Origin of the sequence: Streptomyces sp. NPDC053431 (assembly GCF_044544925.1) — a bacterium.
Taxonomy (GTDB): domain Bacteria; phylum Actinomycetota; class Actinomycetes; order Streptomycetales; family Streptomycetaceae; genus Streptomyces.
On record NZ_JBITXX010000016.1, the window covers coordinates 56,424 to 112,568 of the forward strand.

Annotated in this window: 51 protein-coding genes (1 of these 51 cut by a window edge); 32 read left to right on the plus strand and 19 right to left on the minus strand. The window is 73.6% G+C overall.

The genetic code is table 11. From position 1 onward, the window contains the following. Positions 1–311, minus strand: the 5' end (the start) of a protein-coding gene (ctaD, locus tag ACIGXE_RS29630) for a cytochrome c oxidase subunit I (protein WP_399751979.1). Its footprint begins 1,402 nt before the window's first position; only the first 311 of its 1,713 coding nucleotides appear in the window; it begins with the start codon at positions 309–311; the stop codon falls past the left edge of the window. 318 nt (positions 312–629) lie between these two features. Here ctaD and ACIGXE_RS29635 point away from each other — a divergent pair, with 318 nt between their 5' ends. Further along, positions 630–821 carry an I78 family peptidase inhibitor gene (locus ACIGXE_RS29635; protein WP_399751981.1) on the plus strand — a complete coding sequence of 64 codons (192 nt, stop codon included), beginning with the start codon at positions 630–632 and terminating at the stop codon, positions 819–821. An 80-nt stretch (positions 822–901) separates the two neighbouring features. Here ACIGXE_RS29635 and ACIGXE_RS29640 read toward each other — a convergent pair whose 3' ends face one another. Beyond that, positions 902–1,915, minus strand: coding sequence for a phosphatase PAP2 family protein (locus ACIGXE_RS29640; protein ID WP_399751983.1), 1,014 nt, complete (start codon positions 1,913–1,915; stop codon positions 902–904). A gap of 403 nt (positions 1,916–2,318) precedes the next feature. Here ACIGXE_RS29640 and ACIGXE_RS29645 point away from each other — a divergent pair, with 403 nt between their 5' ends. Further along, positions 2,319–4,094, plus strand: coding sequence for an MFS transporter (locus ACIGXE_RS29645; RefSeq protein ID WP_399751985.1), 1,776 nt, complete (start codon positions 2,319–2,321; stop codon positions 4,092–4,094). Between the two features lie 63 nt (positions 4,095–4,157). Here the strand turns inward: ACIGXE_RS29645 and ACIGXE_RS29650 are convergent, their stop codons facing one another. After that, positions 4,158–4,595: a cell division protein SepF gene (locus ACIGXE_RS29650; protein ID WP_399751987.1), complete on the minus strand. Its 438-nt coding sequence runs from the start codon at positions 4,593–4,595 to the stop codon at positions 4,158–4,160. 344 nt (positions 4,596–4,939) lie between these two features. On the opposite strand from ACIGXE_RS29650, the gene ACIGXE_RS29655 reads away from it, so the two are divergent. Beyond that, entirely contained in the window at positions 4,940–6,163 is a 1,224-nt protein-coding gene (locus tag ACIGXE_RS29655) for a DUF5685 family protein (protein ID WP_399751990.1), read from the plus strand. A 7-nt stretch (positions 6,164–6,170) separates the two neighbouring features. Here ACIGXE_RS29655 and ACIGXE_RS29660 read toward each other — a convergent pair whose 3' ends face one another. Continuing rightward, positions 6,171–7,160 carry a transporter substrate-binding domain-containing protein gene (locus tag ACIGXE_RS29660; protein ID WP_399751992.1) on the minus strand — a complete coding sequence of 330 codons (990 nt, stop codon included), beginning with the start codon at positions 7,158–7,160 and terminating at the stop codon, positions 6,171–6,173. Beyond that, complete coding sequence (locus ACIGXE_RS29665) at positions 7,157–7,636, minus strand: GNAT family N-acetyltransferase (protein ID WP_399751993.1); 480 nt, start codon at positions 7,634–7,636, stop codon at positions 7,157–7,159. Before ACIGXE_RS29665 ends, ACIGXE_RS29660 begins: the two co-directional genes overlap by 4 nt. A gap of 468 nt (positions 7,637–8,104) precedes the next feature. Between ACIGXE_RS29665 and ACIGXE_RS29670 the strand changes: the two genes are divergently transcribed. From ACIGXE_RS29670 to ACIGXE_RS29705, 8 genes are all read left to right on the plus strand, one after another. Next, positions 8,105–8,956 (plus strand): amino acid ABC transporter permease, encoded by an 852-nt coding sequence (locus tag ACIGXE_RS29670; RefSeq protein ID WP_399751995.1) that lies wholly within the window; start codon positions 8,105–8,107, stop codon positions 8,954–8,956. Next, a complete protein-coding gene (locus ACIGXE_RS29675; protein ID WP_399751997.1) occupies positions 8,953–10,785 on the plus strand; it encodes an FAD/NAD(P)-binding protein in 1,833 nt (610 codons plus the stop codon). Before ACIGXE_RS29670 ends, ACIGXE_RS29675 begins: the two co-directional genes overlap by 4 nt. A gap of 173 nt (positions 10,786–10,958) precedes the next feature. Next, positions 10,959–11,846 (plus strand): amino acid ABC transporter permease, encoded by an 888-nt coding sequence (locus ACIGXE_RS29680; protein WP_399751999.1) that lies wholly within the window; start codon positions 10,959–10,961, stop codon positions 11,844–11,846. A gap of 5 nt (positions 11,847–11,851) precedes the next feature. Then, positions 11,852–12,604, plus strand: coding sequence for an amino acid ABC transporter ATP-binding protein (locus ACIGXE_RS29685; RefSeq protein WP_399752207.1), 753 nt, complete (start codon positions 11,852–11,854; stop codon positions 12,602–12,604). Positions 12,605–12,730: 126 nt separating this feature from the next. Continuing rightward, the gene (locus ACIGXE_RS29690) at positions 12,731–13,714 is read left to right on the plus strand and encodes an ABC transporter substrate-binding protein (protein WP_399752001.1); all 984 of its coding nucleotides are present in this window, start codon (positions 12,731–12,733) and stop codon (positions 13,712–13,714) included. Positions 13,715–13,735: 21 nt separating this feature from the next. Then, entirely contained in the window at positions 13,736–14,551 is an 816-nt protein-coding gene (locus tag ACIGXE_RS29695) for a DUF1684 domain-containing protein (RefSeq protein ID WP_399752003.1), read from the plus strand. 158 nt (positions 14,552–14,709) lie between these two features. Then, a complete protein-coding gene (locus ACIGXE_RS29700; protein ID WP_399752005.1) occupies positions 14,710–15,612 on the plus strand; it encodes a S1 family peptidase in 903 nt (300 codons plus the stop codon). 161 nt (positions 15,613–15,773) lie between these two features. Next, on the plus strand, positions 15,774–16,688 hold the full coding sequence (locus ACIGXE_RS29705; RefSeq protein ID WP_399752007.1) for a S1 family peptidase: 915 nt from the start codon (positions 15,774–15,776) through the stop codon (positions 16,686–16,688). A 182-nt stretch (positions 16,689–16,870) separates the two neighbouring features. Here the strand turns inward: ACIGXE_RS29705 and ACIGXE_RS29710 are convergent, their stop codons facing one another. Next, positions 16,871–17,947, minus strand: a complete 1,077-nt coding sequence (locus ACIGXE_RS29710) for a DUF3533 domain-containing protein (RefSeq protein WP_399752009.1) — start codon at positions 17,945–17,947, stop codon at positions 16,871–16,873. Positions 17,948–18,102: 155 nt separating this feature from the next. On the opposite strand from ACIGXE_RS29710, the gene ACIGXE_RS29715 reads away from it, so the two are divergent. Together ACIGXE_RS29715 and ACIGXE_RS29720 are read left to right on the plus strand one after the other, a co-directional pair. Further along, entirely contained in the window at positions 18,103–21,621 is a 3,519-nt protein-coding gene (locus tag ACIGXE_RS29715; protein ID WP_399752011.1) for a DNA polymerase III subunit alpha, read from the plus strand. After that, on the plus strand, positions 21,618–22,577 hold the full coding sequence (locus ACIGXE_RS29720) for a DNA polymerase thumb domain-containing protein (RefSeq protein ID WP_399752013.1): 960 nt from the start codon (positions 21,618–21,620) through the stop codon (positions 22,575–22,577). Before ACIGXE_RS29715 ends, ACIGXE_RS29720 begins: the two co-directional genes overlap by 4 nt. A 46-nt stretch (positions 22,578–22,623) precedes the next feature. On the opposite strand, the gene ACIGXE_RS29725 is transcribed toward ACIGXE_RS29720, so the two are convergent. After that, positions 22,624–23,271, minus strand: coding sequence for a hypothetical protein (locus ACIGXE_RS29725; RefSeq protein ID WP_399752015.1), 648 nt, complete (start codon positions 23,269–23,271; stop codon positions 22,624–22,626). Positions 23,272–23,511: 240 nt separating this feature from the next. On the opposite strand from ACIGXE_RS29725, the gene ACIGXE_RS29730 reads away from it, so the two are divergent. Beyond that, positions 23,512–24,384 (plus strand): esterase/lipase family protein, encoded by an 873-nt coding sequence (locus tag ACIGXE_RS29730; RefSeq protein ID WP_399752017.1) that lies wholly within the window; start codon positions 23,512–23,514, stop codon positions 24,382–24,384. A gap of 55 nt (positions 24,385–24,439) precedes the next feature. Here ACIGXE_RS29730 and ACIGXE_RS29735 read toward each other — a convergent pair whose 3' ends face one another. Then, on the minus strand, positions 24,440–25,441 hold the full coding sequence (locus tag ACIGXE_RS29735) for a lytic polysaccharide monooxygenase (protein WP_399752019.1): 1,002 nt from the start codon (positions 25,439–25,441) through the stop codon (positions 24,440–24,442). A 180-nt stretch (positions 25,442–25,621) separates the two neighbouring features. Here ACIGXE_RS29735 and ACIGXE_RS29740 point away from each other — a divergent pair, with 180 nt between their 5' ends. Further along, positions 25,622–26,182, plus strand: a complete 561-nt coding sequence (locus ACIGXE_RS29740) for a hypothetical protein (RefSeq protein WP_399752021.1) — start codon at positions 25,622–25,624, stop codon at positions 26,180–26,182. Here ACIGXE_RS29740 and ACIGXE_RS29745 read toward each other — a convergent pair. After that, positions 26,164–26,841 (minus strand): response regulator, encoded by a 678-nt coding sequence (locus ACIGXE_RS29745; protein WP_399752023.1) that lies wholly within the window; start codon positions 26,839–26,841, stop codon positions 26,164–26,166. The genes ACIGXE_RS29740 and ACIGXE_RS29745 overlap by 19 nt on opposite strands. A 131-nt stretch (positions 26,842–26,972) precedes the next feature. Between ACIGXE_RS29745 and ACIGXE_RS29750 the strand changes: the two genes are divergently transcribed. From ACIGXE_RS29750 to ACIGXE_RS29770, 5 genes are all read left to right on the plus strand, one after another. Then, entirely contained in the window at positions 26,973–27,956 is a 984-nt protein-coding gene (locus ACIGXE_RS29750; protein WP_399752026.1) for a Bug family tripartite tricarboxylate transporter substrate binding protein, read from the plus strand. Further along, a complete protein-coding gene (locus ACIGXE_RS29755; RefSeq protein WP_399752028.1) occupies positions 27,953–28,495 on the plus strand; it encodes a tripartite tricarboxylate transporter TctB family protein in 543 nt (180 codons plus the stop codon). The genes ACIGXE_RS29750 and ACIGXE_RS29755 overlap by 4 nt, the downstream gene beginning before the upstream one ends. 3 nt (positions 28,496–28,498) lie before the next feature. Next, on the plus strand, positions 28,499–29,995 hold the full coding sequence (locus tag ACIGXE_RS29760) for a tripartite tricarboxylate transporter permease (RefSeq protein ID WP_399752030.1): 1,497 nt from the start codon (positions 28,499–28,501) through the stop codon (positions 29,993–29,995). Continuing rightward, complete coding sequence (locus ACIGXE_RS29765) at positions 29,992–30,441, plus strand: GNAT family N-acetyltransferase (RefSeq protein ID WP_399752032.1); 450 nt, start codon at positions 29,992–29,994, stop codon at positions 30,439–30,441. The genes ACIGXE_RS29760 and ACIGXE_RS29765 overlap by 4 nt, the downstream gene beginning before the upstream one ends. Positions 30,442–30,567: 126 nt before the next feature. Further along, the gene (locus ACIGXE_RS29770) at positions 30,568–30,987 is read left to right on the plus strand and encodes a DUF6299 family protein (protein WP_399752034.1); all 420 of its coding nucleotides are present in this window, start codon (positions 30,568–30,570) and stop codon (positions 30,985–30,987) included. Here ACIGXE_RS29770 and ACIGXE_RS29775 read toward each other — a convergent pair. Together ACIGXE_RS29775 and ACIGXE_RS29780 are read right to left on the minus strand one after the other, a co-directional pair. Next, positions 30,984–31,490 (minus strand): DUF402 domain-containing protein, encoded by a 507-nt coding sequence (locus tag ACIGXE_RS29775; protein WP_399752036.1) that lies wholly within the window; start codon positions 31,488–31,490, stop codon positions 30,984–30,986. The genes ACIGXE_RS29770 and ACIGXE_RS29775 overlap by 4 nt on opposite strands. Beyond that, a complete protein-coding gene (locus ACIGXE_RS29780) occupies positions 31,462–32,400 on the minus strand; it encodes a GNAT family N-acetyltransferase (protein WP_399752038.1) in 939 nt (312 codons plus the stop codon). The genes ACIGXE_RS29775 and ACIGXE_RS29780 overlap by 29 nt, the downstream gene beginning before the upstream one ends. 74 nt (positions 32,401–32,474) lie before the next feature. Between ACIGXE_RS29780 and ACIGXE_RS29785 the strand changes: the two genes are divergently transcribed. Next, the gene (locus ACIGXE_RS29785; protein ID WP_399752040.1) at positions 32,475–32,849 is read left to right on the plus strand and encodes a GntR family transcriptional regulator; all 375 of its coding nucleotides are present in this window, start codon (positions 32,475–32,477) and stop codon (positions 32,847–32,849) included. A gap of 4 nt (positions 32,850–32,853) precedes the next feature. On the opposite strand, the gene ACIGXE_RS29790 is transcribed toward ACIGXE_RS29785, so the two are convergent. Beyond that, positions 32,854–33,972, minus strand: a complete 1,119-nt coding sequence (locus tag ACIGXE_RS29790) for a DUF5925 domain-containing protein (RefSeq protein WP_399752042.1) — start codon at positions 33,970–33,972, stop codon at positions 32,854–32,856. 189 nt (positions 33,973–34,161) lie between these two features. Between ACIGXE_RS29790 and ACIGXE_RS29795 the strand changes: the two genes are divergently transcribed. Further along, entirely contained in the window at positions 34,162–34,968 is an 807-nt protein-coding gene (locus tag ACIGXE_RS29795; protein ID WP_399752044.1) for an SGNH/GDSL hydrolase family protein, read from the plus strand. Here the strand turns inward: ACIGXE_RS29795 and ACIGXE_RS29800 are convergent. Further along, entirely contained in the window at positions 34,952–36,538 is a 1,587-nt protein-coding gene (locus tag ACIGXE_RS29800; RefSeq protein WP_399752046.1) for a serine/threonine-protein kinase, read from the minus strand. The two genes, ACIGXE_RS29795 and ACIGXE_RS29800, sit on opposite strands and share 17 nt — an antisense overlap. Before the next feature lie 276 nt (positions 36,539–36,814). On the opposite strand from ACIGXE_RS29800, the gene ACIGXE_RS29805 reads away from it, so the two are divergent. Then, complete coding sequence (locus ACIGXE_RS29805) at positions 36,815–37,087, plus strand: hypothetical protein (RefSeq protein WP_399752048.1); 273 nt, start codon at positions 36,815–36,817, stop codon at positions 37,085–37,087. 153 nt (positions 37,088–37,240) lie between these two features. Here ACIGXE_RS29805 and ACIGXE_RS29810 read toward each other — a convergent pair whose 3' ends face one another. Continuing rightward, entirely contained in the window at positions 37,241–38,017 is a 777-nt protein-coding gene (locus ACIGXE_RS29810; protein ID WP_399752050.1) for an ABC transporter permease, read from the minus strand. After that, complete coding sequence (locus tag ACIGXE_RS29815; RefSeq protein ID WP_399752052.1) at positions 38,014–38,970, minus strand: ATP-binding cassette domain-containing protein; 957 nt, start codon at positions 38,968–38,970, stop codon at positions 38,014–38,016. Before ACIGXE_RS29815 ends, ACIGXE_RS29810 begins: the two co-directional genes overlap by 4 nt. Before the next feature lie 87 nt (positions 38,971–39,057). Between ACIGXE_RS29815 and ACIGXE_RS29820 the strand changes: the two genes are divergently transcribed. Next, positions 39,058–39,777 carry a TetR/AcrR family transcriptional regulator gene (locus tag ACIGXE_RS29820; protein ID WP_399752054.1) on the plus strand — a complete coding sequence of 240 codons (720 nt, stop codon included), beginning with the start codon at positions 39,058–39,060 and terminating at the stop codon, positions 39,775–39,777. Positions 39,778–40,105: 328 nt separating this feature from the next. Here the strand turns inward: ACIGXE_RS29820 and ACIGXE_RS29825 are convergent, their stop codons facing one another. The 4 genes from ACIGXE_RS29825 to hmgA all read right to left on the minus strand — a co-directional run bounded on the left by ACIGXE_RS29825 (position 40,106) and on the right by hmgA (position 44,797). After that, entirely contained in the window at positions 40,106–41,326 is a 1,221-nt protein-coding gene (locus tag ACIGXE_RS29825; RefSeq protein WP_399752056.1) for a type ISP restriction/modification enzyme, read from the minus strand. Positions 41,327–41,498: 172 nt separating this feature from the next. Next, positions 41,499–42,518, minus strand: a complete 1,020-nt coding sequence (locus ACIGXE_RS29830; RefSeq protein WP_399752058.1) for a hypothetical protein — start codon at positions 42,516–42,518, stop codon at positions 41,499–41,501. A 153-nt stretch (positions 42,519–42,671) separates the two neighbouring features. After that, positions 42,672–43,421 carry a GntR family transcriptional regulator gene (locus ACIGXE_RS29835; protein WP_399752060.1) on the minus strand — a complete coding sequence of 250 codons (750 nt, stop codon included), beginning with the start codon at positions 43,419–43,421 and terminating at the stop codon, positions 42,672–42,674. Between the two features lie 50 nt (positions 43,422–43,471). Beyond that, entirely contained in the window at positions 43,472–44,797 is a 1,326-nt protein-coding gene (hmgA, locus tag ACIGXE_RS29840) for a homogentisate 1,2-dioxygenase (RefSeq protein ID WP_399752062.1), read from the minus strand. Positions 44,798–45,000: 203 nt separating this feature from the next. On the opposite strand from hmgA, the gene ACIGXE_RS29845 reads away from it, so the two are divergent. From ACIGXE_RS29845 to ACIGXE_RS29880, 8 genes are all read left to right on the plus strand, one after another. Next, positions 45,001–47,142 carry a right-handed parallel beta-helix repeat-containing protein gene (locus ACIGXE_RS29845; protein WP_399752064.1) on the plus strand — a complete coding sequence of 714 codons (2,142 nt, stop codon included), beginning with the start codon at positions 45,001–45,003 and terminating at the stop codon, positions 47,140–47,142. Next, the gene (locus ACIGXE_RS29850) at positions 47,139–48,278 is read left to right on the plus strand and encodes a hypothetical protein (RefSeq protein WP_399752066.1); all 1,140 of its coding nucleotides are present in this window, start codon (positions 47,139–47,141) and stop codon (positions 48,276–48,278) included. The genes ACIGXE_RS29845 and ACIGXE_RS29850 overlap by 4 nt, the downstream gene beginning before the upstream one ends. Further along, positions 48,275–49,555, plus strand: a complete 1,281-nt coding sequence (locus tag ACIGXE_RS29855) for a hypothetical protein (protein WP_399752068.1) — start codon at positions 48,275–48,277, stop codon at positions 49,553–49,555. The genes ACIGXE_RS29850 and ACIGXE_RS29855 overlap by 4 nt, the downstream gene beginning before the upstream one ends. Before the next feature lie 19 nt (positions 49,556–49,574). Continuing rightward, complete coding sequence (locus ACIGXE_RS29860) at positions 49,575–50,249, plus strand: TetR/AcrR family transcriptional regulator (protein ID WP_399752209.1); 675 nt, start codon at positions 49,575–49,577, stop codon at positions 50,247–50,249. Between the two features lie 149 nt (positions 50,250–50,398). Then, positions 50,399–52,783 (plus strand): molybdopterin oxidoreductase family protein, encoded by a 2,385-nt coding sequence (locus ACIGXE_RS29865; RefSeq protein ID WP_399752070.1) that lies wholly within the window; start codon positions 50,399–50,401, stop codon positions 52,781–52,783. A 156-nt stretch (positions 52,784–52,939) separates the two neighbouring features. Next, positions 52,940–54,406 carry a CitMHS family transporter gene (locus ACIGXE_RS29870; protein ID WP_399752071.1) on the plus strand — a complete coding sequence of 489 codons (1,467 nt, stop codon included), beginning with the start codon at positions 52,940–52,942 and terminating at the stop codon, positions 54,404–54,406. 142 nt (positions 54,407–54,548) lie between these two features. Continuing rightward, positions 54,549–55,223, plus strand: a complete 675-nt coding sequence (locus ACIGXE_RS29875; protein WP_399752074.1) for a hypothetical protein — start codon at positions 54,549–54,551, stop codon at positions 55,221–55,223. A 157-nt stretch (positions 55,224–55,380) separates the two neighbouring features. Next, positions 55,381–56,031 carry a class F sortase gene (locus ACIGXE_RS29880; protein WP_399752076.1) on the plus strand — a complete coding sequence of 217 codons (651 nt, stop codon included), beginning with the start codon at positions 55,381–55,383 and terminating at the stop codon, positions 56,029–56,031. Positions 56,032–56,145: the final 114 nt, after the last annotated feature.

A 56,145-nucleotide genomic window follows, 5' to 3' on the forward strand; every position in this document is an offset into this window, starting at 1 on the left:
ATCTGGAGCGGTACGAGCTCGTTGGCGAAGCCCGCGAAGGTCGGGGTCGCGAAGAGCAGCAGCATGATGGTGCCGTGCACGGTGAAGGCCTGGTTGAACTCCAGGTTCGACACCAGCTGGAGCCCCGGCCTGGCGAGCTCGGCCCGCATCACCATGGCGAGCGCCCCGGCGATCAGGAAGAAGACGAACGCGGTCACCAGGTACAGGTGACCGATCTTCTTGTGGTCGGTCGTGGTGATCCAGTCGATCAGGATCCGTCCATGCCGCTGCCGCGGCGATTCGACGGCCGCGGACTCGGTCTCGGTACCCATCCGGTGATGATGGCGCCCGCCCTCCGGGTGACGGGGGAGGCCGCCCCGACAGGTCGTCCGGTCGGCGGACGTCGTGTGCGGGTTGCGGGGAAAACGTGAATGCCGGGCGGTCGGGCCGGGCCGGGAATTTCCGCGTCGAACGCGGGCGAACGGAATTCACCGAGGCCGTGCCCGCGGTGGGGGAACGCCTTGCGAGGATGACCGGGAATTCCCCGGGAAACGGCTGGAAACCGCCACTCCCGGCGACCGGCGGTGCGGCAAACATATGTCGAGAAGCTGTGACACAAGCGTGACCGCCGGGGGACTAACGTGAGCTGTATGACACCCGAACACGCACCCGATACGTATGTGGGACTCGCCGAGGACGAGGCCGAACGGCTCGCCCGGAACCGGGGCTGGCGCGTCGTCCGGTCCCTGCCGCCGGGCTCGATCATCACCATGGAGTACCTGGAGGGGCGCATCAACTTCGAGGTCGAGGAAGGCGTCGTCACCCGCAGCTGGCTCGGCTGAGCGGCGGGCCGCAGGACACGCGGGAGGGCCCCGGCCGGGGGATCCGGCCGGGGCCCTCCCGTACGCCGGGGGAGGCGGCCTCAGCCGCCGGTCGCCGGCCGCGAGTGCGGCGGGCGGCGGCTGCCGGCCGGTCCGACCGGACCGCGCTCCGAACGCACCGTGTGACGGTCGGCGTGGGCCCGGGGAGCGGCCAGCGGCGGCGTCGGCAGACCCGCGCCCCGGCCGGCCGCGGACCGGCCGGAGCCGGCCCCCACGGGCTCCCGGACCGACTCGTCGGCCCCGGCCGGGCGCTGCGGGAACAGCCCCGGCAGCGGACCGCCGGTCGCCACGGGCAGCGACGGCACCAGCCGGCGGCGGGACCGCAGCTGCTCGCGCAGCCGGTCGCGCAGGCTCAGGATCCAGGCCTCCGCCACCGCGATCACCGGCTCGCACCAGGGCAGCGCGAGCAGGATGACCAGGCCGGCGGCCCAGCCGAGCAGCACGTCGCTGAGCCAGTGCGTGCCGAGGTAGACGGTGGTGAGACCGACCCCGAGCGCGACCACGGCCGACAGGGCCGACAGATAGCGGCGGGCCCTCGGCGTGGTCGCCAGATAGGCCAGGATTCCCCAGGTCACGACCGCGTTCGCGGTGTGTCCGGACGGGAATATATCGCCGCCGGCGAAGAGCTCGGCCGAGCCGACCTGCGTCGCGTAGTGGGGGCCGAGGCGGCCGAGTCCGAGCTTGACCGCGCCGACCGTCGCGTTGAGCAGCAGCAGCGCGGCACCGAGGGAGAGCAGCGGGCGCAGGGTGTGCTGGCGCCAGGAGCGCCAGCCCAGCCAGGCCGCCACCATCACGGCCGTGGGGCCGCGCTGGCCGAGGACGACGTAGTAGTCGAGGAAGGCGTGCAGCTCCGGCCACTGCTGATAGGGCCGGAAGAGCATGATCTTCCAGTCGAGGGTCACCAGCCAGGTCGACAGCAGTACGGCGACGACGATGGCCAGATAGAACGCCGACGTCCCGCCGAAGAGGGCGAGACGCGTGCGGGTCATCCGCGGGACCTCTATCTTCGGCGGTTCCGGCTCCCGGTCCAGCCGGGCAAAGATGTCGGTACGCACCCAATCGACGTTACAGGGAGTGAGTAGCGACCTTGGTCGTTCCGGTGCCTTCGTGATGACGATGTGATGTGGAGTTGCTCTCAGCCGGGCGTTTGTTCCCGTCGTCCGTCGGAAAATCCGATGACCTTCCGCCCTATTGCCGGAGGGGCGTTTCCGGAAGTGTGTTTGAGTGTCCGGGGAATTCCGCGAACGGTCCGCCGCGGGGAATTCCAGCGGACGCGCGGCCCGACCCGAGTGGCGTACGCCACACTCCGCGGCCCGCCGGGGTGAGAGCTGCACCACGCGCTCGGGGCTTGAACTCGCGTACGCTGACGGCTCACTCGCCCGTCGATGCCGGGCCGCCCCGGGGGCCGCTCCCGGCCGGTGCCCGCCGAGCGCGAGGGCTTCACTGGGAGGTACGTACATGGCGCGGACGATCACGGCCGGAACGCGGCCGCGGCCCCTCGGCCACGGAACCGACGGCGGCGCCAACCGCTGGGTCGTGCTCGTCGTCCTCTGCGTCAGTCTGCTGCTCGTCGCGCTCGACGCGACCGTGCTGCACGTCGCCGTCCCCTCCCTCACCGAGGACCTGCGCCCGAGCTCGACCGCGCTGCTGTGGATCGTCGACGCCTATCCGCTGATCTGCGCGTCGCTCCTCATCCTCTTCGGCACCCTCGGTGACCGGGTCGGGCGCAGACGGGTGCTGCTGATCGGCTACGGCCTGTTCGGCGTCGCCTCGGCGGTCGCCGCGCTGGCCACCGCCCCCGAGGTCCTGATCGGCGCCCGCGCGCTGCTCGGCGTCGGCGGCGCGATGATCATGCCGGCGACGCTCTCCCTGCTCCGCGCGGTCTTCCCCGACCGGCGCGAGCGGGCCACCGCGATCGGCATCTGGACCGCGACCGCCGCCATCGGCGCGGCGACCGGGCCGGTGCTCGGCGGGTTCCTGGTCGAGAACTACTGGTGGGGCTCGGTCTTCCTGATCAACATCCCGCTGATGGCGCTGATCCTGCCGCTCGGGCGGCTGCTGCTGCCCGAGTCCCGGGGCGGCTCCGACGGCCCCTGGGACGTGTTCGGCGCCCTCATGGCCGCGGCCGGCGTGCTCGGCGTCGTCCTCGGCGTCAAGCGGCTCGGTGCCGGTGACCCGCCCCTCGAACCGGCGACGGCCGGTCCGCTGCTGCTCGGCGTCGCCCTGCTCGTCGTCTTCGTACGGCGGCAGAAGCGGCGGGCGCACCCGCTGATCGACATGCGGCTGTTCGCCCGGGCGGCCTTCACCACCTCGGTCGGCTGTGTCGTGCTCGCCATGCTGGCCCTGGTCGGCCTGCAGCTCATCGCGGTCCAGTACCTCCAGCTGGTGATCGGCCTCAGCCCCCTGGAGACCGGCCTCCGGCTGCTCCCGCTGACCTTCGCCGCCATGGCCGCGGGCGCCACCGGCTCGTACACCCTGCGCCGGCTCGGCCCGCGCCGGATGGTCGGCTGGGGCTTCCTGCTGACCGCCTCGGCGGTGCTGCTGCTCGTCCTCATGGGGCACCACGACCGGCCGCTGCTGCTCACCGTCGGCTTCGTGCTGCTCGGTTTCGGGCTGCAGACCACGCTCTTCTCGGCGTACGAGTCGATGCTGAGCGAGGCGCCGCCGGAGAGCGCGGGCGGCGCGGCGGCCATCGGCGAGACCTCGTACCAGCTCGGCGCGGGCATGGGCACCGCCCTGCTCGGCAGCGTGATGAACGCGGCGTACGCGCCCGCGCTGAGCGGGGTGCCCGGGGTGCCGGACAGCGCCGCCAAGGCAGCCACCAACTCGCTCGGCGAGGCCTACCAGGTCGCCGAGCAGCTCGGCGGCACCGCGGGCGAGGCCCTGCACACGGCCGCCCGGCACGCCTTCGTGCACGGTCTGCACGTGACGCTGTTCGTGAGCGCGGGCCTGCTGCTGATCGGCGCGCTGATGGCGCTCCGGCTGCCGCGCGTCATGGAGTGCGCGGCGATACAGGAACCGGAGACCGGGGAGGACACGGTGCCCGCGCCGGCGTACCCGGCGCCCGGGGACGCGGAGCCGAAGCGGCGGACGGCGCCCGGGGGCGCGCCGCAGCAGCGGACCGGGGGCGGGGACCGGAAGCCGCGGACGGGGGGCGAGACCGCGGATGCCGTACGGGTCCCCGCCTCGCGGGGCAGGGCCGAGCCGGCCGGATCGGGAAGGCCCGGCCACTGACGGGACCACCGGCCGCGCCGGGGGTGTCGGGGCCGACCGGCCTCGCGCCGGGGCCCGCCGTCCTCAGCTCTGGTTGAAGAAGCCGTCCTGCGAGCGTCCGGCGGACTCACCGCTGACGATCTGCGTGTCGGCCGGGGTCAGCAGGAAGACCCGGGTGGCCACCCGCTCGATCGAGCCCCGCAGGCCGAAGGCGAGACCGGCGGCGAAGTCGACCACGCGCTTGGCGTCGTTCGGCTCCATCGCGGTCAGGTTCACGATCACCGGGACGCCGTCCCGGAACAGCTCGCCGATGCCCCGGGCGTCCCGGAACCCGTCGGGTGAGACGGTCGCGATCCGACGGCCCTGCTCGTGCGCCGTGTCGGACGCCACCCGCACGCGCGGGTCCGTCACCCATGCGTCGCCGCCGCTCTCGGCACCGTCGGCGTACTCGTCGTCGTAGTACCGCTCGTCGTTGTCCTCGACGAGTCCCAGCCAGGCACTGGCCTTGCGCACCGATCCCATGGACGCCTCCTTTCAGCGCGGTCACTCGTGGTTCCGCATTCCCTATCGTCGTCCATCATGCGGATCGCGCGCCAAGTGGATAGTCGGCGCGCAGGGGATTCGTGACGGTACTGGTGCAGAACGTAAGGCTCGAAATCTGGCGATTCGTCAGGGTTCGAGCGGTATGCGGGGGCTGACAGAGGGTCGGATCGGGACGCGCAACTTAAAATATGAAAGTCGGTCCGGAAGGGTGACGAGGGGGACGTACGGGTGAACGGATCGCCCTCGTACGCTCCTCGGTACGATGCCCGACGCGGCCGCGCGGACCGACGCGCGGCGAGGGTGCAAGGTACGGGGGAGTCACAGTGTTCGGAATCGTCAGGCCCTGCGCGCATCGCCTCACCGAAGGCCTCAGGACCGACTGGATGGCCCATCTCTGCGGCCTCTGCCTGGCACTTCGCGCCGACCACGGGCAGTTCGCCCGGGTCGTCACCAACTACGACGGCCTGATCGTCTCGGTCCTGACGGAGGCTCAGACCGGCACCACCGAGGCGGGGCGCCGCATAGCGGGGCCCTGTCCGCTGCGCGCCATGCGCACCGCGCCGGTCGCGCGCGGCGAGGGCGCCCGGCTCGCCGCCGCCGTGTCGCTGGTCCTCGCCTCCGCGAAGGTCCGCGACCACGTCGCCGACCGGGACGGCCTGTTGGCCCGGCGTCCGGTCGCCGCCGCGGCCCGCCGGGTCGCCCGCTCCTGGGACCGGGCCGGCGCGCGCACCGGGCGCGACCTCGGCTTCGACACCGCGGTCCTGGTCGACGCGGTCGACCGGCAGACCGGCATCGAGGCCCTCGCCGGACCCGGCACCCCGCTGCTGGTCGTCACCGAGCCGACCGAGACGGCGACCGCGGCCGCCTTCGCGCACACCGCCACGCTCGCCGGCCGCCCCGGCAACGCCGCGCCGCTCGCCGAGGCCGGCCGCCTCTTCGGACGCCTCGCCCATCTCCTGGACGCCGTCGAGGACCAGGCCGCCGACGACGCCGCCGGCGCCTGGAACCCGCTCACCGCGACCGGCACCTCCCGCGAGGAGGCCCGCAGGCTCGCCGACGACGCGCTGCACGGCATCCGCCTCGCCCTGAAGGACGTCGAGTTCGCCGACGCCCGGCTCGCCCATGTGCTCCTCGCCCACGAGCTGCGCGCCTCGGTCGACCGCGCCTTCGGCACGACGTGCGCGCACGGAGCCCCGGGACCCGCCCAGGGCAACCCCTACGGGGGCGGCACCCCGGGGCCGTACGGCTCGTACAACCCGCACGGCGGGGGTAACCCCTACGGAGGGCCGCCCGGGCCCGCGGGCCCGGGCGGCCCCGGCGGCCTGCCGCCGCAGTTCGGCGCCGGTGGACCGCAGCAGCCCAAGAAGCCCCGTGGCTTCCTCGCCGGCTGCGCCATGTTCACCTGGCTGTTCTGCACCTGCCAGATCTGCTGCGCCAAGGAGTACGAGGGCCCCTGGTCGCGCAAGAAGCGGGAGGGCTGCTGCTACGACTGCGACTGCCCGGACTGCTCGGGCTGCGACTGCTGCTGCCCCTGCGACGGCTGCTGACCTCCCGTCACCTCTTCGGCGCCGGCAGCTCCGGCGGCGAGATCCGGGACTCCGGGATCGCCGAGGCCGTCACGCCCCACTTCCGCAGGATGCGGTCGTAGGTGCCGTCCGCCTTCAGGCCGTTCACGGCGGCCTGGAAGGCCGGGGCCAGGGGTGTGCCCTTCTTGAAGGCGAAGCCGACGTCGAGGCGCCGGTACTCGTTCAGGAACTTCACGCCCGGCTGCTGGGTCACCGCGTAGCGGATGCCGTTGATGGTGCTCATCACCACGTCGCTGCGGCCCTGCTGGAGCGACATCCAGACCGCCCCCGGCTCGTTGAAGACGTTCACCTCGTACGGCTTCCTGCCGGCCTCGGCGCACCTGCCCTTGTTCTTCTCCAGGGTGCGCTCGAAGGTCGTGCCCGCGCCGGTGGCCACCTTGAGGCCGCACAGCTGCGTGAGGTCGGTGACGGCCGACAGCGTGCTGTCGGAACGGGCCGCGAAGCCCTGGCCGTCGTTGACGTACGTCACGAAGTCGATGGTCCTGCGCCGCTCCTCCGTCACACCGAAGTTGCCCGTGCCGACGTCGTACTTGCCGCTGCCGAGCGCGGGCAGGATCGCCTCGAAGCCGGCCGGCTCGCGCTTCAGCTCCAGGCCGAGCGCCTTGGCCACGGCGTCGGAGAAGTCGACGTCCAGGCCGACGATCGTCCGGCCGTCGGGGAGGTAGGCCGAGCTCGGCGGGCTGCCGACCGAGGCGGCGAGGGTCAGGGCGCCCCGCTGCCGCACGTCGGCGGGCAGCAGCTTCGCCGCGGCCTCGTTCTTCCGCACGCCCGAGACCACGTCCTCGGTCGGGAGCGCGCCCCGCGCACCCCCCTTGCCCGTCGCGCCGGCCGGCGCCGCCACCGGGTCGCCCGAGCCGCAGGCGGTGAGCAGCAGCGCGGCGGCGGTGATCAGCCCGAAGGCGGCGGCATGACGTCGGGTACGCGGGCTCCTGCCCGGCGTCGTACGCGGGGTGCTCATGGTCTCGGGGTCTCCAGGTGCTTCTCGAACGGCAGCGGTCCGATCGACTCGGGATCCGCGGCGACGTCGAAGAGGGGGCGGTATCCGGTCGCCAGGTAGAGGCCCTTGGCCTCGGGCTGACGCGGACCGGTGGTCAGGTAGACGCGGGTGTAGCCGCGCTCGGCGGCCTCCCGTTCCAGCTCGGTCAGGACCCTTCGGGCGAGCCCGCGCCTGCGGTGCCCGGAGTGGGTCCAGATCCTTTTCAGTTCGGCGGTGTGCTCGTCGTAGCGGCGGTAGGCGCCGCCCGCGACGGGCAACCCCTGCTCAAGGAGCAGCAGGAACGCCCCGCGCGGCGGCGTGAACTCCTCCGCCGGATAGCGGCTCAGGTCCTCCGACGAGCCGTACCGGGTCGTGTACTCGTGCGCCAGCTCGTCGAGGAGCGGGCGGGCCAAGGGGTCGGTGGTCGTGGTCCGGTGCACGGACAACGCGAAGGTCATGACGGTCCTTCAGGACGAAGGAAGGGAAAGGAGAGGAGGGGAGAGGAGGGAGGGCGAAAGGGAGCGAAAGGGGGAGGGAGGCAGAGTGAGGGAACGCTGAACGAGGGGCGTCAGGCTCGGGTGCTCACGAGAGGTGCGCGGGTGAAGGCGCCGCGGAGAACAGCACGCGGGCAGGGAGAAGCAGGGGGTCGGCTCAACAGGAAGAGGACCACACACGACCGAAGTCGATGTGGGAGCGCGTGACCAGCCACTGCTGCGGATGCATGGCCCAAGTGGAACAGGCATCCGTTTCCGCGTCAACCACGATGAGACGTACGGCTCATCATCCGGACGCACTTGACAGGGCGGCGTGCGCTCCGCGTAGCGTGAAGGGGCGGACCCTGCTGAGGGGCTCGGGTCCGCGGCTCACCGCGCGCTGAAGGCGCATCCCGTGTTCGATCCGTCTCTGGAATCCACGGAGCCTTCGCCATGTCCGCGATCCTCACCCAAGCCCCCGCCCCCGCCCCGGCGCCACCGGAACCGGCGCTCCGCATCGTTCAGGCCCGCCGCACCGGCCAGTGGGCCGCCGCCGGCGCCGTCCTCGTCCTCGCCGCCCTCGGGCTGTACTCCGTCGTCACCAACCGGGCCTTCCAATGGGACGTGGTCGGCGCCTACTTCACCTCCACCGCCGTCCTGCGCGGCCTCGGCCTGACGCTGTGGCTGACCGCCGTCGTCATGGTGCTCGGCTTCGCCATCGGCACCCTGCTGGCCGTGCTCCGGCTCTCCGCCAACCCGGTGCTGCGCGCGGTCAGCTGGGGCTACGTGTGGTTCTTCCGGTCCACGCCGATCCTGGTCCAGCTGCTGTTCTGGTTCAACATCGGCGCCCTGTACCCCACGATCCTCGGCATCCACACGGTCAACCTGCTCGGCCCCGTCTCCGTCGCCGTCATCGGCCTCACCCTGCACGAGGGCGCCTACGCCGCCGAGGTCGTGCGCGGCGGCATCCTCTCCGTCGACCGCGGCCAGATCGAGGCCGCCCAGTCCCTCGGCCTCGGCCGCCGGCGCCGGCTCACCCGGATCGTGCTGCCGCAGGCCATGCGCTCCATCGTGCCGCCGGCCGGCAACATGCTCATCGGCACCCTCAAGGGCACCTCGATCGTCTCCGTCATCGCCGTCCAGGACCTGCTCTACTCCGTCCAGCTCGTCTACCACCGCACCTACCAGGTCATCCCGCTGCTCCTGGTCGCCACCGTCTGGTACGTCCTGGTCACCTCGGTCCTCGGCGTGGGACAGCACTACGTCGAGCGGTACTACGCGCGCGGCACGGGCGGCACGCGATGAGCGCCGGACGCCCCTCGGTCGTCGTCGTCGGCGCCGGGCCCCGCGGCACCGGCTTCCTCGAACGGCTCGCCGCCAACCTGCCCGAGCTCTACGGGGACCGGCCCCTCGACGTCCACCTCGTCGACCCGCACCCGGCCGGCCCCGGACGCATCTGGCGCACCGCCCAGTCCCCGCTGCTCTGGATGAACTCCCGGGCCGAGGACGTCACCATGTTCACCGACGAGACCGTGCGCATCGACGGGCCCGTACTCCCGGGTCCCAGCCTCGCCGAATGGGCCGGCATCGACGGCCGCGCCTTCCCGACCCGCCCCCAGCAGGGCGCCTACCTGCGCTGGGTGCACGCCCGGGCCCGGGCCGCCCTGCCGCCCGGCGTCACCGTGCACGAACACCCCACCACCGCGCTGCGGGTCACCGGCCCGCGCGACGGGCGGCAGCGGGTCTGGCTCGACGGGCACGCCGTACCGCTCGCCGCCGACCTCGTCGTCCTCGCCCTCGGCCACCTCGACGCCCGCCCCGACGCCCGGCTGCGCGAGCCGGCCGGGTTCGCCGCCCGGCACGGCCTGGTGCACCTGCCGCCGGAATTCACCGCCGACTCCGACCTGTCCGTCCTGCCGGCCGGCCAGCCCGTCCTGGTCCGCGGCTTCGGCCTCGCCTTCGTCGACCTGATGGTGCTGCTCACCGAAGGGCGGGGCGGGCGGTACGAGAAGCACGCCACGGACCCGGACCGGCTCGTGTACGTGCCGTCCGGCCGGGAGCCGGTGCTGTACGTCGGGTCGCGGCGCGGAGTCCCGTACCACTCGAAGATCGGCTACGAGCTCGCCGGCGAACGCCCGCCGCTGCCGCGCTTCTTCGGACCCGCCGAGGTCGACGCGCTGCTCGCCGCCGGCCGGCCGGTCGACTTCCGGCGCGACCTGTGGCCGCTGGTCGCCAAGGAGCTCGGCTGGGCCCACTACCACCGGCTCTTCACCGCCCACCCGGAGCGCACCGCCGTCGCCCGGGAGGACTTCGAGGAGCGGTACGCGGCCGCCGCGCCCCTCGGTCCGGAGCTGGACGCGCTGGTCGCCCGCGCCGTACCGGACCCGGCCGACCGCTTCGACCCGGCCGCCCTCGACCATCCCCTCGCCGGGGTCCGGTACGCCTCCGCCGACGCCCTCCAGGAGGGACTGCGCCGGTACGTCGCCGATGACCTGACCCGCCGTCACGACCCTGCGAACAGCCCCGACCTGGCCGTCTTCGACGCCCTGCTCTCCGTCTACGGCCAGCTGGCGCGGATCGGCGACATCGGGGACCCGGGCAACTGGTGGCACGGCTTCTTCAGCTACCTCGCCTCCGGCCCGCCCGGCCCCCGGCTGCGGCAGCTGCTCGCCCTCTCCGACGCCGGGATCGTCCGCTTCCTCGGCGCCGGCGTCACGATCGAGACCGACGAGGAACGGGGCGTCTTCCGGGCCTCCTCGACGAGCCTGCCGGGGGAGTGGACCGAGGCCCGCGCCCTCGTCGAGGCCAGGCTTCCCGACCCCACCGTGGCGCACAGTGCCGCCCCGCTGCTCCGTTCCCTCCACCAGGACGGCGCCCGTGCCACCGAGGCGGGGCTGCTCGCGGTCGACCCCGGCGACGGCCGGGTCCTCGGCAGCGACGGACGCCCGCACCCACGGCGCTTCGCACTCGGCCCGCACACCACCTCCCGGGCCGGCGGGGCCTTCACCCGCCCCCGTACCGGCGGCTTCGCCTTCCGCCAGAACGACCGGACCGCGCGGGCCGCGCTCACGCTGCTGCGCGACCTGTCCTGTCCGGCGGAATCCACCCAGGCCTCGGCACCGGTGAGCGCCTGAGCGCCTGAGCGCCTGAGCGCCTGAGCGCTTCCGCCGTCCGTCCGCCGGTCCGTCCGTCCGCCGGTCCGTGGGTCCGTCCGCCGGTCCGTCGGTCCGGCGTCCGTCCCTCCGTCCGTCCGCCCGCCCGTCTCCCCGGACTCTCCCCGTCCTCCCCGCCGACCCGAGGTACCTCCATGTCCCTGACCAGTGATCCGCCCGTCGACCTCGCCCGGGCACAAGCCCCCGCCACCGACCCGCCGGCCCTCAGGATCGTGCCCGTACGGCACCCCTGGCGCTGGGTCGCCGTCGCCGCCACCGCCGTCGTGCTCGCCCAGTTTCTGCACGGTCTGGTCACCAACCCCGGCTGGGAGTGGGACGTCTTCGCCCGCTTCTTCGCCGCCGACGCCATCCTCCAGGCCGTCTGGGTCACCCTCCAGCTGACCTTCTACGGCACCGCCCTCGGCTTCGCCCTCGGCATCGTGCTCGCCTTCATGCGCCTGTCCGCGAACCCCTTCCTCAAGGCGGTCGCCTTCGGCTACATCTGGGCCTTCCGCTCGATCCCGCTCATCGTCCAGCTGCTGTTCTGGTTCAACCTGGCCTACCTGTACAAGGAGCTGAGCCTCGGCATCCCCTTCGGGCCGAGCTTCTGGTCCTTCGACACCATGGGCCTGGTCGGCGCGATGAGCGCGGCCGTCCTCGGTCTCGCCCTCCACCAGGCCGCCTACGCGGCGGAGATCGTCCGCGGCGGCGTCCTGGCCGTGGACGGCGGCCAGCTGGAGGCGGCGGCAGCCCTCGGCATCCCGCGGCTGCGGCAGCTGCGGCGGATCGTGCTTCCGCAGGCCATGCGCTCGATCCTGCCCAACGCCGCCAACGAGATCATCTCGCTCTTCAAGGGCACCTCGATCGTCTCCGTCATGGCGATCGGCGAGCTCTTCTACCAGGTCCAGGTCGTCTACGGCCGCAACGGACGGGTCGTCCCGCTCCTGATGGTCGCCACCGCCTGGTACGTCCTGCTGACCACCGCGCTCTCCGTCGTCCAGCACTACGTCGAACGCCACTACGCGAAGGGGAGCACCCGATGAGCTCCATGGTCGAAGTCCGGTCCGTCCGCAAGAGCTTCGGGGACCTCCAGGTGCTGCGCGGCATCGACCTCGACGTCCGGCCCGGCGAGGTCACCGTCGTCCTCGGCCCCTCCGGCTCCGGCAAGTCCACCCTGCTGCGCACCATCAACCACCTGGAGAAGGTCGACAGCGGTTCCGTCAGCGTCGACGGCACGCTCGTCGGCTACCGCCGCTCCGGGGACAAGCTGTACGAGCTGCGCGAGCGCGAGGTCCTCAAGCAGCGCACCCGGATCGGCTTCGTCTTCCAGAACTTCCACCTCTTCCCGCACCTCACGGTCCTGGAGAACATCGTGGAGGCCCCGGTCTCCGCCCTGAAGCGGCCGCGCAAGGAGGCCGAGGCCACCGCCCTGAAGCTGCTCGACCGGGTCGGCCTCGCCGAGAAGGCGCGGGCCTACCCCAAGCAGCTGTCCGGCGGGCAGCAGCAGCGCGTGGCCATCGCCCGCGCGCTGGCCCTCGAACCGGCCCTGCTGCTCTTCGACGAGCCGACCTCCGCGCTCGACCCGGAGCTGGTCGGCGAGGTGCTCGACGTGATCAAGGACCTGGCCGCCGGCGGCACCACGATGATCGTCGTCACCCATGAGATCGGCTTCGCGCGCGAGGTCGCCGACACCGTCGTCTTCATGGACGAGGGGCAGATCGTCGAGCAGGGCCCGCCCGCGGAGGTCCTGGACAGCCCCCGCCACGAACGCACCCGCGCCTTCCTCTCCAAGGTCCTCTGACCCCGGGTTCCGCTGCCCCCGAGGCTCTCCGACCCGTAGGTCCTCCGACCCGTAGGGCCTCTACCCCTGAGGTCCCCTTCCCCCGAGATCCCCCTGCCCCACCACACCCACCGAAGGAGTTCCGTCATGTCCCTCCGCCACCGCCCGCTCGTCGTCGCGCTCGCCACGCTCTCCGCCCTCGGCCTGCTCACCGCCTGCGGCGCGAGCGACGCCGCCACCGACACCGTCACGCCCAAGGACCGCAAGGGCGCGGGCACCACCATCAACCTCGGCCCTGACCAGCGGCGCGTCCACACCGCCAAGGTCGACGCCCTCGCCGCCAAGCTCCCCGAGGCCGTACGCAAGCGCGGCACGCTCACCCTCGGCGTCTCCACCGGCAGCGCCCCGCCGCTCGCCTTCTACGCGACCGACGACAGAACGCTGATCGGCGTCGAGCTCGACCTCGCCACGCTCGTGGCCGACACCCTCGGCGTGAAGCCCGAGTTCTCGCCGGTCTCCTGGGAGAACCTCTTCGTCGGCCTCGACAGCGGCAAGTTCGACGGCGTCTTCTCCAACGTGACCGTCACGGAGGAGCGCAAGGACAAGTACGACTTCGCCACCTACCGCCTCGACGACCTGGCCTTCGAGGCGAAGAAGGGCGCCGGCTGGAAGGTCGCGGGCCCCGCCGACGTCGCGGGCCGGACCATCGCGGTCAGCTCCGGCACCAACCAGGAGAAGATCCTGGTCGACTGGAGCCGGCAGAACGAGAAGGCGGGCCGCAAGCCCGTCGACATCAAGTACTTCCAGAACCAGACCGACTACTACCTGGCCCTCCAGTCCGGCCGCATCGACGCCTACCTCGGCCCCAACCCGACCTCCGCCTATCACGTCGCCTCGGCCGGCCAGACCGAGATCGTGGGCAAGTTCTCCGGCGCCGGCGCGGGGCTCCAGGGCAAGATCGCCGCCACCACGAAGAAGGACAGCGGCCTCGTCGAGGCCTACGCCGGCGCCCTGAACCACATCATCGAGAACGGCACCTACGCGCAGGTCCTCAAGCGCTGGGGACTGAGCACCGAGGCCGTGCCGCGCTCCGAGATCAACCCGCCCGGCCTGCCCCGCACCGGTAACTGACGTGTGGAAAGGTGACACACCATGAGTACGGATGCAGCACGGGGCGCGCACGGCGACGATCCCCGGCAGGAGTGGCAGCACTGGCACGAGCAGCGGACGGCGGCGGTCGCCTCGTCGTACGGACCGCTCTCGCTGACCGGCACGTACTGGCTGTCGGACTTCCCGGAGGGGCGAATTCCGGCCGTTCCGGGGGAGTGGCGGGCCGAGGGGGACGAGGTCGTCCTGACCGCGGGCGCCGAGGACGCGATCACCGTCGACGGCAAGCCGCTGATCGGCACGGTCCGGCTGACCGCCGACCACGCCCCGATCCACGAGTCCCGGGTCGAGTCGGCGCGCCGCCGGCTCGTCGTCCTGCGCCGCGAGGGGGAGTGGGCGGTGCGGGACTTCGACCCCGAGTCGGAGGCGCGGCGCTCCTTCCGGGGCATCGAGGCCACGCCGTACGACGAGGCGTGGGTGCGGCCGGGAGTGTTCCGCCCGTACGGCGAGGACCGGCACGTGCGGGTGGAGAACGCGGACGGCAAGGAGCGCGGGCTCGGTCTCGCCGGTGAGCTGGTCTTCGACCTGCACGGCGCCGAGCACAGCCTGCAGGTGGCGGTGGAGGACGACGGCACGCTGTGGGCGGTCTTCGCGGACGCCACCAGCGGGCGGGACAGCTATCGCTTCCGGTTCCTGCGGCCCCCCGCCCCCGCGGCGGACGGCTCGGTGACGGTGGATCTCAACCGGGCGCTGCTGCCGCCGTGCGCGTTCGCGGCGCACTTCATCTGCCCCTTCCCGCCGCCGGGGAACACGCTGGACACGGCGGTCGCGGCGGGGGAGCGGCGGGTCGTCGGGGGCTGAAGCCGTCGACCGCGGACGGCGCGGGCCTACGGGGGGCCGCGTCGTCCGCGCGTGTCCCCGCGCGTAGACGGGACGTGTGGGCGGTCTTGTGCGCTCCGCTTCGACGGGCCAGTATCGCTCGCGGTGCATGTCAGGAACACGTCACCTGACGGTGCCTCATGGATCCGTCACCCGCGGGTCCCTCCGCCGTACCCCGAAGGAGAACAGTGAGGACCACGCGCATCCGACTGCTCGCCGTCGCCTCCGCCGTCGCGGCCGCCACCGCCCTCGGCCTCCCCGGCGCCCAGGCAGCCCCCACCCCCGGCCCCGCGAGCGCCGCGGCGCTCGCCCGTGCCGACGCCGCCGTCCTGAAGGCGGACGTCGGCGGCACCGCCTGGTACGTCGACGAGGCCGCCGGCCGGGTCGTCGTCACCGCCGACTCCACCGTGTCCGAGGCCGGCCTCGCGAAGATCAGACGCGCCGCCGGCGCCGACGCCGGAGCGTTGCGCGTCGAGCGCGCGCCCGGGGTCTTCAAGCCCCTGCTCGCCGCGGGCGACGCCATCTACGGCAACGGCTACCGCTGCTCGCTCGGCTTCAACGTGGTCAGCGGCTCGACGTACTACTTCCTCACGGCCGGCCACTGCGGCAACGTCGTGAAGACCTGGTACGCCAACTCGGCCCAGTCCACGCTGATCGGCCCCACCGTCGGGTCCAGCTTCCCGGGCGACGACTTCGCCCTGGTCCGCTACGACAACACCTCGCTCAGCCACTCCGGCGGCTACACCGCGGCCAACGCCTACGTGGGCGAGTCCGTCAAGCGCACCGGCTCCACCACCGGCACGCACGGCGGTACGGTCACCGGCCTCGACGCCACCGTCCACTACTCCGGTGGCGGCACCGTGCGCGGCCTGATCCAGACCAACGTCTGCGCCGAGCCCGGCGACTCCGGCGGTCCGCTCTACGACGGCAGCAAGGCGCTCGGCATCACCTCCGGAGGCAGCGGCGACTGCCGGTCCGGCGGCACCACGTTCTTCCAGCCGGTGCCCGAGGCGCTCGCCAAGTACAAGGTCAGCCTGTACTGAGCCAGGCGAGCAACTCCCGCACACAGCTGGTCAGTTGAAGGCTGTACGGCCGAAAGCCGCCCTTGCGGCCGTCCGCCGTACAGCCCGAGACTCCCCCACAGCGCCGGCCCTGGGCCGCGCCTCACGGGCCCGGCACCCCACTGCGGGCCCCCCATTCCCCCATGGAGGAACGAGAAGTGAGGACCACGCGCACCACCCCCACGAGAAACATCCGGATGCTCGCCGTCGCGACCGGTCTCGTCGCCGCCGCGGCGATCGCCGTCCCCACCGCGAACGCCGACTCCACCGCCTCCCCGGGCACCTTCAGCGCCTCCCAGCTCACCGCCGCCGGTGACGCCGTCCTCGCCGCCGACGTGGCCGGCACGGCCTGGCGGGTCGACCCCGCCACGAAGACGGTGGTCGTCACCGCCGACTCCACCGTCTCGCAGGCCGACCTCGCGAAGATCAAGCGCCAGGCCGGCGCCAACGCCGGCGCCCTGCGCATCGAGCGCACCCCCGGCAAGTTCAACAAGCTGATATCGGGCGGCGACGCCATCTACGCCAGCAGCTGGCGCTGCTCGCTCGGCTTCAACGTCAGGGACGGCGCGGGCAACTACTACTTCCTCACCGCCGGCCACTGCACCGACGGCGCGGGCACCTGGTGGTCCAACTCCTCGCACAGCACGGTGCTCGGGACCACCGCCGGGTCGAGCTTCCCGACCAACGACTACGGCATCGTGCGCTACACCAACAGCTCGGTGACCAAGTCCGGCACGGTCGGCAGCGTCGACATCACCAGCGCCGCGAACGCCACCGTCGGCATGTCCGTGACCCGCCGCGGCTCCACCACCGGCATCCACAGCGGCACGGTCACCGGCCTCAACGCCACGGTGAACTACGGCGGTGGCGACATCGTGTACGGCATGATCCAGACGAACGTCTGCGCCGAGCCCGGCGACTCCGGCGGCCCGCTCTACTCCGGCAGCCGGGCCATCGGCCTCACCTCCGGTGGCAGCGGCAACTGCAGCTCGGGCGGGACGACCTTCTTCCAGCCCGTGACGGAGGCGCTGAGCGCGTACGGGGTCAGCGTCTACTAGCCCGGTCCGAGCCCGCCGGTCCAGCCCCCCGGTCCCGCTCCACGGGCCGGGCGTGGTCCGCCGGGCGGTCCGCCGCCGTGGGTCGCCACGGCGGCGGACATCCGCCGTCGGTGCGCCGGGGCCTCCGCCGGGAGCGCCCCGCACGACGCGAGCACCGGGAAGGCGTTCCCGGGCGCGCGTCCTCAGGCCGTCCGGGCCCCGCCGGCCCCACCGGCCTCGCCGGCCCCGCCCGGGGCGCCGACCTCTCCGGCGATCCGCTCCGTCCCCGGCTTCCGCCTCAGCGAGGACATCACCAGGGTGACGCCCGAGCCGACGACCGCCCAGACCGCCAGGGTCACCATCGAGGCGGTCATGTCGTTGCCCTTGAAGTACGCGATCGAGCGCGCCGCCCAGGTGCCCGCGCCCGGGGGCAGGTACGGGCCGATCGCCCTCCAGAACGGCGGCAGCATCGGCAGCGGGAAGGCGCCGCCCGCGCTGGGGTTGCCCGCGACCACGACGAGCAGGATCGCCAGGCCGATGCCGACGATCCCGAACACCGACTGCAGGGCGAGGGTGGCGGCACCCACCGCGAAGACCACCAGGGTGCCCAGTCCCCACAGGGCGGCGACGCTGCCGGGCAGGGCGCCGAGGATCGGGCCGACGATGATCGCGCCGCCGAGGCCGCCGAGGGCCGAGTAGAGCGCCAGCACCCCGAGCCGGATGATCGCCCGCTCCCGGTTGGCCGGCCGGGAACCGGCGCTGATCGCCAGGATCGCGGCGCAGATGTAGCCGCCGACGCACCAGCCGACGACCAGGTAGAAGGCGGAGAGCCCGTCGAAGTCCTGCGGGGAGGCCGGGGCCACGTCGACGGTCCGCACGGTGCGCTGGTTGGCCGCCTCCAGCCGGGTGAACATCTGCTCCAGCGTCGAGGAGAGCACGGTGCCGCCGCCGGAGGCGACGAGCAGGGTGTCGGTGCGGCCCCGCGGGTCGACGATCAGGGCTCCGTCGATGTCCCGGTTCAGGATCTGGTCCCGCGCCTCGTCGGCGTCCGCGACCACGCGCGGGTCGAGCGGGTCGCCGGGCAGCTTCTCCAGCCGTTCCATGAGGACGGTGGACACCTGCTGCGGCCCGACCACCCCGAAGGGCACGTCCGTCGGTTTCGGATGGTGCAGGGCCCCGACGTACGAGGTGATGAACAGGAGCTGGAGGGCGAAGACGCCGACGACCAGCAGGGCTGCTCGGGGGGTGACGGCGCTCTTCAGTTCGTCGACGAGACTCATGCCCCCACGCTCCGGGGCGGGGGGTGCCTTCGCAGGTGGGGCAGGGCCGAATGGCTGAGCTCGCGCGGTTATCGTACGGGCGTTCGAAAATGGGTTACGCTGGACTCAGGGGGGTGGGAACGTATGTACGAATTCGAACGCGGGAGGTGGGGAACATGCCGGGGTTCACGCATCTGCACACCGCCTCGGGCTTCTCCCTGCGCTACGGCGCCTCCCACCCCGCCCGGCTGGCCGAGCGCGCCGCCGAGCGCGGCATGGACGCCCTCGCCCTGACCGACCGGGACACCGTCGCGGGCGTGGTCCGCTTCGCCAAGGCCTGCGAGAAGGAGGGGGTCCGCCCGCTCTTCGGCGTGGACCTCGGGTACGAGCCGTTCCTCGCCCCCGTGCCGCTCGCCCCCGTCCCGCCCGGCGCCGGACCGGTCGGGCGCCCGGCGCCCGGCCGCGGCGGGCAGACCTCCGCGCGCCGGATGCCCGTACGCGGCGGGGCCTTCGTGGACGAGTCCGCGCCCCGGGCCGTCTTCCTCGCCCGCTCCCGGGCCGGCTGGGCCGCCCTCTGCGCGCTCGTCACCGCCGCCCACGCCCACGCGGGGGAGGGGCGGCCCGTCCTGCCCTGGACCGCCCACCAGGGCGACGGGCTCTTCGTGCTGCTCGGCTCCGACTCCGACGTCGGCCGCGCCCTGGCCGCCGGCCGGCCCGACCGGGCCGCGCGGCTGCTCGTGCCCTGGCGCGAGCGGTACGGCGACGCCCTGTGCCTGGAGGTCGTGCACCACGGACGCTCCGGCACCGGCCCCGGCTCGCTGCGGCTCGCCGCCCGTACCGTCGGCTTCGCCGCCGAGCAGGGCGTCCGGCCCGTGCTCGGCAACGAGGTCCGCTACGCCGACCCCGGCCAGGGACCGGTCGCCGACGTGCTCGACTCCGCCCGCCGGCTCGTCCCGGTCGACCCGCGCGCCGGGCTCGACAGCGGCGAGGCCTGGCTCAAGGGCGCCGACGCCATGCTGGCCGGCGCCGAGCGGATCGTCGAGGCCGCGGGCTTCCGCCGGGACGCCGCGCACCGGCTCCTGGAGCGGACCGAGGCCGTCGCCGCCGCCTGTCTGGTCGACCCCGAGGACGACCTCGGCATGGGCTCCGCCCACTTCCCCGAGCCGTACCTCGTCGGCGCCGCCCACCGCACCGCCCAGCGCGTGCTCGCCTCCCGGGCCGCCGCCGGCATGGTCCTCAAGGGCTACGACCGCCGCCCCGACCGGCGCGCCTACTGGGACCGGATGCACCACGAGCTCGACATCATCGCCCACCACGGCTTCGCCAGCTACTTCCTGACGGTCGCCCAGGTCGTCGACGACGTACGGCAGATGGGCATCCGGGTGGCCGCCCGCGGCTCCGGCGCCGGCTCCCTCGTCAACCACCTCCTCGGCATCGCCCACGCCGACCCGGTCGAGCACGGCCTGCTGATGGAACGCTTCCTGTCCAAGCGCCGCACCGCCCTGCCCGACATCGACATCGACGTGGAGTCCGCCCGCCGCATCGAGGTCTACCGGGCGATCCTCGGCCGCTTCGGCGCCGAGCGGGTCGTCACCGTCGCCATGCCCGAGACCTACCGGGTCCGCCACGCGGTACGGGACGTCGGCGCCGCCCTGTCCATGGACCCGGCCGAGACCGACCGGATCGCCAAGGCCTTCCCGCACATCCGCGCCCGGGACGCCCGCGCCGCCCTCGACGAGCTGCCCGAACTGCGCGGCCTCAAGGCCGAACGGGCGGGCGACACCCGCTTCTGGGAGCTGGTCGAGGCCCTCGACGCGCTGCCCCGCGGCATCGCCATGCACCCCTGCGGCGTCCTCCTCTCGGACGCCTCGCTGCTCGCCCGTACCCCCGTCGTGCCCACCAGCGGCGAGGGGCTGCCCATGTCGCAGTTCGACAAGGACGACGTGGAGGACCTCGGCCTGCTCAAGCTCGACGTCCTCGGGGTGCGGATGCAGTCCGCGATGGCGCACGCCGTCGCCGAGGTCGAGCGGGCCACCGGCACCCGCCCGGACGTCGACGCGGTCCCGCCCGGAGACCCCGACACGTACCGGCTGATCCGCTCCACCGAGACCCTGGGCTGCTTCCAGATCGAGTCGCCCGGCCAGCGCGACCTGGTGGGCCGGCTCCAGCCCGAGAACTTCCACGACCTCGTCGTCGACATCTCCCTCTTCCGGCCCGGCCCGGTCGCCGCCGACATGGTCCGCCCGTTCATCGAGGCCCGGCACGGCCGCGCCCCCGTCCGCTACCCGCACCCCGACCTGGAGGAAGCCCTGAAGGAGACGTACGGCGTCGTCGTCTTCCACGAGCAGCTCATCAAGATCGTGAGCGTCATGACCGGCTGCGGCCGCGACGAGGCCGACCAGGTCCGCCGCGGGCTCTCGCACCCCGAGTCGCAGGGCCGGATCAGGACCTGGTTCACCGAGCGGGCCCGGCTCAAGGGGTACGCGGACGAGGTCGTCGCCCGCACCTGGGAGATCGTCGAGGCCTTCGGCTCGTACGGCTTCTGCAAGGCGCACGCCGTCGCCTTCGCCGTGCCGACCTACCAGTCGGCCTGGCTCAAGGCGCACCACCCGGCCGCCTTCTACGCGGGGCTGCTCACCCACGACCCCGGCATGTACCCGAAGCGGCTGCTGCTCGCGGACGCCCGGCGGCGCGGGGTGCCCGTACTGCCGCTCGACGTGAACCGGTCGGGGGTCGCCCACCGTGTCGAGCGGGTGGCCGAGGGCGGCACGGAGACCTGGGGCCTGCGGCTCGGCCTCACCGACGTCCACGGCATCAGCGAGGCCGAGGGCGCCCGCATCGAGGCCGGACAGCCCTACGCCTCCCTGCTCGACTTCTGGGAGCGGGCCCGCCCGCGCAAACCCGTCGCCGAACGCCTCGCCCAGGTGGGTGCGCTGGACGCCTTCGGCGCCAACCGCCGCGACCTGCTCCTGCACCTGACCGAGCTCCACCGCGTTCAGCGCGGCACCGCCTCCTACGGCGGACAGCTCCCGCTCGCCCAGGGCCGCAAGACCGCCCCCGTCGGCCTGCCCGACCTCGACGAGACCGAACGGCTCAGCGCCGAACTCGGCATCCTCGGCATGGACGCCTCCCGCCACCTCATGGGCGACCACCAGGCCTTCCTGCGCGAGCTCGGCGTGGTCTCCGCCCAGCGGCTGCGCTCGGCCCGGCACGGCCAGACCGTCCTGGTCGCCGGCGCCAAGGCGGCGACCCAGACCCCGCCGATCCGCTCCGGCAAGCGGGTCGTCTTCACCACCCTCGACGACGGCACCGGCCTGGTCGACCTGGCCTTCTTCGACGACTCCCACGAGCGCTGCGCCCACACCGTCTTCCACTCCTGGCTGCTGCTCGTCCGGGGCGTGGTGCAGCGGCGCGGCCCGCGCAGCCTCAGCGTGGTCGGCGCCGCCGCCTGGAACCTCGCCGAGCTGGCCGAACTGCGGGCCACCGGCGGCCTGCAGGCGGTGGGGGAGCGGCTCTCCGAGAGCCCGCCGGAGCCCGCCCCCGCCGAGTCCTCCACCGAGGGCGACACCGGCCGCCGGATCACGATGTCCACCGGCTACACGATGAACCCCTGGGCCGACCTCCAGCCGGCCGGGGAAGGCGCCGCCACACCGGCGCGGAAACTCTGGCACAGCAGCCCCGGGAGCGCGGGATGATCCTTTGCGTACGGTTCGGACTGGAGCCCGCGGGAGAGGTGATGCTCCCCCGGTTGCTCGACCTCCTGGGCGAGTTCACCCCCGTCGTCGAGGCGGTCCCGCCCGGCGAGGCGTTCGCCGACGTGCGCGGCGCGCTGCGCTACTTCGGCTGGAGCCCGGCCGAACTGGCCTCGGTGATCCGGGTCAGGGCGCTCGCCCTGTACGGGGTGGACTGCGTGACAGGCGTCGGACCCAACCCCATGCTGGCCCGGATGGCGGCCCGTGAGGCCCGGCCCGGCGCCACCCTGGTCGTCGAGGACCCGGCGGCCTTCCTGCGGGACCGGCCGGTCGTCGCCCTCGACGGGGTCGGCCGCGCCACCGCCCGTACCCTCTGCGGCTACGGGCTCGACTCCGTCGGCCGGGTCGCCGACGCGCCGCTCGCCGTCCTCCAGCGGCTCGTCGGCGCCAAGGCCGGCCGCGAGCTGTGGGAACGGGCCCAGGGCATCGACCGCACGCCCGTCGTCCCCGGCGAGCTCTCCCGCTCCCTGGCGGCCGAACGCTCCTTCCCGCACGACGAGCTGAACCCCGGCGAACACCGCAGGGCCCTGCTCTCGCTCACCGGGGAGCTGGGCGTCCGGATGCGGACCGAGGACCAGGTCTGCCGCTCCCTGACGGTCACCGTGCGCTACGCGGACCGCAGCACGTCGAGCCGCACCCGCACCCTGCGTGAACCCACCGCCCACTCGACCGACCTCACCACCCTCGCGTACGCGATCCTCGCCTCGTTCGGTCTCCAGCGCGCCCGTGTCCGGGGCATCGCCCTGCGCGCCGAGGGCCTGGCCCCCGCCGAGGGCGCCGCCCACCAGCTGACCTTCGACCCGGCGGACGACAAGGCCCGCCGCATCGAGGCGGTGGCGGACCGCGCCCGCGCGAAGTACGGCCCGCGGGCGGTGCTGCCGGGGTCGCTGGCGGCCTGAACCGGGTCGAAGGGGCGGGCCGAACCGGGTCGAAGGAGGCGTCCCGTCAGGTGAGCGGCTTCTCCGGGGACAGGGCGAAGGCCTTCAGCGTGGTGCCGCCGGGGCCCGTGCTCCCCTTGAGGCACAGCAGTCCGCCCATGGAGCGCAGGTCCAGCCGGAAGGTCGTCGTGGTGCCCGTGCGCCGGAGCCCGTGGATGCGTCCGTCGATGTAACCGAGCCCGTTCAGGGCGGCCCTGACGCGCGGGGGAGCAGCGTCGCCGAGCCTGTCGAGCTCCTTGGTGACGCGCGCGGTGTGCAGCCGGCCCGCGCACTGCTCCAAGGAGTTCAGCTCCCCTTCCCAGGACGGGTCGGCGGGCTTGGCCGGGCCCGGCGGGGAGGAGTCCACCGGCAGTGGCCCGGCCGGCTGCCGGGGCGGCTTCCGCCCCGGCGCCCCGTCCACCGGCGGGGGAGTCATCGGCTCGGCGGGGAGGTCGGGACCGCACGGTCGCGCCACGTCGAGCAGCATGCCCATGAACGCCAACTCGGGTTCCGGGGCGGGTGCGGAGGGAGCGGGGGAGGCCGAGCGGGACGGGGACGCGGTGCCAGGTGCGGCGGGCGCACCGGAGGCGTCCGCCCCTTCCGTACCGCAGGCGGTGAGCGCCAGGGCGGACAGGGCGGCGAGTGCGGTCAGGGGCACCGTGCGACGCGTCTTCATGCGTCCGAGTGTCCGGGGGCGCCCCCGCTGCCCGCATGAGTAGCCGCACTCAGAACAACGCGGTTCGTACACAAGGTAGTTGGCGGACCTGGGGGCGACACGCCACTTTTTACCGACGCGTAACTTCCCCCCTGAACCTACTCATGCGTAGCTTGGCGGGAAGCGCATCCCCACTTGTGGTCCGGACCGCAGGGCGTAGAGCACTCCCTCATTCCCCTTGAGCCGCAAGGAGATCGCCCGATGCTGCCCTGGAAGCACGCCGTCAGAGCGCTGTCCGTCCTGCTGCTGACCGCCGCCGCAGGCCTCGCCCCCACCACCGCCCAGGCCGACACCACGCAGGCCGAGTCCGCCCCGAGTCGGGGCTGGAACGACTTCTCCTGCAAGCCGTCCGCCCAGCACCCCCGCCCGGTCGTCCTCGTCCACGGCACCCTCGGCAACTCCGTCGACAACTGGCTGGGACTCGCGCCGTACCTCGTCAACCGCGGCTACTGCGTCTTCTCCCTCGACTACGGCCAGCTGCCGAACGTGCCGTTCTTCCACGGTCTCGGCCCGATCGACAAGTCCGCCGAACAGCTCGACGCCTACGTCGACCGGGTCCTCGCCGCCACCGGCGCCCCCGAGGCGGACCTCGTCGGACACTCGCAGGGCGGCATGATGCCCCGCTACTACCTCAAGTTCCTCGGCGGCGCCGAGAAGGTGAACGCGCTCGTCGGCATCGCCCCCGACAACCACGGCACCACCCTCAGCGGCCTCACCAAGCTCCTGCCCCACTTCCCGGGCGCCGAGGACCTGCTGAAGGCCTCGACCCCCGGGCTCGCCGACCAGATCGCCGGCTCCGCGTTCCTCACCAAGCTGAACGCGGGCGGCGACACCGTGCCCGGCGTGCGCTACACGGTGATCGCCACCCAGTACGACGAGGTCGTCACGCCCTACCGGTCGGGCTGGCTCTCCGGGCCGGACGTCAGCAACGTCCTGCTCCAGGACCGGTGCGCGCTCGACCTGTCCGAGCACGTGGCCATCGGCACGGTGGACCGGATCGTCTTCCACGAGGTGAACAACGCCCTCGACCCGGCCCACGCGACCCCGACCACCTGCCTGTCGGTCCTCGGCTAGCCGCCGCCAGGGCGTGCCGGGCGTCGCGAGCCAGGCGGGACGTGGCGGACACGCCCTAACGCCGGGACCCGGCCGACCGGCGCCGCGCCGTGGCGAACAGCACCGTCGCCCCGATCCCGAGTACGGCGGCGCCGCCCATCGCGAGATAGGGGGTGACGGCGTCGCCACCGGTCTCGGCGAGCTCCTCGCCCGCCCCCTGGGGAGCGACGGCGGGCGGGGCGGAGCTCGCAGCCGCGGCGGTGCTCGGGCCGGTGGTGCCGCCCGGAGCCGGCGAGCCCGGAGCGGCGCTGCCCGGCACCGTCGTACCGGGAGCCGCCGTACCCGGAGCCGCCGTGCCGCTCGGCGCCGCGTGCCCGCCGTGCCCGCCGTGCGCCGCCGTGGGGGCCACGGTGGGCACGGACGCCGTGGGCGCCGACGACGGCGCGGAGTCCGCGCCGAACACCACGTCCGAGCAGGTGTAGAAGGCCTCGGGGGAGTCGGAGCGCTGCCAGATCGAGTAGATCAGGTGGCGCCCCGACTTCTTCGGCACCGTGCCGGTGAACACGTAGTCGCCGTTCCGCATCCCCGGGTCCGTCACCGTCGCGAACGGCTTCTCCTCCAGGTCCGACCACTTCAGCGGCTTCGACGGGTCGTAGCCGTCCTTCGTGACGTACAGCGAGAAGGAGCCCCGGTGCGGCGCGGTCCCCTTGTAACGGAAGGTGTGCGTACCGGAGTTCATCCGGCTGGCGGGCCAGTCCGCGCGGGCGAGGTCGAGGCCCCGGTACTTGTCGTTGCCGGCGCTGCACAGCTTGCCGTCCGGGATCAGCTCGCGGTGCTTCCCGGCCGCGTTCGCGATGTTCACCCCGTTCCAGTCGTAGAACGCCTGCGTCCCGCTCGCGGCCACCGCCGCCTTGCACGCCGCCGACTTCGGGCTCTCCGGCCCCTCCGCGTAACAGGTCGCGACCCGGCTCACCGGATCGGTCATCGACCCGTGCGCGAGCGCGGGCGCGGTGGCGAGTCCGGTGAGCGTGAGTGCCAGGGTGCCGGTGAGGGCCGCGGCCGTACGGCGTGAGGTCATGGGGGGACAACTCCTTCACGAGGGTGGGGGTGTGGGGGGTTGCCCAGCAAACTAGCCCCCGGAATCCGCGAAAAGCGGCCCGGGGAACGGGAGAAGGCCATCCTTATGGTCGCGTTAAGGGGCCACTAAGCGGGGCCACAGACAGCACCGCCCGCCCGGCCCGAACTAGCATCCGAGCCCATGAGCGCAGTGGTCGTCACCATCGTCCTGGCCTTCGTCGGCTATCTCGTCACCTACCTCAACAGCCTCCGGCTGTCGCAGCGGCAGGAGCGACTCGCCCGGGTCAATCGGCAACTCAGCGACTTCTACGGGCCGTTGTACGCGCTGACCAGCACGAACTCGCGCATGTTCCAGGAGTTCCTGGCGAACCACTCCAGGCCGAACGGCAAGTCGCCCTTCCGGGACGCCACCCCGCCCACCGAGGCGGAGCTGGCCGAGTGGCGGTTGTGGGCCACCACCGTCTTCCTGCCCAACATCCGCGCCATGCGCGACGTGGTGGTCGACCACGCCGACCTGCTCGACGAACCGGGCATGCCTCCGGTGCTGCTGGAGCTCTACGCGCACGTGGCCGGCTACGACATCACCTTCGCCCGCTGGGAGCGGGACGACTACAGCGAGCACCAGTCGGTGGTGACCTTCCCCGCCGGGGACATACACCGCTACGCCGAGGAGGGCTTCGCCCGGCTGCAGGCGGAGCAGCGCGCCCTGCTCGGGCGGCGCCGTCAGCCCAGGCGCCGGTAGCGCCGCTCCGGCCGCCCCGTCCCCCCGTACCGGAGCGTGACCTCCGCGCGGCCCGTCTCCGCGAAGTACTCCAGGTAGCGGCGGGCGCTCACCCGGGACAGCGAGCCGGCCTCCTCCGCGCACTCCGTGGCCGACAGGCCCTCCGGATGGGCGCGGAGGACCGAGTCGACCAGCTCCGCGGTGTGCGCGGCCAGACCCTTGGGGAGCTCGCGGGAGCCGCGGGGGCGGGTGCCGAAGATCTGGTCGACGTCCTCCTGGCGGGCCTCCGCCTGCGCCAGCTCGTCGAGACGGCCCTGCAGGGAGGCCACGTGCCGCAGCTGCTCCTGCAGCGCCGCCTGGCTGAAGGGCTTGATCAGATAGTGCAGGGCCCCCGCGCGCAGCGCCGAGCGGATCGTCTCCGCGTCCCGCGCCGCCGTGATGAACAGCGCGTCCACCGCCAGGCCCGTCGCCCGCAGCTCGCGCAGCACCGCGATCCCGTCCATGTCCGGCAGGAAGATGTCGAGCAGCACCAGATCCGGCTCCAGCCGGTGCGCGGCGCGCAGCGCCTCCGCCCCGGTGTGCGCGACGCCGACGACCTCGATGCCCGGCACCGCCGACACATAGCGGCAGTGCAGCTTCGCCACCATGAAGTCGTCGTCGACCACCAGCACCTTCGTCACGCCGACAAGGTAGGACGCGACCGCAACGACCACAACGTCCGTTGATTGCGGAAGCGAGACAGCTTCTTAACGCGCAGGCAACATGTGGGCCACCTCACACCTCCGTCCCCACTCTCCGAGAGGCGGCACCCGTGCGTCTGCGCACTCCCCTCGCCCTGCTCGGGGCGGCTCTGCTCGTGCTCCTGGGGCCGCCGCTGCTCACCACCGGCAGCGGCTCCGACACCGGCACACAGATCCCCGGCCTGCGCTTCATGGTCCCGAACACACCCGGCGGCGGCTACGACATCACCGCGCGCACCGCGGCGAAGAACGCCGAGGACGCCGGACTCACCTCCGACGTCGAGGTCTTCAACCTGCCCGGCGCCGGCGGCACCGTCGGCCTCACCCGGCTCGTCGGCGAACGCGGCAACGGCCGGCTCGCCATGTCCATGGGCCTCGGCGTCGTCGGCGCCGTCCACACCAACAGGACCCCGAAGACCCTCGCCGACACCACCCCGATCGCCCGGCTCACCATGGAGCAGGACATCGTCGTGGTCGGCAAGGACTCCCCGTACCGCACCATCCAGGAGCTCCTCGCCGCCTGGCGGAAGGACCCCGGCAAGCTGCCCGTCGGCGGCGGCTCCTCGCCCGGCGGCCCCGACCACCTGGCCCCCATGCTGATGGCCCAGGCCGCCGGCATCGCGCCGAAGAGCGTCAACTACATCCCCTTCGACGGCGGCGGCGAGCTGCTCGCCTCCATCCTCGGCGACAAGGTCGCCTTCGGCGTCTCGGGTGTCGGCGAGTACCTCGACCAGATCAAGGCCGGCGAACTGCGGCTGCTCGCGGTCACCGGTGCCCAGCGGGTGCCCGGGCTCGACGCGCCGACCCTGCGCGAGGCCGGGCTCGACACCGAGTTCGTCAACTGGCGCGGCATCGTCGCCCCGCCCGGCCTGTCCGACGCCGAACGCGACAAGCTCGTCGGCCTCGTCACCGCCCTGCACGACTCCCCCCAGTGGCGCGAGTCGCTCAGGACCCACGGCTGGAACGACGCCTTCCTGCCCGGCGACGAGTTCGGCGCCTTCCTCACCGCACAGGACCGCCGCGTCGGCGCCGTCCTGAAGGAGCTGGGACTGTGACCACGACCTCGACCGGCACCACGGCCCCCGACGCGGCCGTCACCAGGAAGTCCTGGCTGCGCGAGCACTCCGAACTCGGCGTGAGCCTCATCCTCCTGATCCTCGGCGTCCTCGTCCTCACCGACGCCCTCACCATGACCGTGGACATCGGGCAGCGCGGCCCCGTCGGACCCCGTACCGTCCCCCTCGTCGTCGGCAGCGGCCTGCTCGTCGTCGCCGTCCTCCTCGCGATCGACGTCCTGCGCGGCGGCCGCGGCGAGGCCGAGGGCGGCGAGGACGTCGACCTGACCGAGCCCGGCGACGGGCGCACCGTGCTGCTGCTCGCCGGGGTCTTCCTCGGCTTCGCCGTCCTCATCGGCCCGGTGGGCTTCCCCGTCGCCGGCGCCCTGCTCTTCTGGGGCGCGGCCTACGCCCTCGGCAGCCGCCACCTCCACCGCGACCCGCTGATCGCCGCGGTGCTCTCGCTGCTCACCTACGTCGTCTTCGACCACCTGCTCGGAGTTCCGCTGCCCGGCGGCCCGCTGATGGGAGTGCTCTGACCCATGGACTCGCTGACCTCCCTGATCGACGGGTTCGGCACCGCGCTGACCCCCATGAACCTGCTGTGGGCCGCCGTCGGCGTCCTCCTCGGCACCGCCATCGGCGTACTGCCCGGCATCGGCCCCGCCATGGCCGTCGCGCTGCTGCTCCCGGTGACCTACGGGCTCGAACCGACCGGCGCCTTCATCATGTTCGCCGGCATCTACTACGGCGCGATGTTCGGCGGCTCCACCACCTCCATCCTGCTCAACACGCCCGGCGAGAGCGCGGCCGTGGTCGCCGCCATCGAGGGCAATCCCATGGCCAAGGCGGGCCGCGGCGCCCAGGCCCTCGCCGCCGCGGCCATAGGACACTTCACCGGCGGCCTGGCCGGCACGATCCTGCTCGTCGCGCTCGCCCCGACCGTCGCCGCGCTCGCCGTCGACATCGGCGCCCCCGACTACTTCGCCGTCATGGTCCTCGCCTTCATCGCGGTGACCTCCGTCCTCGGCTCCTCCCGGATCCGCGGCCTCGCCTCGCTGCTCATCGGCCTCACCCTGGGCCTCGTCGGCCTCGACCAGATGACCGGCCAGCAGCGCCTCACCTTCGGCTCGCTCCAGCTCGCCGACGGCATCGACGTCGTCATCGTCGCGGTCGGCCTGTTCGCCATCGGCGAGGCCCTGTGGGTCGCCGCCCACCTGCGCCGTACCGCCGGCGAGGCCATCCCGGTGGGCCGCCCGTGGCTGGGCGGGAGCGATCTGAGGCGCACCTGGAAGGCCTGGCTGCGCGGGCCGCTCATCGGCTTCCCGTTCGGCGCGATCCCGGCCGGCGGCGCCGAGATCCCCACCTTCCTGTCGTACGTCACCGAGAAGCGCCTGTCGAAGCACAAGGACGAGTTCGGCAAGGGCGCCATCGAAGGAGTCGCCGGCCCCGAGTCCGCCGCCTCCGCCTCCGCCGCCGGCACCCTCGTCTCCATGCTCACCCTCGGCCTGCCGACCACCGCCGTCGCCGCCGTGATGCTCGCCGCCTTCCAGCAGTACGGCATCCAGCCGGGTCCGCTGCTCTTCGAACGCGAACCCGACCTGGTCTGGGGCCTGATCGCCTCGCTGTTCGTCGGCATGGTGCTGCTGCTCGCGCTCAACCTGCCGCTCGCGCCCGTCTGGGCCAAGCTGCTGCGCATCCCCCGCCCGTACCTCTACGCCGGCATCCTGTTCTTCGCCGCCGTCGGCGCGTACGCGGTCGGCGGGGAGGCCCTCGACCTGGTGATCCTGCTGGTCATCGGTCTCATCGGATTCGGCATGCGCCGCTACGGGCTGCCGGTCCTGCCCGCCGTGATCGGCGTCATCCTCGGCCCGGCCGCCGAGCAACAGCTGCGCCGCGCCCTCCAGATCAGCGACGGCTCGCCGGCCGGACTCGTCGACACGCCGTTCTCGCTGACGGTGTACGCGGTGGTGCTGGTCCTGCTCGCCTGGCCGCTGCTGCGGAAGCTGATCGCACGCCGCCGTACCGTGACCGTATGACACGTGTGCGCTCCGCCGTCGCCGCCGACGTGCCCGCCGTGAAGGCCGTGATCGACGCCGCCTTCCACCACTACATCGAGCGGATCGGCGTCGTGCCGGCTCCGATGGAGGAGGACCACGCGGCGAACGTCGCGGCGGGCCGGGTGTTCGTCGCGGGCGAGCCCGTGGCCGGTCTCGTGGTGGTGATTCCCGAGGCCGGCCACCTCTACCTCGACACCGTCGCCGTCCACCCCGACGCCCAGGGCACCGGGCTCGGCCGGACCCTGATGGCCTGGGTCGAGGAGCGGGCGCGGGAGCTCGGCCTCCCCGAGGTGCGACTGCTCACCAACGCGATGATGTGGGAGAACCAGAAGCTGTACGCACGCTACGGCTACGAGGTCACCGAGCGCCGCGTGGACGGACCGTACGACCGTATTCACTACCGAAAGGACGTCTCGCTGCCGTGAGGTCGCCCCCCGTCAGGGCGGCGACCTCAACCCGCCCCTGATCGGGTGAGTTTCGGGGCTGGGGAGGCGGCATCCGGTATCCCTGGCGGGCAGCGTCATCCCCCCACCCCGAAGGGACCCCCACCCATGCGCGCTCGCCTCGCCCTCGCCGCCGGCGTCCTGCTGGCCGCCACCGCCGCGACGGTCTCGACCGCCCACGCCGGGCCCGCCGACGGACTCTCCGTCGACCCGAGCGGGACGCTCGCCGAGGACGGCTCGGTCACCCTCTCCGGCTTCTACCGCTGCGTCGACGACAGCGCGGGCCCGGTCTTCGTCAGCTCCACGCTGATCCAGGAGGACCGCTCCGCCGGGATCGGCGGCACCCGCGCCGTCTGCGACGGTCTGGTCCACGAGTGGACCAACAGCGCCGTCGTGAAGGAGCCCGGCTACCGGGCGGGCGACGCCCGGGTGGAGGCCACCCTCATGCAGCTCACCCCGGCCGGGCCGCTGGGCCTGCCGCTGCCCGGCTTCCTGGCCCGGAAGAGCCAGGACGTCGCGCTGGGCTAGCCGGTCCGGCCCACGAGGGCCCGAAGCCCGTCCCGGCCCAGCGCCTCCAGCGCGTCGAGGGCCGCCACGGCACTCTCGGCCGCCTCCGGGTCGGAGGCGGCCAGACCGCTCGCCGCGAACTCGTCCTCGTCGAGCCGCAGCACCTCCGTGCCGTCCGCCGACACCCACAGGTCGAGGTCCAGGTCCTCGACCAGCACGGTGCCGCCGTCCACCGCGGCGGGCCGGGTCACGTCGCAGTACCAGCCCTTGAGCGTGCCGTCGCCGGAGCGGACCTCCTTCACCGCGTACCAGCGGTCGCGCCAGTAGTGCTCGGTGAACACGTCGCCCGGCTCGAAGCGCACGAAGCCGAAGTCCCGTACCCCCTCGGCGGCCCAGGGCGCGCGGACGCTGAGCCGGACCCCGTCGTCGGCGAGCAGCTCCGCCGGATAGCGGATCTTCGTCCGGCCCGCCTTGACCAGCGCGATCTCCACCTGGTCACCGGCCTCGGCCGAGCGTGCGGACATGTCGGGTCTCCTTCGCGCAGATCTCGTAACCGAACCACTCGTTGACGGCCAGCATCGGGCCGTTCTTCGCGTCGTTGCCGGTGAACGCCTCGGTGCAGCCGGCCGCGCGGGCCCGGTGCAGCGAGTCGTTCTTCGCCAGCTTGGCGAACCCTCGCCCGCGGTACCCGGGGTGGGTGCCGGTCATGGCCGAGCCGTAGCGGCCGAGGCCGTCCGTCCGGGCCGCGCTGAACGCCACCGGACGTCCGTCGGCCACCACGACCGTGGTCAGCTCGCGGTCGAGCAGCGGATGGTTCCAGGTGGACGCCAGCCAGTGCTCGAAGTCGGTCAGCTCGGCCGCCACGTCACCCGGCTCGTCCGCCGTGGTCAGCGCGTCCAGCTCGAACAGGGGGCGCGGGTCGGCGGCGAAGTCGGCCGCCGTGCGCAGCTCCACCCCGGCGGGCGGCGCCTGGAGCGGCGGCAGTTCGGCCGTGGCCAGATCGAGCCGCAGGAAGTACGCGGACCGGCTCGGCCGGTAGCCGTGCTTCTCGGCGAAGGCCCGGTGGGACGGCTCGTCCAGGACCCAGCTGTAGAGGGTGGTCGCGCCGGCCTCCGCCAGGTGCTCCTCGGCGGCGCGCAGCAGCAGCGACCCGGCGCCGAGCCCCAGGTGTCCGGGGTGGACGAAGACGTTCACGTCGCCGATGCCCGGCTCGGTGGACTCGTGGGCGAGGGACACCTCCGCCGTGCCGACGGCCTCCCCGTCGACCTCGGCGAGCAGCGGCCGGTTCCGGGCTTCGGGATGGGCGTGTGCCAGGTCGTAGGCCACCTGCCGGCCGGTGGCGAGCATGTAGGGGAGGGCGGCGCGCCGAACTCGGGCGAAGGCCTCGGCGTCCTCGGGGACACCGCTCCGTACGTCGCGGACGATCACAGTCATGGTGTCGCACGCTATGCGGCGGGGACGCCCGGGCGCCTCCCCTTTTCCCGCGGGCCGGGTGCACAATCGGGCGGGTGACGCTTCGAATCAGCGTGGATGCCCGTTCCACCACCGCTCCGTACGAACAACTGCGCGCCCAGATCTCGGAGAGCGCCCGCTCGGGCGAGCTGCCCGTCGGTTACAAGCTCCCGACCGTACGGGGCCTCGCGGAAGACCTCGGGCTCGCGGCGAACACGGTCGCGAAGGCGTACAAGGCCCTGGAGGCGGACGGCGTGATCGAGACCCGCGGCCGCAACGGAACCTTCGTCGCCGCCGCCTCCGACGCGGCCTCCCGCCTCGCCGCAACCGCCGCCGCCGGCTACGCCACGGAGGCCCACCGTCTGGGCCTGACGAGGGAGGCGGCGGAGGCGGCGGTACGGGACGCGCTGAGAGCGGCGTACGACGGCTGACGCCCTACAGGTAGAGCCCCGCGTCCGTGCCGCGGGGCTCGGGCACGCCGACCCGCGGCGCGCCGCGCCGCAGCGCGAAGAGCTCCGCCAGAGTCGCCCCGTCCCGCCCGATCCCCTCCTCGCGCCCGAGCCATGAGACGGCCTCGGGCCGGGTGAGCCGGTCGACCTCGATCCGGGCCAGGCAGCGGCCGGGGCGCACGACGGCGGGGTGGAGCCGCTCCAGGTCCTCGTTGGTGGTGACGGCGACGAGGACGTTGCGGCCCTGTCCGAGCAGACCGTCCGTCAGGTTGAGCAGCCGGGAGAGCGCCTGGCCGGCCGCGTTCTTGGCCTCGCCGCGGATCAGTTCGTCGCAGTCCTCCAGGAGCAGCAGCCGCCAGCGGCTCTTCGTGCCGCCCTCGTCCTCGCCGATCGCGATGTCCATGAGATAGCCGACGTCGCCGAAGAGGCGCTCGGGGTCGAGCACGCAGTCGACCTGGCACCAGTCGCGCCAGGACCGGGCGAGGGTGCGCAGCGCGGAGGTCTTTCCGGTGCCGGGCGGGCCGTGGAGCAGCAGGAGGCGGCCGGTGATGTCGTCGGGCGTGACGGCCATCAGCCGGTCCATGGCCTCGGCGACGGGCGCGGTGTAGTTGGGCCGGATCTCCTCCCAGGTGCCGGCGCCGATCTGCCGGGTGGTCCGGTGCGGGCCGCGCCGGGGCGACACGTACCAGAAGCCCATGGTGACGTTCTCCGGCTGCGGTTCGGGCTCGTCCTTCGCGCCGTCCACGGCCTCCTTGAGGACGCGTTCGGCGAGCTCCGCGTCGGTCGCGGTGACGGTGACGTCGGCCCCCCGGCTCCAGCGGGAGACGAGCACGGTCCAGCCCTCGCCCTCGGCGAGCAGGGAGCTGCGGTCGTCGCCCTTGGTGGCGCGCAGCAGCCGCGCGCCCGCGGGCAGCAGGGTCGCGGCCGGCTTCACCCGGTCCAGGCTGGTGCTGTGCACGTGGGGTTGCTCGCCGGTAGCGAAGCGCCCGAGGAAGAGGGCGTCGACGACGTCGGACGGCGCGTCGTCGCCGGTGAGGTGGAGGCGGAGGGGGACGGCTCGCTCGGGCAGGGACGGGTCTCGCGGTGCGCCGTGGGTGGCAGACATGGCGCCATGATCGGCCACGGGGGCACTCCGGCGCATCGACTTTTGACGGTTCGTCCCCTGGCTTGAAGTCGATGGTTTCTGAGGGGGTGTCGGCCCCCGGTCACTCTCACTTTTGACATGGACACTTCCGGCGCGGCGGATCCGCTGCTACTACCTGGTAACGCAGAGATCCTGCTACAGGGAGGTTCCATGAGACTGTCCCGATTCACGGCACTTTCGTCCTCGCTCCTCCTCGGCGCCGTTCTCGCCCTCACCGGGGCGGGAGCCGCTCAGGCCGCCGACACCGCCGCACTCGACTACGTCGCCCTGGGGGACTCGTACTCCTCGGGTGTCGGGGCCGGGAGCTACGACAGCGCGAGCGGCGACTGCAAGCGCTCCACCAAGGCGTATCCCGTCCTCTGGAAGAACGCCCACGCCCCCTCGTCCTTCGCGTTCACCGCTTGCTCGGGCGCCCGAACGGGTGATGTCACGGCGAATCAGCTGGGACCGCTCTCCACCGCCACCGACCTGGTCTCTCTCACCATCGGAGGCAACGACGCCGGTTTCGCCGACGTGATGACGACCTGCGTCCTGCAGTCCGAGTCGACCTGTATCAACCGTGTGAATCAAGCCAAGAGCTACGTCGACACGACCCTCCCCGGCAAGCTCGACAGCGTCTACACGGCGGTCCGGAACAAGGCCCCCAACGCCCATGTGGTCGTCCTCGGCTACCCGCGCTTCTACCAGCTGGGCGGGACCTGCATCGCCGGCCTGAGCGAGAACGAGCGCAGCGCCATCAACAACGCCGCCGACTACCTCAACGCGGCCACCGCCAAGCGCGCCGCCGACCACGGCTTCACCTTCGCCAGCGTGGTCCCCGCCTTCACCGGGCACGAGATCTGCTCCGGCTCGGCCTGGCTGCACAGCGTCAACTGGCTCAACATCGGCGAGTCGTACCACCCCACCGCGTCCGGACAGTCCGGCGGCTACCTGCCGAGCTTCAACGGGGCGGCCTGACGGCTCCGCCCGGGGAGGCGGTCCCGCTCGAAGGCGTCGCGGTCGTCGGCGGCGTCGACGGCGAGGCCGTCTCCTCGCAGTCCACCGTGAACGGCACCCAGTTGGACTGCCGCGCGACCGGCTCCCGCACCTCGAGACGGATCCGGTCGAGCACCGCGGCGCCCGGCGGATACGCCGCCTGCGTACGGTCGAGCCGCTGCTCGGTCGGCCCGCCCTCGGGGAAGTCCAGCGTCTGCCACCGGGTGTCCTGGGCCTCGCCGCTCTCCGTCGCCCAGCGGTACGACACCGTGGCCGGCGTCCGGTCCACCGTGACCGTCGCCGTGAACGCCGGGGCCTCGGCCTCCGTCGGGGGACACGAGCCCTGATACGTGTCCCGCACCGCCCGCACGAACAGCAGCACCGAGACCGGCGGAGTCGTCGTCGCGCTCGGCGAGGCGCTCGTGGTCGCCGTCGTCGGCGGGGGAGTGGTCGGCTCCGTGGTCGGCGCGCTCGTCGTGACCGGCGGCACGGTGGGCGTCCCTCCGGAACCGGTGTCCCGCAGCGCCGCGTACGTCAGACCGCCCGCCACCAGGAGCAGCGCCGCGATCCCGGCGAGCAGCGCGCCGCGCCGGCGCCGGCGCGGCTCCTCCGGACCCGGCGCCGTCATCGGCGCCGTCGCCCCAGGGCCCACCGGCCCGCGCGGCCCGGCGCCCTCGGCCCCCGGACCGCCCGCGGGGAACGGCGCGTACGGCGTCGTCGCCCGCAGCGGCTCGGTGCGCGGGGTGCCGCCCGCGCCGACCAGCCGCAGCTGGTCCTCGGCCGCGTCCGCCGCGAGCCGCTGCTCCGGGTCCTTGCGCAGCAGCCCTTCGATCACCGGGGCCAGCGGACCGGCGTGGACCGGCGGCGCGGGCTCCTCGTCCACGACCGTCCGCAGGGTGTCCAGCGCGGTCTCCCGCCGGAACGGCGAGACGCCCTCGACGGCGGCGTACAACAGCACGCCCAGCGACCAGAGATCGGCCGCGGGTCCCGGCGTCTGCCCCAGCGCGCGCTCCGGCGCCAGGTACTCGGGGGAGCCGATGAGCTCGCCGGTCATGGTGAGCGGGGACGTGCCCGCCACGGCCGCGATGCCGAAATCGGTGAGCACCGCCCGGCCGTCGTTGGCCAGCAGGACGTTGGCCGGCTTGACGTCCCGGTGCAGCACCCCCGCCGCGTGCGCGGCCCGCAGCGCGGCCAGCACGTCGGCACCGATGTGCGCGACCCGCTGCGGCGGCATCGGGCCCTCGGCCTCCAGCGTCTCGGCCAGGGTGAGCCCGCGGACCAGCTCCATCACGATCCAGGGACGCCCGTCGTCCAGGGCCACGTCGTAGACGGTGACGACGTTGCGGTTCGCGATCCGCGCGGCGGACCTGGCCTCGCGCTCCAGACGGGCGTACAGCCGCTCGCGGTCCTCGGTGGGCAGCCCGGCCGGCGCCCGGACCTCCTTGACGGCGACCTCGCGCCCCAGGACCTCGTCCCTGGCCCGCCAGACGGTGCCCATCCCGCCCTCGCCGAGCACGTCGAGCAGGCGGTAACGACCCGCGATGAGCGTCATCACTCCACGGTAGCCGAGCCCGGCCGATTTTTGGTGGCGGAGATCACACCCGGCGAAAGGCCCCCTGGTGGGGCCCGCGCGTGCAGGATGGTTCGTGACGGTTCGACAGGTGTTCGATCGCTGTCCAACTCACCCTGGAATCAGACGGATTCGGACAGTGATCGTCAACCCCCGTACTCAGACGGTGAATCCTGCGGCCGGAATACACGGGTGTCGTAGCGGGGCGATAGGGTTAACCTGCCCGGGCCGGGTGCCCTCGTACGGGTGGGGAGTGACATGGAACAGATAGCAATGCGCAGCAGGCCGCGTGTGCCTGCCATCACCTGCGGGAGCAGCGCGACGAGTTCGCGACTCGACCGCCATCTCGCGGTGCTCGGCGGTCCCGCCGTGCCGCAGCGTGAGGCGGCCGAGGCGACACTGCTCATGCGGGAACTGACGACGCGTACGCGCGAGGTGCCGGTGCACGGTCACCGCAGCCGCAGCTCGCGAGTCTCGCTCTTCGCCCCGTTGCGCCGACTGCGCCGCTCGCTCTTCGGCAGCCACGGCTGACAGGCCGTCCGGGCCGGGCACCCGCGTACCCCGACGCACCACCCCGCCCGCACCCGCTCGGCCCCTGAGCTCCTGACCGCCCGCCGGACGTGTCCCCGCCCGTCCGGCGCCTCTTCCTACCCACGGCACCCGGCGCCACCACCCGGCGCGGTGTCAGGTGCGGGCGTACCGCCCGACCGCCGCCGGAGCGCACAGCGCGATCAGCGCCAGTGACCAGAGCAGCGCCCCGGCCACCGGATGCGCCACCGGCCAGGCCGCGTCCGCCGGCACGGGCGCGTTCCCGAACAGCACGCGCACCGCGGTCGTCACCGCCGAGATCGGATTCCACTCCGCCAGCGTGCGCAGCCCGCCCGGCATCCCGTCGGTCGGGATGTACGCGTTGGACAGCAGCGGCAGCATGAACGTGGCGCTGCCCAGCTGGCCGGCCGCCTCCTCGCTCCGCGAGGCGAGCCCGAGCAGGATGCCCACCCAGGTCGTCGCGAAGCGGAACAGCAGCAGCAGACCGACGGCGCCGAGCGCCTCCAGGGGCGTGCCCTCGATCCGCCAGCCCATCGCCAGCCCCACCAGCATCAGCGGCACCATGCCCACCGTGCTGCTCACCAGGTCGGCGAGCGCCTGCCCGAGCGGGACCGCCGCCCGGCTCACCGGCATCGTCCGCAGCCGGTCCGCCACGCCCCGGTGGGTGTCCTGCGCGGCCTGGAACATGCCGGTCATCACGCCGTTCGCGGCCGTCGCCACCCACATGCCCGGCACCAGGAAGGCCCGGTAGTCAGCGCCCGGCATCGCGAGCGCGCTGCCGAAGACGTATCCGAAGAACAGCAGGAAGACGATCGGCATGGTCTGCGTCATGACCGTGATCGCCGGGGCGTGCCGGATCCGGCGGAGGTGCCGGCCGAGGATCGCGGTGCCGTCGTGGACGAGGGCGCTCATGCGGCCGCCTCCTGGGGCTCGGGACGGGGCGCGCGGCCGGTCAGGCGCAGGAACACCTCGTCGAGGGTGGGCGGGCGCAGGGAGGCGTCGACCAGGTGGACCCCGGCCGCGTCCGCCTCCCGCACGATCCGCGGCAGGGTGAGCGTGGTGTCGGTGGTGACCGCGCCGACCGTGCGGCGCTCGGCGTCGAGCCGCGGCGCCGATCCGGTGAGCCGGTCGAGCACCGCCGCGGCGGCGTTCAGGAACGAGGCGTCGGCGACGACCACCTCCGCGTAGTGCCCGACGAGCGCCTTCAGTTCGGCCGGGGAGCCCCGGTGGGCCGCCCGGCCCTCGTCGACCAGGACGATCTCGTCGGCGAGCCGGTCCGCCTCCTCCAGGTACTGCGTGGTCAGCAGCACCGTCGTGCCCTGGGACGCCAACTCCCGTACGGCGTCCCAGATCCCGTTGCGGCTGCGCGGGTCGAGCCCGGTGGTGGGCTCGTCCAGGAAGAGCACCCGCGGCCGCGCGACGAGGCTCGCGGCCAGGTCGAGGCGGCGCCGCATCCCGCCGGAGTAGGTGCGGGCCGGCCGGCCCGCGGCCTCGGCGAGCCCGAAGCGTTCCAGGAGCTCGTCGGCGCGGGAGCGCGGGACGCGCAGCAGACGGGCGAAGAGCCGCAGGTTCTCGGCGCCCGTCAGGTCGCCGTCCACGGAGGCGTACTGCCCGGTGACCGCGATCCGCTCGCGCACCCCGGCCGGGTCGCGGACCACGTCACGGCCGGCGACCCGGGCGCTGCCGGCGTCGGGTGAAAGGAGCGTGGTGAGCACCCGGACGGCGGTGGTCTTGCCCGCCCCGTTGGGGCCGAGGACGCCGCAGACCGTGCCCTCGGGGACGGCGAGGTCGAGCCCCCGCAACGCGTGCACCTCGCCGTACCGCTTCCGCAGACCCTCACTAAGTACAGCGTACGTAGTTGTCATGGGGTGACCCTAGCGCACTACGTACGGTGTACGTAACCAGGTGCCTCACTACGATGGGGCCCGCGGGGCGAGGAAGGGTGATGACCGATGGCGGGCCGAGCGGCCGAACCCGAAGTGATCTGGGCGCGCCCCGAGCGCACGGGCCGAGGCCCGAAACCGGCGCACAGCCGGCGGGACGTCGTGGCCGCGGCCGTCCGCATCGCCGACGCCGAGGGCATCGACGCGGTCTCCATGCGCCGCATCGCCGCCGACCTCGGCTGCGGCACCATGTCGCTGTACAACTACGTGCCGCGCAAGGAGGACCTGTACGAGCTGATGGTCGACGCGGCCGGTGAGGAGTACGAGCTCCCCGAGACGCCCAGCGGCGACTGGCGCGCCGACATGACCGGGCTGGCGCGACAGACCCGCGCCATCATGTACCGGCACCCCTGGCTGTCCCGGATCATGACCACCGCCTACGGCTTCAGCCCGAACGCCCTGCGCTACCTGGAGTGGTGCCTGGGCGCCCTGGAGCCGCTGGACGTGGAACCCGGCCAGAAGATGCAGCTCATCGCGATGATCAACGGCACCGTGATGGCCACCGTCCGCAACGAGCAGGCCATCGCCGAGCGCGCGCGCGGACTGCCCTGGAGCGAGGCGGAGGAACAGGCGGTGCGCGGCGCCTATCTGCGGGAGCAGCTCACGAGCGGCGCCTACCCGCACCTCGCCGCGCTGATCACCGCGTCCCCGGCACCCGCCGACCCGGACGAGGTGTTCGAGCTGACGATCGCCCGACTGCTCGACTCCTTCGCGCCCTCCGCCACCTGACGGGGGCGCGAGTCGCGGCGGCGATGACCTCGCCGATCGCGGTGAGTTCGAGCGGCCGGTACTCGCGCCCTCCGCCACGTGACGGGGGCGACGGGCCGGGAGCGGGAGGGGTCGGCCCGGGCGGCTCGGCTCCGGGAAAAGAGGCCTGGGGGCAGCCCCTGAGGAGGGCGGCCTTTGAGGAGGGCGCCTGAGGACGGCCCCGCAGGGCGGCAGCTGAGCGACGGCCCCTCAGGACGGCCGCTGGGAGGGCGCCTGAGGAGGGCGCCTGAGGAGGGCGACCTTCGAGGAAGCGGCCCCTGAGGACGGCCCCTGAGGAGGGCGGCCGTGATCAGAGCAGCATGAACTGCCCCTCCGGGCCCTCCTCCTGGTGATCCAGGACGGACGCCGGCCGGCGTGCCCCGTCCGGCACCGGCAGCACCCCGGCCTCCCGCAGTGCGCCCCGGCTCACCCCCGCCGCCGTGGCGCGCTCCCTGAGCGCCGTGCGCTCCGGCTCGCGCTCCGCGAGCAGGGCGAGGACCGTGATCAGTTCGAGCAGCTCCGAGGTCCACCCCTGCGGCCAGCCGGCCGGGCCGATCGCCTCCAGACTGCCCGGCTCGGCGGGTGCGGTCCGGTGCGCGAACCACTGCTCGACCATCCGCACCCCACCGACCTCGAACTCCCACGCCCGGCGCGGCACGGGCGAGATGCGGCCCTCGTCCAGGCTCAGCACCTCCTCCTCCGGGTCGTACGCGAGCGTCGTGGGCCGGGCGGGGATCGCGGCCCGCACGTACGGCCGGCGCCCGCCCGGCAGCCGGGGCCGCGCGCCGCCCCGGGCCCCGCGCAGCTGCACCTCGATGAGCTCCCGGCCCAGAGCCACGCCCGCCGCCCACACCTCCGGGTCCGCGGGCAGCGGCACCCGGCAGCCGGCGGGGGAGGGCGAGGCCACCGCCACCGCCCAGGCCGCCACGTCCGCCGCGTCGACCTCGGAGCCGTACCGCGCGCTCAGCAGCGGCAGCAGACCGGGCGTCACGTTCGGTTCCAGGCCGCCGGGCCGCCGGAACAGCGGCCGGATCCGGCCCGGCCGGCCCGCGGGGGAGCGTCCGTCGGGCAGCGCGGCCGTCACCAGCAGCGCGGGCCCGGCCGCCCCCGGCACGTACCCCTGCTCCACCGCGAACAGCTGCCGGTCGTCGGCGACCCGCCACAGCTCGGGCCGCGCGGTGTCGATCAGCCGGTGGTCGGGCAGCAGCCACTGCTCGTCGAACGGACCGTGCGCGAGCCGCACCGGCTCCGGGCAGGGCCCCGGCTCGCGCGCCAGCCGCACCGTCCCGGTCCGCTGCCCGGGCAGCGCGGCCACCGAACTCCCCGGCGTCCGCGCCCGGCTGGGCCGGAACAAGGCCTCCCGCTCCGCGCCCTCCGCCGCGACCAGCCGCTCCCATCGGGCCCGCAGCGTGCGCGCGTCCGGCGCGACGATCCACGCCCGCCCCAGCCGCAACGGCGCCACGGCCCAGGGCATCAGCTCGTCGAGCAGGGGCAGATCCTCGAGCGCCGCGTCTTCCGTCACGCCCCGCATGCTAATGAGCGCGATCCGCCCCCATCCACCGCCGCCGCGAAAGCACCGGGTCCCCTCACGCCGCGACCCGGCGGAGCGCGATACCCCGCCTGGTGTGGGCGGCCGGCCTGGTGTCGGTGGCCCCGCCCGCTGTCGGCGCCTGGCCCGGCGCCGGCGGGCGGCCCGTCCGGTGTCACCGGCTTCGGCGGGGGTGACGGCGGCGGTGGGGCGGGGTGGACGGTGCGTGGCGGGTGGGGCGGGGGCCCGTGACGTCTGCCAGCAGGCGGCGGTAGGCGGCGGGGTCGCGTGTGAAGTCCGCCCACGCGGCCAGTCCGGCCGGATCGGCGTCCTGCCCGCGCAGCAGGTCGACCGAGGACTGCGCGAACCGCTCCGGGAGGCCGGCCCGCTCGGCCTCCTCCACCAGCGGACGCAGCGCGGCGACCGCGAGCGCCGCGCGCCGCCGCGCCTCCGGCCCGGCTCCCAGGACGCTCCGGTACCCGGCGGCGGGCGCCGCGTCGGCCAGCAGCGGCTCCAGCCGCTCCCTCAGGCGCCGGCCGCTCTCCGCCGCCTCGCGGGCCGACGGCCCGGCCTCCCGCAGCACGCGCAGCGCCCGGACCAGCTCCGCACCGGGGGCGTCGGGCCGCTCCGCGTACCGTTCGAGCGTCACGGTCCCGTCCCCGCGCGCGGCGTGGACGGCCGCGACGGCCCGGTCGTGGTCGTGGACCACCCACGCGGCGGCGTCCCGCAGCCGGGCCGCGCGGCGCAGGAACCGCGGCTCCGCCTCGCGGATCCGGGGCCCGGTGCGGACGGCCCCGCCGATGAGCGCGGCGACCGCGAGCAGGGACCCCAGGCCCATGAGGAGCGCGGAGAGGTCGCCGCGCCAGTCCGGCTCCGGGCTGTCGTCGAGCGCGTACAGCTCGCCCCGGTGCGGTTCCTCGGTGCGGATGAAACCGCTCTCCCAGCCGTAGCCGGAACCCTCGTCGTAGGCGGGTGCCTTCAGCCGGTAGGACCGCTCGGGATCGCAGTGGTACGGCCCTTCGAGCTCGCGGTCCCCGAAGGGATCCACCCACTGGACCCGGCACGTGCCGTCGGGTTTCTCGTCGAGCACCACCAGGTCGATCTGCCGCAGCTCGGGGAAGCCCGGCCTCGCCTCGTACAGCCCGTACGAACCCCCGAGCAGCACGAGGCCGAGCACCAGCACCCATCGGAACACGGCCCGATGCCTCATCCCGCACCCCCCGCCAGCCCGCCCTGCGGCGCGATCCCCCTGCGCCCTCAGCCTGCGCCGCGCCGACACGCGGTGCAACGCCGGGCGACGGAAAGGGGCGGGTCCGCCGGTTGCCGGGATCCGGCAACCGGACGGGGGTCAGTGCGCCTCCACCGTCACCGTGAAGGAGAAGCGGTCGCCGCGGTAGCGGATGCGGGCCACGTCGACGACCCGGCCGTCGGCGTCGTAGGTCACCCCCGTGTAGTGGAGGATCGGGGAGAGCAGGGGGACCTGGAGCAGGTTCGCCGTCTCCGGGTCGGCGAGGCGGGCCTCGACGGTGTCGGTGATCCGGCTGATCCGGACGCCCACGACGTCCCGGAGCACCTTCGTCATCGGCCAGCGCTCCAGATCGGCCGGGTCGATGCCCGCGGCGATGTCGGGGAGCACCGCGTTCTCCGCCCAGTTGGTGGGCTCACCGCTCTCCCCGTCGGCGCGGAGGCGCCGGAACACGGCGACCTCGGCGGTGCCCGGGAAGTACTCGGCGAGCTCGCCGGGGACCTGCTCCGTGCCGTGGCCGAGCACGGTGGTCCGCTCGCCGGACTGCTGGGCCACGATCGCGTCGATCGAGCCGAGCAGCCGGCGCGGGGTGGAGCGCCGGGCGCCCGGTTCGATGAAGGTGCCGCGCCGCCGGTGCCTGCTGATCAGGCCCTCCTCCTCCAGTTCCTTGAGGGCCTGGCGCATGGTCAGCACACTCACGCCGTAATGCGCCGCGAGCTGCTCCTCGGTGGGCAGCCGCAGCGAGGCGTCGGGGGTGCGGCCCAGTATGGAGGCGCGCAGCGACTGCGAGACCTGGTACCAGAGCGGCAGCTTCCGGTTCAGGACCAGCGAGTCGGGAGCGAAGGCGGTCACGGCTCTCTCCAACGACGACTACGAGACACCCGGCCGGATGTTACGGCTGTTCACGGCCGGAAGTGGCGCTCAAGACCCTGCCATACGTCGTCGTAGCCGCGCTGCAGGTGGTCGGCACCGGCCGCCTGGGCGGTGGCGGTGACCGGCCAGCGGGTCTCGAACATGAAGGCCAGACCGTCGTCGATCTTCTGCGGCTTCAGCTCGGCGGCACTGGCCTTGTCGAAGGTCTCCCGGTCGGGGCCGTGCGCGGACATCATGTTGTGCAGCGAGCCGCCGCCCGGCACGAAACCCTCCGCCTTGGCGTCGTACGCGCCCTCGATCAGGCCCATGTACTCGCTCATCACGTTGCGGTGGAAGTACGGGGGCCGGAAGGTGTCCTCGCCGACCAGCCAGCGCGGGGCGAAGACCACGAAGTCGACGCCGGCCAGACCGGGGGTGTCGGACGGCGAGGTGAGCACCGTGAAGATCGACGGGTCGGGGTGGTCGTAGGAGATCGTCCCGATGACGTTGAAGCGGCGCAGGTCGTAGACGTACGGGGTGTGGTTGCCGTGCCAGGCGACGACGTCCAGCGGCGAGTGGGTGTACGTCGCGGACCACAGGTTGCCGCAGTACTTGTTGACCACCTCGACCGGGCACTCGACGTCCTCGTAGGCGGCGACCGGCGCCCGGAAGTCGCGGGCGTTGGCCAGGCCGTTGGCGCCGATCGGGCCGAGGTCGGGCAGCTGGAACGGTGCGCCGTAGTTCTCGCACACGTAGCCGCGGGCGCGGTCGTCGAGGAGCTCGACGCGGAAGCGGACGCCGCGCGGGATCAGCGCGACCTCGCCGGGGCCGGCCGCGAGGTTGCCGAGCTCGGTGCGCAGCAGCAGTCCGCCGTGCTCGGGCACGATGAGCAGCTCGCCGTCGGCGTCGCTGAAGACCCGCTCCATGGAAGCGTTCGCGTGGTAGAGGTGCACGGCCATGCCGGCGCGCTGGGTCGCGTCACCGTTGCCGCCGAGGGTCCACAGACCGGCCAGCCAGTCCGTGCCGGGCGCCGGCTCCGGCAGCGGGTTCCAGCGCAGCCGGTTGGGATCGGGCACCGTCTCGGTGAACGGCGCGGAGCGCACGGCGCCGTTGTCGACACGGGTGAACGGGGGATGGGCGGCCGAGGGCCGGATCCGGTACAGCCACGAGCGCCGGTTGTGCGCCCGGGGCTCGGTGAAGGCGCTGCCGCTCAGCTGCTCCGCGTACAGCCCCAGCGGAGCCCGCTGCGGCGAGTTCCGGCCCTCGGGGAGGGCGCCGGGGACGGCCTCGGAGCTGTGCTCGTTGCCGAAGCCCGTGCTGTAGGTCAGCGCTTCGGCCGTCTTTCTCGCCTGTTCCGCCTGGGTCTCCGCGTTCATCGCGTGCTCCTGTCCTGACGCTCCCAACAATCCTATGCATGACCGTAGGATTCCGCTCCCGCTCGCGTCAACGGTGACTTTCCGGGCCCTTCCCGCCCCTTGTGGGTCTTTCCCGGGCCGTCCCGAGCCGGTCGGTGGGCGTCTTGGACGTGGTGGGTGCACGGGGGGTTCCAAAACATGAACATTGCTCTACTCTCACCCGCATGTCATGGACCCGACGGTTCGTTCTCGCGCTCTCGGTCGTGCTCGCGGCACTCGCCGCCGCCCTGTCCACCGCCCCCGCCGCCCAGGCGCACGAGGAGCGGCCCGTCACCTTCCCCGACGGCTCCGGCAGCGTGCCCGTGCTGCGCACCGGAGAGCCCGACCTGCTCGTCTGCAAGAGCGACCGGGCCGACTTCGCGCGGCGGATCGCGGCCTTCCCGGCGGACCTCAAGGCCCGCAACCTCGCCCTCTACGAGCGCTGCCGACGGCAGGGCCACCGCCATCTCCAGCAGGCCGTCGACGCCGTGAACCGGCCCGGCATGACCATCGCGATCCTGCCCGGGCTCTACGAGGAAGAGCCCTCCCTGCCCGCGCCCACCGGCGCGTGCGCCGCCCTGAAGGCGCCCAGGTCCGCGCTCGGCTACCAGATCCTCAGCTACGAACAGCAGCGCCGGTGCCCGCACAACCAGAACCTGGTCGCGATCCTCGGCAAGAAGAACCTGCAGATCGAAGGCACCGGAGCCTCCCGGCTCGACGTCGTCATCGACGCCAGGTACGCCAAACTCAACGCGATCCGCGCCGACGGCTCCGACGGCGTCTACTTCCGCAACTTCACCGCCCAGCGCACCACCTTCAACGCGCTCTACGTCCTCGCCGGCGACGGCTTCGTCATCGACGACGTCCTCACCCGCTGGAACGACGAGTACGGCTTCCTCACCTTCGCCTCCGACCACGGCCTCTACAAGAACTGCGAGTCCTACGGCAACGGCGACTCCGGCATCTACCCCGGCTCGGCCTCGAACATCAACGACGGCCGCGGCTACGACGTCCCCCGGCACTCCATCGAGATCACCGGCTGCCGCAGCCACCACAACATGGTCGGCTACAGCGGCACCGCCGGAGACTCCATCTACGTGCACGACAACGAGTTCGACCACAACATGGGCGGCGCCTCCATGGACTCCGCCTTCCCCGGCCACCCCGGACTGCCCCAGAACCACGCCCGCTTCGAGCGCAACCTGATCCACGACAACAACCAGAACTACTACCCGTACGTCGCCGACGGCACCTGTGCCAAGCCGCCCGTCGAGCGCGGCTACGAACAGGGCGTCGTCTGCCCCCAGATCTCCATGCCGCCCGGCACCGGCGTCATCACCGCCGGCGGCAACTGGAACCTCTACGAGAACAACTGGATCTACGGCCACCAGCGCTCCGCCTTCTTCCTCAGCGCCGTCCCCGCCTTCATCCGCGGCGAATCGGAGTGGGGCAAGCAGACCGACACCTCCCACCACAACCGCTACGCCGGCAACCACCTGGGCGTCGACCGCGCCGGCACCTCCCGGCCCAACCGCACCGACGTGTGGTGGGACGGCCAGGGCGGCGGCAACTGCTGGCAGTCCGACGCCGGCGCCGCCACCCCCTACGCCCTGCCCGCCTGCGGCCCCCGGTGGGGCGAGGTCTCCGGTGACACCCGCCGCCTCGTCGGCGAACCGGTCAAACTCGCCCAACTCCTCGTCTGCGCCGACTACGACGTCCAGGCCCGCCGACTGCCCGCGGGCTGCGACTGGTACGGCGCGCGCGGCATCCGGCGCGTCGAGACCCAGCTCGCCCTCGGCACCGCCGCCGTCCTGGCCCTCGTCGGCACGCTCCTGTGGTGGCGCCGGCTCCGGAACCACCGCCTGGCCGGCGTGGCCACCATCCTGGGCCTGCTCGGTCTGGCCCTCGACGTCGCCGGCTCGACCCTCGCCCTGACCCCGACCCTCCTCCCCGCCCTCGCCCTCCTCCTGACCGGCCTGTGGTGGACGGCCCTCGGCCTCGCCCTGCGACCGCACCGCCGGTTCTTCGCCTGGACCACGATCGCCCTCGGGGCGCTCACCCTCCTCGACGCCTTCGACAAGGCGGTCCTGATGATCCCCTGGATCCCCCTGAGCCCCGCCTGGGCACGCGCACTCCTCGCCGTGGTCTGGGTCCTGTGGGCCGCGATCGCCGCCGGCCCCGGCCGCCCGAGCCGGAACCGAACCGCGGACGCACACCCGGAGCACGCCGGACCGGCCCCGGCGGGGCCAGCCACGGCAGGACAGGCCCCTGCGGGCCCGGCCCCGGCCGACGGCCCCGGCGCCGCACCTACCGGCGGCGCCGCATGACCGCCCGCCGCCGGGCTGGCCGCCGCCGGGCCGGCCACCGCCGGGCCGACCACCGCGTGGCCGGCCGCCGTTCGGCCGCCGAGCGCGTGGCGCGCCGTCCGGCCGCCGACCGTGCGGCCCGTCGCCGTCCGGCCGCCGAGCGCGAGGCCGCCCGCCGCACGGGCGACGCCGGTGTGGCCGCGCGCCGTCCGGCCGCCGACCGCGTGGCCGGCCGCCGTCCGGCCGTCCGCCGTGCGGCCGCGCGCCGTGCGGCCCGCGCGGTGACCGTGCTGCTCGCCCTCGTCCTGGGCGCCGCGGCGGTCGCCGGCTGCGGCGGGCTTGCCACCACCCACCACAAGCCCGGGACCGGCCATCAGGAGGCGACCGGCGACAACGGCACCCTCCTCGCCGCGAGGGACGGTGCCGGGCACCGCCTCCGCGAGGTGCCCGCCGCCGGCGCGCCCGCCGTATGGATCGAGGCCCGTCCGGACAGCGAGGGCGGCTGGAACGTCCACCTCCTCGTGGAGAGGTTCCGCTTCACCCCCGAGAGCACCGGCGGCGCCGCCCTCCTCGGCCGCGGCCATGCCCGCCTCCTCGTCGACGGCCGCGAGACCACCCGCGCCTACGGCCCCTGGGTGCACGTCCCGGCCGGCGTCGGCGCCCGCACACTCACCGCCCGGCTCCTCGCCGACGACCACACCGTCTGGGCCGTCGCCGGCCGCCCCGTCGAGACCACCGTCCGCCTGGGCGCCGGCGCCCCCGCCGGCGCCTCCTCCGACGCGGGCGCCGACCCGCCCGGTACGCCCGCCGCCCCGGGCGCCACGCCCGCCACGCCCGCCGCCCCGGGCGCGGCGGGTACGCCCGCCGCCCCGGGCGGTACGCCCGCCGCACCGGCCGGCCGTACCCTCACCGTCACCGTCACCGGAGGCTCCGTACAACCACCCCCTTCCCGGGTCGAACTGAAGAAGGGCGAACGCCTCACCCTCCAGGTGACCAGCGACCGTGCCGACACCCTCCACGTCCACGGCTACGACCGCGAGATCGCCCTGTCTCCCGGCCGGCAGGCCACCCTGACGCTCACCGCCGACCGCACCGGACTCTTCGAGGTCGAGACCCACGAGTCCGGACTCGTGCTGACCCAACTCGTCGTCCGGTGACGGCACTCGGCCCGCTGCCGCTCGCCCATGGCGTGGGCGCCCGGCACGACCTGCCCCTCTCGCCCTTCTACGCGTACGCCGGCGCCTTCGCCGCGCTCTTCGTCTCCTTCCTCTCGCTCGGCCTGCTCTGGTCCTCCTCACGCTTCCGCGGCGCCCGGGCGGGCCGTCCGCTGCCCGCCGTCCTCCAGCGCCTCGCGGACGCCCCCGCCACCCGCACCGCCCTCCGCGCGCTCGGCGCCGCCGCCGCTCTCACCCTCGTCCTCCACCTCCTCCTCGGCCCCGACGACCCGGACCGCAACCCCGCCCCCGGCGCCGTCTACGTCCTGCTCTGGGTCGGCCTCGTGCCCGCCTCCCTCCTCCTCGGACCCGTCTGGCGACTCCTCAACCCCCTGCGCTCCCTGCACGCGCAACTCCCCATGCGGCGCCCGCCCCGGCCGGTCCCCACCCGGCTCGGCATCCGGCCCGCGGCCGCCGGACTCCTGCTCTTCACCTGGCTCGAGCTCGTCGCCCCCGACAACACCGGCACCCCCGTCCTCCTCGCGGCCCTCGCCGTCCACAGCGCCGTCCAGCTCATCGGCGCCGCACGGCACGGCCCCGACTGGTTCGCCCACGCCGACCCCTTCGAGGTCTACTCCTCCCTTCTCGCCCGGCTCTCCCCGCTCGGCCGCCGCGCCGACGGGCGCCTGGTCCTGCGCTCCCCCCTCAACGGCCTCGACGCCACCCCACCCGCGCCCGGCCTCGTTGCCACCGTCTGCGTCCTCCTCGGCTCCACCGCCTACGACGGCCTGTCCGACAACCCCCGCTGGATCACCGCCCTCCAGACCTCACCCCTCGGCCGCACCCCCACCGCCACGCTCGGCCTGCTCGCCGCCGTCGCCCTCGTGGCCGCGCTCTACGGGCTGTGCGCCGGCGCCCTGCGCCTGCTCAACCGCGAACTCACCACCCCGCTCACCTCCTTCGCCCACTCGCTCCTGCCCATCGCCCTCGGCTATCTCGTCGCGCACTACTTCACACTCCTCGTCACTGAAGGACCACGCACCGTCATCATTGCAGCGGGCACTGACAACGCCCCCCTGCCCGCTCCCGCCCTCGGCCCCGGCGGCCTCGCCACCCTCCAGGTCGCCGCGATCGTCACCGGCCACGTCCTCGGCGTCGTCGCCGCGCACGACCGGTCCGTCCGCCTCTTCCCGGCCGCGCGGGCGGTCGCCGGCCAACTCCCGCTGTTCGCCCTGATGATCGCGTACACCCTCGGCGGGATCGGCCTGCTGATCGCCTGACGCCCACCGGAGCGGCATGATGGTCCCCGTGCCCCAGCCCACCCCCAAGCCCTCGCCCGCCCCGGGCCGGGCGCCCGCACTCCGCCGCGCCCCCGTCCAGCAGCGCAGCGCAGAACGCCTCGCCCGGATCCTCGAGGCCTGCGCCGAGCTCCTCGACGAGACCGGCTACGAGCAGCTGAGCACCCGCGCCGTCGCCGCCCGCGCGGGCGTCCCCATCGGCTCCGTCTACCGCTTCTTCGGCAACAAGCGGGCCATGGTCGCCGCCCTCGCCCACCGCAACCTCGACAGCTACGCCGACCGGATCGGCGCCGGACTCGCCGCGCTGCCCGCCGTCGACGCCCTGAGCGTCATCGACACGGTCCTCGACGCGTACATCGCCATGAAGCGGACCGTGCCGGGCTTCGCCCTCGTCGACTTCGGCGTCCCCTCCGCCGCCCCGGCCGAACCGGGCGACGAGGACCCCAACCACCTGGTCGCCGACCGCATCTGCGGCCTGCTCGCCGCCCCGCTCGGCCGGCCCGCCGACGCGGTCCTGCTGCGCAAGGTCCTCGTCGGCGTCGAGGCCACCGACGCCCTCCTCCGGCTCGCCTTCCGCACCGACCCGGCCGGCGACCCCGCCCTCATCGCCGAGACCCGCGCCCTCCTGCACGCCTACCTCGCGCCGTCGTTGGGTCAGGGCGCGTCGGACAGGTAGCGGCGCCTCGGGCCGGGCGGCCTGACCTTCCGCGCACCCGGGAGGGCATGCCTTTCCGGTCGGGCCCGGTCAGAGGCCTGTCGTACGTCCCTACCGGTCGGTATGCTCGCGCTTGCCCGTGCGCCACCGCCGCCCCCAGGGAGACCGCCATGTCGGAGACGTCCGTGCCGGAGCCCCTCGCAGCGGGGCCCCTCACGCCTGAGGGCTCCACGCCGTGGCCCCTCACGCCGGAGCCCTCCTCCCCGGAGAGCTCCACGCCGGAGCCCCTCACGCCGCAGCACGCCTCGCCCGAAAGCTCCACGCCGTCCACGGCCCCCCGCATCTGCCCGCTCTGCGAGGCGACCTGCGGGCTCACCCTCACCCTCGACGCGGGGCGCGTCACGGCCGCCCGCGGCGACCGGGACGACATCTTCAGCCGCGGCTTCATCTGCCCCAAGGGCGCCGCCTTCCCCGAGGTCGACGCCGACCCCGACCGGCTCACCGGCCCCCTCCTGCGGGAGAACGGCGTCCTGCGCGACGCCACCTGGGACGAGGCCTTCGACCTGATCGCCGCACGCGTCCGCCCGCTGATCGAGGAGCACGGGCCCCAGGCCGTAGGCATCGTCCTCGGCAATCCCAACGTCCACACCGTCGCAGGCGCCCTCTACCCGCCCCTCCTCATCGGCGCCGTGGGCACCCGCAACCTCTTCACGGCCTCCACGCTCGACCAGATGCCCAAGCACGTCTCCAGCGGACTGCTCTTCGGCGACGCCTTCGCCGTCCCGGTGCCCGACCTCGACCGCACCGACCACCTCCTGATGCTGGGCGCCAACCCGCTGGACTCCAACGGCAGCCTGTGCACCGCACCCGACTTCCCCGGCCGGCTCAAGGCGCTGCGCCGCCGCGGCGGCACGCTCACCGTCGTCGACCCCCGGCGCACGCGCACCGCCCGGCTGGCCGACCGCCACCTCGCCATCCGTCCCGGAGCCGACGCCCTCTTCCTCGCGGCCCTCGTCCACACCCTCTTCGCCGAGGGGCTCACCGACCTCGGCGCCCTCGAAGCCCACACGGCGGCCGGCGGCGTCGAGGAAGTGCGCGAGGCGATACGGGAGTTCACCCCCGAGGCGGTCGCCGCCGCCTGCGATCTGGACGCGGAGGCCATCCGTGCCACCGCCCGTGAGCTCGCCGCCGCCCCGACCGCCGCCGTCTACGGCCGGATGGGCGCGTCCACCGTCGCGTACGGCACCCTCGGCAACTGGCTCGTCGACGTCCTCAACATCCTCACCGGCAACCTCGACCGCCCCGGCGGCGCCCTCTTCCCGCTCTCCGCCACGACCCCCGCGCCCCGCCCCGCGGGCCCCGGCAAGGGCTTCGCGCTCGGCCGCTGGGCCAGCCGGGTCTCCGGCCACCCCGAGGCCAAGGGCGAACTGCCGCTCGCCGCCCTCGCCGAGGAGATCGACACCCCAGGCGAGGGGCGCATCCGCGCCGTCGTCACCGTCGCCGCCAACCCCGTCCTCTCCGCCCCCGACGGGCGGCGTCTCGACGCGGCCCTGGAGTCGCTCGACTTCATGGTCGCCGTCGACCCGTACCTCAACGAGACCTCCCGGCACGCCGACGTGGTCCTTCCCCCGCCGCCGCCCTCGCAGAGCGCGCACTTCGACTTCGCCTTCAACCAGTTCGCCGTCCGCAACCAGGTCCGCTACACCCCGGCCGCCGTCCCCCTCGCCCCCGGCCGCATGGACGAGTGCGAGATCCACGCCCGGCTGATCCTCGCGGTCTCCGGCATGCACGGCGCCCCGCCCTCGGCCGTGGACGACCTCGCCATCGACACCACCCTCGCCAAGGCCGTCGCCCAGGAGCACTCGCCGCTGTACGGGGCGGACCCCAAGGCCGTGGCCGCCGGCCTCACCGGGGCCACCGGGCCCGAGCGGCGTCTCGACCTGATGCTGCGCCTCGGCGCGTACGCCCGCTCGCACGGCCTCACCCTCGACGCCCTGCGTGCCGCGCCCCACGGCATCGACCTCGGTCCGCTCGCCCCCCGACTGCCCGGGCTCCTCAAGACCCGCAGCGGGCGCATCGAGCTGCTGCCCGCGCCGATCGCCGCCGACCTGCCCCGGCTGCGCGCGGCCCTCGGCTCCGTACCCGACCCGGGCACCCTCCAGCTGGTCGGGCGGCGCCATCTGCGCTCCAACAACAGCTGGCTGCACAACATCCCCGCCCTCACCGGCGGCTCCAACCGCTGCACGCTCCAGGTCCACCCGGCGGACGCGGCCCGGCTGGGCCTGACGGCGGGGGAGGCGGCCCGGATCAAGGGCGAGGGCGGGGAGATCGAGGCCGAGGTGGAGGTCACGGACTCCGTCCGCCCGGGTGTCGTGAGCCTCCCGCACGGCTGGGGCCACGACCGGCCCGGCACCCGGCTCGGGGTCGCCGCGGGCCGTCCCGGGGTCAACGTCAACCAACTGCTCGACGGCTCCCGGCTGGACCCCCTGTCGGGCACCGCCGTCCTCAACGGTTTCCCCGTCCACGTCGGCCCGGTCGGGTCACCCGGCGCGTGACCTGGGCGTGCCCTGGTCGGCGACCTGGCCTGTGACCTGGGGTTTTGCTCGTATTGCTCACACGTCAACGTCTTGTTAACGCCGGAAGGGGGCACCTACCGTCATCCGCACCGCCGCTCTGGCGGGTGTTCAAGGGTGAACGTGAGGTGTCCTCCCATGCTGACCATCCTCGGCTTCGCCATGATCGCGACCTTCCTGGTCCTGATCATGATGAAGAAGATGTCGCCGATCGCGGCGCTCGTGCTCATACCCGCGCTGTTCTGCGTCGCTGTCGGACAAGGGGCCCAGCTGGGGGACTACGTCATCGAGGGCGTCGGCAAGCTGGCGCCCACGGCCGCGATGCTGATGTTCGCGATCGTCTACTTCGGCGTCATGATCGACGTCGGTCTCTTCGACCCGATCGTCCGCGGCATCCTGCGCTTCTGCAAGGCCGACCCGGTGCGCGTCGTGGTCGGTACGGCGGTGCTCGCGGCCGTCGTCTCGCTCGACGGTGACGGTTCGACGACCTTCATGATCACCGTCTCCGCGATGTATCCGCTCTACAAGCGCCTCGGCATGAGCCTCGTCGTCATGACGGGTGTCGCCGCCACCGCCAACGGGGTCATGAACACCCTCCCGTGGGGCGGCCCCACGGCGCGCGCGGCCACCGCGCTCAAGCTGGACGCGGCCGACATCTTCGTGCCGATGATCCCCGCGCTCGGCGTCGGCCTGCTCTTCGTCTTCGTCCTCGCCTACGTCCTCGGCCGCCGCGAACGCAAGCGCATCGGCTACCTGAGCCTCGACGAGGTGCTCACCGAGAGGACCGAGACCGTCCTGGTGGAGGCCGGTGGCGGCACCGGACGTGACCGGGGTGCCGCGAAGGCCGCCGGTGTCGGCTCGGGCGCCGGACTCGGCTCGGGCGCCGGTCTGCCCGACGACGGTCAGGGCGAGAACGGCCAGGGTGACCACAGTCAGGGCAAGAACGGTCAGGGTGACGACGGCTTCCAGGGGCTCGACCCGAGGCGCGCGACGCTGCGGCCGAAGCTCTACTGGTTCAACGCCGGGCTCACCGTCGCCCTGCTCGCCGCGATGATCATGGAGCTGCTGCCGATCCCGGTCCTCTTCCTGCTGGGCGCCGCGCTCGCGCTCACCGTGAACTTCCCCAAGGTGGGTGACCAGAAGGCCCGGATCGCCGCCCACGCGGACAACGTCCTCAACGTCGCCGGCATGGTCTTCGCCGCCGCGGTCTTCACCGGCGTCCTCACCGGCACCGGCATGGTCAAGCACATGGCGGACTGGCTGGTCGGCGCCATCCCCGAGGGCATGGGCCCGCACATGGCGCTGGTCACCGGCGTGCTGAGCCTGCCGCTCACGTACTTCATGTCCAACGACGGCTTCTACTTCGGCGTTCTGCCGGTGCTCGCCGAGGCGGGCGCGGCCCATGGCGTGTCCCCGCTGGAGATCGCCCGGGCCTCCCTGGTCGGCCAGGCGCTGCACATGTCGAGCCCGCTGGTCCCGGCCGTCTACGTGCTCGTCGGCATGGCGAAGGTGGAGTTCGGCGACCACACGAGGTTCACGGTGAAGTGGGCCGCGCTGACCTCGTTGGCGGTCCTGGCGGCGGGGATCCTGTTCGGAATCATCTAGTCCGTACGGGACAGCCGAGGGCCGGACGGGTGGAAGTCGGAGGGTGGCGCGGCGAGGCGCCACCCTCCGTAGCTATGGGATGACAAATAGTCAGATTATCGGCCCTGCTGATCCGATGTCTGACGACTGGAGGAACCCCCGCATGACCGCTTCGGCTCTCCGCCCCCTGCTCTCCACGGCCGCGACCGCACTGGTCCTGAGCTCGGTCGCCCTCGCCGGGGCGCCCTCGGCGTTCGCCGCGCCCGGGGACGACGGAGACATCAAGGTCCACAACGCCGGCCCGAACCCGCCGCGCACGCCCGAGAACGACGAGCGCAACGTGCCCCAGGTGTGCCCGTTCTACTTCGCGGCCTTCAACTTCAACGACATCGTTCCGCCGTCGATCCACTGGGACATCTACAACCAGCCGCAACCCGGCAACGCGGTTCTCTCGGGCAACATCGCGCTGGACAGCAACGGCGACGGACACAGCATCGACCTGACGCTCCCCGACGGCATGTACAAGGTCGAGGTGACCTGGCCGGGGCAGCAGGGCGCCAAGAAGAGCAAGGTGTTCAGGGTCGAGTGCGCGACCCCGCCGCCCACCAACCCGCCCACCAACCCGCCCACCACGGGCGGCAACAACGGCGGCAACGGCCACCACAAGCCGCCCCACGGCCCGGTCGGCGCGGGCGGCGGCGGAGCGGCCGACTCCACCGGCACCACTGACGACGGCTCCGCCTTCGGCGTCGGATCCGCCCTCGCCGCGGGTCTCGCGGGCACCGCGGGTCTGATCCTCATCCGCCGTTCGCGCCGCCGCGACAATGGCGTCGCGTAGGACCGCCTCCTTGCGCAGGACGGCTCCCGCCGGCCGGGCTCCCCACCCTCTCCCGTACGGGCGGAGCCCGCGCCGGCCCCACCTGCGCGGCCTGGCCTCGCGCAGACCCACCACCCGGCGGCAACGCCGGCTCCTCAGGCTCACCAGAACCGTCGCCGTGACCCTGTCCCTGGTCATCGGCGGCGTCTGGTGGGCCGCCGACGACGGCGAAACGGCCGGACCGGCGCTCGCCGTGGGCCCCGCGGCCCACGGCGTGGCCCGGCCGGCCGCGGCGGACCCCAAGCCGAAGAGCACGCCGCGGGCCAAGGCGACGGCGAAGCCCCAGCCCCCGCCCGCCCCCCTGGGCCGCTCGCGGCCCACCACCCTCGCCGTCCCCGCGATCACCATCGAGGCCCCCGTACTCGGGCTCGACCTCGACGCGTCCGGGCAGCTCGCCACCCCGCCCGTCGACAATCCCCGGGTGGTCGGCTGGTACGCCAAGGGCGTGACGCCCGGAGAACGCGGCACCGCCGTCGTCGTCGGCCACCGGGACACCCGGACCGGCCCGGCGATCTTCCTCAACCTCAACTCGCTCGCCCCCGGCAACACGGTCCGGATCGCCCGCGCCGACGGCCGCGTCGCCGTCTTCACGGTCGACCGGGTCCGTACGTACGCCAAGTCGGCCTTCCCCGACGAGGAGGTGTACGGCGCCACGGGCCGTCCCGAGCTCCGCCTGCTCACCTGCGGCGGAAACTTCGACCGCAAGGAGGGCTACGCCTCGAACATCGTGGTCTTCGCCCACCTCACCGGTGTCGACCGGGAGATCTGACCACCGGGGCCCCCTCGGGCCGCGTCGACCGACCGCACCGGAACTCGCCTTCCGGGCCGGTCAGGGGCGACGCCCCGGCCCCGGAGGGCCCCGGTCCCTCTGCGCGCCCGCCGG

Coding starts and splice junctions, on each gene's coding strand:
- ACIGXE_RS29810 (WP_399752050.1), bottom strand. CDS start 38,017: ATGAGCGCCCTCGTCCACGACGGCACCGCGATCCTCGGCCGGCACCTC.
- ACIGXE_RS29770 (WP_399752034.1), top strand. CDS start 30,568: ATGCGCGCTCGCCTCGCCCTCGCCGCCGGCGTCCTGCTGGCCGCCACC.
- ACIGXE_RS29845 (WP_399752064.1), top strand. CDS start 45,001: ATGTCATGGACCCGACGGTTCGTTCTCGCGCTCTCGGTCGTGCTCGCG.
- ACIGXE_RS29860 (WP_399752209.1), top strand. CDS start 49,575: ATGGTCCCCGTGCCCCAGCCCACCCCCAAGCCCTCGCCCGCCCCGGGC.
- ACIGXE_RS29735 (WP_399752019.1), bottom strand. CDS start 25,441: ATGACCTCACGCCGTACGGCCGCGGCCCTCACCGGCACCCTGGCACTC.
- ACIGXE_RS29695 (WP_399752003.1), top strand. CDS start 13,736: ATGAGTACGGATGCAGCACGGGGCGCGCACGGCGACGATCCCCGGCAG.
- ACIGXE_RS29820 (WP_399752054.1), top strand. CDS start 39,058: ATGGCGGGCCGAGCGGCCGAACCCGAAGTGATCTGGGCGCGCCCCGAG.
- ACIGXE_RS29805 (WP_399752048.1), top strand. CDS start 36,815: ATGGAACAGATAGCAATGCGCAGCAGGCCGCGTGTGCCTGCCATCACC.
- ACIGXE_RS29720 (WP_399752013.1), top strand. CDS start 21,618: ATGATCCTTTGCGTACGGTTCGGACTGGAGCCCGCGGGAGAGGTGATG.
- ACIGXE_RS29675 (WP_399751997.1), top strand. CDS start 8,953: ATGAGCGCCGGACGCCCCTCGGTCGTCGTCGTCGGCGCCGGGCCCCGC.
- ACIGXE_RS29795 (WP_399752044.1), top strand. CDS start 34,162: ATGAGACTGTCCCGATTCACGGCACTTTCGTCCTCGCTCCTCCTCGGC.
- ACIGXE_RS29815 (WP_399752052.1), bottom strand. CDS start 38,970: ATGACAACTACGTACGCTGTACTTAGTGAGGGTCTGCGGAAGCGGTAC.
- ACIGXE_RS29800 (WP_399752046.1), bottom strand. CDS start 36,538: ATGACGCTCATCGCGGGTCGTTACCGCCTGCTCGACGTGCTCGGCGAG.
- ACIGXE_RS29665 (WP_399751993.1), bottom strand. CDS start 7,636: ATGACCTTCGCGTTGTCCGTGCACCGGACCACGACCACCGACCCCTTG.
- ACIGXE_RS29715 (WP_399752011.1), top strand. CDS start 18,103: ATGCCGGGGTTCACGCATCTGCACACCGCCTCGGGCTTCTCCCTGCGC.
- ACIGXE_RS29680 (WP_399751999.1), top strand. CDS start 10,959: ATGTCCCTGACCAGTGATCCGCCCGTCGACCTCGCCCGGGCACAAGCC.
- ACIGXE_RS29700 (WP_399752005.1), top strand. CDS start 14,710: ATGGATCCGTCACCCGCGGGTCCCTCCGCCGTACCCCGAAGGAGAACA.
- ACIGXE_RS29765 (WP_399752032.1), top strand. CDS start 29,992: ATGACACGTGTGCGCTCCGCCGTCGCCGCCGACGTGCCCGCCGTGAAG.
- ACIGXE_RS29780 (WP_399752038.1), bottom strand. CDS start 32,400: ATGACTGTGATCGTCCGCGACGTACGGAGCGGTGTCCCCGAGGACGCC.
- hmgA (WP_399752062.1), bottom strand. CDS start 44,797: ATGAACGCGGAGACCCAGGCGGAACAGGCGAGAAAGACGGCCGAAGCG.
- ACIGXE_RS29705 (WP_399752007.1), top strand. CDS start 15,774: ATGGAGGAACGAGAAGTGAGGACCACGCGCACCACCCCCACGAGAAAC.
- ACIGXE_RS29710 (WP_399752009.1), bottom strand. CDS start 17,947: ATGAGTCTCGTCGACGAACTGAAGAGCGCCGTCACCCCCCGAGCAGCC.
- ACIGXE_RS29865 (WP_399752070.1), top strand. CDS start 50,399: ATGTCGGAGACGTCCGTGCCGGAGCCCCTCGCAGCGGGGCCCCTCACG.
- ACIGXE_RS29875 (WP_399752074.1), top strand. CDS start 54,549: ATGACCGCTTCGGCTCTCCGCCCCCTGCTCTCCACGGCCGCGACCGCA.
- ACIGXE_RS29660 (WP_399751992.1), bottom strand. CDS start 7,160: ATGAGCACCCCGCGTACGACGCCGGGCAGGAGCCCGCGTACCCGACGT.
- ACIGXE_RS29645 (WP_399751985.1), top strand. CDS start 2,319: ATGGCGCGGACGATCACGGCCGGAACGCGGCCGCGGCCCCTCGGCCAC.
- ACIGXE_RS29635 (WP_399751981.1), top strand. CDS start 630: ATGACACCCGAACACGCACCCGATACGTATGTGGGACTCGCCGAGGAC.
- ACIGXE_RS29790 (WP_399752042.1), bottom strand. CDS start 33,972: ATGTCTGCCACCCACGGCGCACCGCGAGACCCGTCCCTGCCCGAGCGA.
- ACIGXE_RS29740 (WP_399752021.1), top strand. CDS start 25,622: ATGAGCGCAGTGGTCGTCACCATCGTCCTGGCCTTCGTCGGCTATCTC.
- ACIGXE_RS29760 (WP_399752030.1), top strand. CDS start 28,499: ATGGACTCGCTGACCTCCCTGATCGACGGGTTCGGCACCGCGCTGACC.
- ACIGXE_RS29825 (WP_399752056.1), bottom strand. CDS start 41,326: ATGCGGGGCGTGACGGAAGACGCGGCGCTCGAGGATCTGCCCCTGCTC.
- ACIGXE_RS29725 (WP_399752015.1), bottom strand. CDS start 23,271: ATGAAGACGCGTCGCACGGTGCCCCTGACCGCACTCGCCGCCCTGTCC.
- ACIGXE_RS29870 (WP_399752071.1), top strand. CDS start 52,940: ATGCTGACCATCCTCGGCTTCGCCATGATCGCGACCTTCCTGGTCCTG.
- ACIGXE_RS29850 (WP_399752066.1), top strand. CDS start 47,139: ATGACCGCCCGCCGCCGGGCTGGCCGCCGCCGGGCCGGCCACCGCCGG.
- ACIGXE_RS29690 (WP_399752001.1), top strand. CDS start 12,731: ATGTCCCTCCGCCACCGCCCGCTCGTCGTCGCGCTCGCCACGCTCTCC.
- ACIGXE_RS29685 (WP_399752207.1), top strand. CDS start 11,852: ATGGTCGAAGTCCGGTCCGTCCGCAAGAGCTTCGGGGACCTCCAGGTG.
- ACIGXE_RS29730 (WP_399752017.1), top strand. CDS start 23,512: ATGCTGCCCTGGAAGCACGCCGTCAGAGCGCTGTCCGTCCTGCTGCTG.
- ACIGXE_RS29670 (WP_399751995.1), top strand. CDS start 8,105: ATGTCCGCGATCCTCACCCAAGCCCCCGCCCCCGCCCCGGCGCCACCG.
- ACIGXE_RS29650 (WP_399751987.1), bottom strand. CDS start 4,595: ATGGGATCGGTGCGCAAGGCCAGTGCCTGGCTGGGACTCGTCGAGGAC.
- ACIGXE_RS29775 (WP_399752036.1), bottom strand. CDS start 31,490: ATGTCCGCACGCTCGGCCGAGGCCGGTGACCAGGTGGAGATCGCGCTG.